This window comes from Streptomyces sp. NPDC053541 (assembly GCF_044544705.1).
Taxonomy (GTDB): Bacteria; Actinomycetota; Actinomycetes; order Streptomycetales; family Streptomycetaceae; genus Streptomyces.
Genome location: NZ_JBITXM010000010.1, coordinates 221001 through 274246, shown reverse-complemented (window position 1 = coordinate 274246; position 53246 = coordinate 221001). Strand labels below are relative to the sequence as shown.

The 53246-nt window shown below is 74.2% G+C and carries 58 protein-coding genes and 1 tRNA gene (1 of these 59 only partly in view); 31 read left to right on the top strand and 28 right to left on the bottom strand.

The genetic code is table 11. The features are described 5' to 3' along the window. The first annotated feature begins 41 nt into the window (after positions 1-41). The 4 genes from ACIGW2_RS25965 to ACIGW2_RS25950 are packed head-to-tail and all read left to right on the top strand — an operon-like array spanning position 42 to position 2112. A complete protein-coding gene (locus tag ACIGW2_RS25965; protein ID WP_356065146.1) occupies positions 42-470 on the top strand; it encodes an ATP-binding protein in 429 nt (142 codons plus the stop codon). 5 nt (positions 471-475) lie between these two features. Continuing rightward, positions 476-928, top strand: coding sequence for a hypothetical protein (locus tag ACIGW2_RS25960; RefSeq protein WP_399846296.1), 453 nt, complete (start codon positions 476-478; stop codon positions 926-928). Positions 929-974: 46 nt separating this feature from the next. Beyond that, a complete protein-coding gene (locus tag ACIGW2_RS25955; protein WP_391656041.1) occupies positions 975-1688 on the top strand; it encodes a class I SAM-dependent methyltransferase in 714 nt (237 codons plus the stop codon). A gap of 46 nt (positions 1689-1734) precedes the next feature. Further along, the gene (locus ACIGW2_RS25950; RefSeq protein WP_391656042.1) at positions 1735-2112 is read left to right on the top strand and encodes a hypothetical protein; all 378 of its coding nucleotides are present in this window, start codon (positions 1735-1737) and stop codon (positions 2110-2112) included. Between the two features lie 56 nt (positions 2113-2168). Here ACIGW2_RS25950 and ACIGW2_RS25945 read toward each other — a convergent pair. From ACIGW2_RS25945 to ACIGW2_RS25930, 4 genes are all read right to left on the bottom strand, one after another. Beyond that, positions 2169-2256, bottom strand: a tRNA-Leu gene (locus ACIGW2_RS25945). Positions 2257-2491: 235 nt separating this feature from the next. Further along, complete coding sequence (locus tag ACIGW2_RS25940; protein WP_391656043.1) at positions 2492-3139, bottom strand: class F sortase; 648 nt, start codon at positions 3137-3139, stop codon at positions 2492-2494. Positions 3140-3241: 102 nt separating this feature from the next. Then, positions 3242-3937: a hypothetical protein gene (locus ACIGW2_RS25935; protein ID WP_391656044.1), complete on the bottom strand. Its 696-nt coding sequence runs from the start codon at positions 3935-3937 to the stop codon at positions 3242-3244. Positions 3938-4093: 156 nt separating this feature from the next. Beyond that, positions 4094-5038 carry a beta-ketoacyl-ACP synthase III gene (locus tag ACIGW2_RS25930; RefSeq protein WP_361577524.1) on the bottom strand — a complete coding sequence of 315 codons (945 nt, stop codon included), beginning with the start codon at positions 5036-5038 and terminating at the stop codon, positions 4094-4096. Between the two features lie 265 nt (positions 5039-5303). Here ACIGW2_RS25930 and fdhD point away from each other — a divergent pair, with 265 nt between their 5' ends. Next, complete coding sequence (fdhD, locus tag ACIGW2_RS25925; protein WP_391656045.1) at positions 5304-6149, top strand: formate dehydrogenase accessory sulfurtransferase FdhD; 846 nt, start codon at positions 5304-5306, stop codon at positions 6147-6149. A 78-nt stretch (positions 6150-6227) separates the two neighbouring features. Here fdhD and ACIGW2_RS25920 read toward each other — a convergent pair whose 3' ends face one another. The 3 genes from ACIGW2_RS25920 to ACIGW2_RS25910 all read right to left on the bottom strand — a co-directional run bounded on the left by ACIGW2_RS25920 (position 6228) and on the right by ACIGW2_RS25910 (position 7676). Then, positions 6228-6611, bottom strand: coding sequence for a (2Fe-2S) ferredoxin domain-containing protein (locus tag ACIGW2_RS25920; RefSeq protein WP_361577530.1), 384 nt, complete (start codon positions 6609-6611; stop codon positions 6228-6230). Continuing rightward, entirely contained in the window at positions 6608-7129 is a 522-nt protein-coding gene (locus ACIGW2_RS25915; protein ID WP_391656046.1) for an isochorismatase family protein, read from the bottom strand. Before ACIGW2_RS25915 ends, ACIGW2_RS25920 begins: the two co-directional genes overlap by 4 nt. Before the next feature lie 97 nt (positions 7130-7226). Further along, positions 7227-7676, bottom strand: coding sequence for a MarR family winged helix-turn-helix transcriptional regulator (locus ACIGW2_RS25910; protein ID WP_361577536.1), 450 nt, complete (start codon positions 7674-7676; stop codon positions 7227-7229). A gap of 126 nt (positions 7677-7802) precedes the next feature. Here ACIGW2_RS25910 and ACIGW2_RS25905 point away from each other — a divergent pair, with 126 nt between their 5' ends. Next, positions 7803-8741 carry a zinc-binding alcohol dehydrogenase family protein gene (locus ACIGW2_RS25905; RefSeq protein WP_391656165.1) on the top strand — a complete coding sequence of 313 codons (939 nt, stop codon included), beginning with the start codon at positions 7803-7805 and terminating at the stop codon, positions 8739-8741. A 267-nt stretch (positions 8742-9008) separates the two neighbouring features. Here ACIGW2_RS25905 and ACIGW2_RS25900 read toward each other — a convergent pair whose 3' ends face one another. After that, entirely contained in the window at positions 9009-9611 is a 603-nt protein-coding gene (locus ACIGW2_RS25900) for a GNAT family N-acetyltransferase (RefSeq protein ID WP_399846286.1), read from the bottom strand. A gap of 9 nt (positions 9612-9620) precedes the next feature. Further along, on the bottom strand, positions 9621-10736 hold the full coding sequence (locus ACIGW2_RS25895; protein ID WP_391656049.1) for a bile acid:sodium symporter family protein: 1116 nt from the start codon (positions 10734-10736) through the stop codon (positions 9621-9623). A 94-nt stretch (positions 10737-10830) separates the two neighbouring features. Between ACIGW2_RS25895 and ACIGW2_RS25890 the strand changes: the two genes are divergently transcribed. From ACIGW2_RS25890 to ACIGW2_RS25880, 3 genes are all read left to right on the top strand, one after another. Then, entirely contained in the window at positions 10831-11748 is a 918-nt protein-coding gene (locus tag ACIGW2_RS25890; protein ID WP_391656050.1) for a LysR substrate-binding domain-containing protein, read from the top strand. A 297-nt stretch (positions 11749-12045) separates the two neighbouring features. Beyond that, the gene (locus ACIGW2_RS25885) at positions 12046-13869 is read left to right on the top strand and encodes an AMP-dependent synthetase/ligase (protein WP_391656051.1); all 1824 of its coding nucleotides are present in this window, start codon (positions 12046-12048) and stop codon (positions 13867-13869) included. A 171-nt stretch (positions 13870-14040) separates the two neighbouring features. Further along, on the top strand, positions 14041-14835 hold the full coding sequence (locus ACIGW2_RS25880) for an aldo/keto reductase (protein WP_361578216.1): 795 nt from the start codon (positions 14041-14043) through the stop codon (positions 14833-14835). A gap of 87 nt (positions 14836-14922) precedes the next feature. On the opposite strand, the gene ACIGW2_RS25875 is transcribed toward ACIGW2_RS25880, so the two are convergent. Together ACIGW2_RS25875 and ACIGW2_RS25870 are read right to left on the bottom strand one after the other, a co-directional pair. Then, complete coding sequence (locus ACIGW2_RS25875; protein ID WP_391656052.1) at positions 14923-15936, bottom strand: class I SAM-dependent methyltransferase; 1014 nt, start codon at positions 15934-15936, stop codon at positions 14923-14925. 82 nt (positions 15937-16018) lie between these two features. After that, positions 16019-16954 (bottom strand): cupin domain-containing protein, encoded by a 936-nt coding sequence (locus ACIGW2_RS25870; protein ID WP_391656053.1) that lies wholly within the window; start codon positions 16952-16954, stop codon positions 16019-16021. Between the two features lie 96 nt (positions 16955-17050). On the opposite strand from ACIGW2_RS25870, the gene ACIGW2_RS25865 reads away from it, so the two are divergent. Continuing rightward, entirely contained in the window at positions 17051-17965 is a 915-nt protein-coding gene (locus ACIGW2_RS25865) for an NAD(P)H-binding protein (RefSeq protein ID WP_399846281.1), read from the top strand. An 8-nt stretch (positions 17966-17973) separates the two neighbouring features. On the opposite strand, the gene ACIGW2_RS25860 is transcribed toward ACIGW2_RS25865, so the two are convergent. Both ACIGW2_RS25860 and ACIGW2_RS25855 read right to left on the bottom strand, forming a co-directional pair. After that, complete coding sequence (locus ACIGW2_RS25860) at positions 17974-18735, bottom strand: class I SAM-dependent methyltransferase (RefSeq protein ID WP_399846280.1); 762 nt, start codon at positions 18733-18735, stop codon at positions 17974-17976. A 25-nt stretch (positions 18736-18760) separates the two neighbouring features. Then, positions 18761-19063, bottom strand: a complete 303-nt coding sequence (locus ACIGW2_RS25855) for a 4a-hydroxytetrahydrobiopterin dehydratase (protein ID WP_399846278.1) — start codon at positions 19061-19063, stop codon at positions 18761-18763. A 91-nt stretch (positions 19064-19154) separates the two neighbouring features. Between ACIGW2_RS25855 and ACIGW2_RS25850 the strand changes: the two genes are divergently transcribed. Further along, positions 19155-19964, top strand: a complete 810-nt coding sequence (locus tag ACIGW2_RS25850; RefSeq protein ID WP_361577569.1) for a helix-turn-helix transcriptional regulator — start codon at positions 19155-19157, stop codon at positions 19962-19964. On the opposite strand, the gene ACIGW2_RS25845 is transcribed toward ACIGW2_RS25850, so the two are convergent. Together ACIGW2_RS25845 and ACIGW2_RS25840 are read right to left on the bottom strand one after the other, a co-directional pair. Beyond that, positions 19965-20390 carry a hypothetical protein gene (locus tag ACIGW2_RS25845; RefSeq protein ID WP_391656058.1) on the bottom strand — a complete coding sequence of 142 codons (426 nt, stop codon included), beginning with the start codon at positions 20388-20390 and terminating at the stop codon, positions 19965-19967. A gap of 532 nt (positions 20391-20922) precedes the next feature. Further along, a complete protein-coding gene (locus tag ACIGW2_RS25840; RefSeq protein ID WP_399846274.1) occupies positions 20923-21228 on the bottom strand; it encodes a hypothetical protein in 306 nt (101 codons plus the stop codon). Positions 21229-21705: 477 nt separating this feature from the next. Here ACIGW2_RS25840 and ACIGW2_RS25835 point away from each other — a divergent pair, with 477 nt between their 5' ends. After that, positions 21706-22482 carry an NUDIX domain-containing protein gene (locus tag ACIGW2_RS25835; RefSeq protein ID WP_399846272.1) on the top strand — a complete coding sequence of 259 codons (777 nt, stop codon included), beginning with the start codon at positions 21706-21708 and terminating at the stop codon, positions 22480-22482. On the opposite strand, the gene ACIGW2_RS25830 is transcribed toward ACIGW2_RS25835, so the two are convergent. Beyond that, complete coding sequence (locus ACIGW2_RS25830; RefSeq protein ID WP_399846270.1) at positions 22466-23536, bottom strand: XRE family transcriptional regulator; 1071 nt, start codon at positions 23534-23536, stop codon at positions 22466-22468. The two genes, ACIGW2_RS25835 and ACIGW2_RS25830, sit on opposite strands and share 17 nt — an antisense overlap. 670 nt (positions 23537-24206) lie before the next feature. On the opposite strand from ACIGW2_RS25830, the gene ACIGW2_RS25825 reads away from it, so the two are divergent. The 8 genes from ACIGW2_RS25825 to ACIGW2_RS25790 all read left to right on the top strand — a co-directional run bounded on the left by ACIGW2_RS25825 (position 24207) and on the right by ACIGW2_RS25790 (position 30970). Beyond that, complete coding sequence (locus tag ACIGW2_RS25825; RefSeq protein ID WP_399846268.1) at positions 24207-24467, top strand: DUF6284 family protein; 261 nt, start codon at positions 24207-24209, stop codon at positions 24465-24467. After that, positions 24464-24925 (top strand): hypothetical protein, encoded by a 462-nt coding sequence (locus ACIGW2_RS25820; RefSeq protein WP_399846266.1) that lies wholly within the window; start codon positions 24464-24466, stop codon positions 24923-24925. The genes ACIGW2_RS25825 and ACIGW2_RS25820 overlap by 4 nt, the downstream gene beginning before the upstream one ends. Then, positions 24922-25947, top strand: coding sequence for a DUF2637 domain-containing protein (locus ACIGW2_RS25815; RefSeq protein ID WP_399846264.1), 1026 nt, complete (start codon positions 24922-24924; stop codon positions 25945-25947). Before ACIGW2_RS25820 ends, ACIGW2_RS25815 begins: the two co-directional genes overlap by 4 nt. Then, positions 25944-26276 (top strand): RRQRL motif-containing zinc-binding protein, encoded by a 333-nt coding sequence (locus ACIGW2_RS25810; RefSeq protein WP_399846262.1) that lies wholly within the window; start codon positions 25944-25946, stop codon positions 26274-26276. The genes ACIGW2_RS25815 and ACIGW2_RS25810 overlap by 4 nt, the downstream gene beginning before the upstream one ends. A gap of 15 nt (positions 26277-26291) precedes the next feature. Further along, positions 26292-26507 carry a hypothetical protein gene (locus tag ACIGW2_RS25805; RefSeq protein ID WP_399846260.1) on the top strand — a complete coding sequence of 72 codons (216 nt, stop codon included), beginning with the start codon at positions 26292-26294 and terminating at the stop codon, positions 26505-26507. 83 nt (positions 26508-26590) lie between these two features. Continuing rightward, positions 26591-28162 (top strand): hypothetical protein, encoded by a 1572-nt coding sequence (locus ACIGW2_RS25800; protein ID WP_399846258.1) that lies wholly within the window; start codon positions 26591-26593, stop codon positions 28160-28162. Positions 28163-28164: 2 nt separating this feature from the next. Continuing rightward, entirely contained in the window at positions 28165-30276 is a 2112-nt protein-coding gene (locus ACIGW2_RS25795; RefSeq protein WP_399846255.1) for a hypothetical protein, read from the top strand. 199 nt (positions 30277-30475) lie between these two features. Continuing rightward, the gene (locus tag ACIGW2_RS25790) at positions 30476-30970 is read left to right on the top strand and encodes a hypothetical protein (protein WP_399846254.1); all 495 of its coding nucleotides are present in this window, start codon (positions 30476-30478) and stop codon (positions 30968-30970) included. Here the strand turns inward: ACIGW2_RS25790 and ACIGW2_RS25785 are convergent. Beyond that, positions 30967-31971 (bottom strand): hypothetical protein, encoded by a 1005-nt coding sequence (locus tag ACIGW2_RS25785; protein ID WP_399846252.1) that lies wholly within the window; start codon positions 31969-31971, stop codon positions 30967-30969. The genes ACIGW2_RS25790 and ACIGW2_RS25785 overlap by 4 nt on opposite strands. A 131-nt stretch (positions 31972-32102) precedes the next feature. Here ACIGW2_RS25785 and ACIGW2_RS25780 point away from each other — a divergent pair, with 131 nt between their 5' ends. From ACIGW2_RS25780 to ACIGW2_RS25760, 5 genes are all read left to right on the top strand, one after another. Further along, positions 32103-33053: a bifunctional DNA primase/polymerase gene (locus tag ACIGW2_RS25780; RefSeq protein ID WP_399846250.1), complete on the top strand. Its 951-nt coding sequence runs from the start codon at positions 32103-32105 to the stop codon at positions 33051-33053. Between the two features lie 170 nt (positions 33054-33223). After that, entirely contained in the window at positions 33224-34414 is a 1191-nt protein-coding gene (locus tag ACIGW2_RS25775) for a DUF3631 domain-containing protein (RefSeq protein WP_399846247.1), read from the top strand. Positions 34415-34602: 188 nt separating this feature from the next. Next, complete coding sequence (locus ACIGW2_RS25770) at positions 34603-34908, top strand: helix-turn-helix domain-containing protein (RefSeq protein ID WP_399846245.1); 306 nt, start codon at positions 34603-34605, stop codon at positions 34906-34908. A 70-nt stretch (positions 34909-34978) separates the two neighbouring features. Beyond that, positions 34979-36157, top strand: coding sequence for a tyrosine recombinase XerC (gene xerC / locus ACIGW2_RS25765; RefSeq protein ID WP_399846243.1), 1179 nt, complete (start codon positions 34979-34981; stop codon positions 36155-36157). Between the two features lie 161 nt (positions 36158-36318). Next, positions 36319-36708: a hypothetical protein gene (locus ACIGW2_RS25760; RefSeq protein WP_399846240.1), complete on the top strand. Its 390-nt coding sequence runs from the start codon at positions 36319-36321 to the stop codon at positions 36706-36708. A gap of 55 nt (positions 36709-36763) precedes the next feature. Here the strand turns inward: ACIGW2_RS25760 and ACIGW2_RS25755 are convergent, their stop codons facing one another. Then, the gene (locus ACIGW2_RS25755) at positions 36764-37093 is read right to left on the bottom strand and encodes a DUF6584 family protein (RefSeq protein ID WP_391656060.1); all 330 of its coding nucleotides are present in this window, start codon (positions 37091-37093) and stop codon (positions 36764-36766) included. 127 nt (positions 37094-37220) lie between these two features. On the opposite strand from ACIGW2_RS25755, the gene ACIGW2_RS25750 reads away from it, so the two are divergent. Further along, entirely contained in the window at positions 37221-38474 is a 1254-nt protein-coding gene (locus ACIGW2_RS25750) for a low temperature requirement protein A (protein WP_391656061.1), read from the top strand. A gap of 130 nt (positions 38475-38604) precedes the next feature. Here ACIGW2_RS25750 and ACIGW2_RS25745 read toward each other — a convergent pair whose 3' ends face one another. The 5 genes from ACIGW2_RS25745 to ACIGW2_RS25725 form a co-directional block, all read right to left on the bottom strand. Beyond that, positions 38605-38784: a hypothetical protein gene (locus ACIGW2_RS25745; protein ID WP_399846238.1), complete on the bottom strand. Its 180-nt coding sequence runs from the start codon at positions 38782-38784 to the stop codon at positions 38605-38607. A gap of 54 nt (positions 38785-38838) precedes the next feature. Then, positions 38839-39159 carry a hypothetical protein gene (locus ACIGW2_RS25740; protein ID WP_391656062.1) on the bottom strand — a complete coding sequence of 107 codons (321 nt, stop codon included), beginning with the start codon at positions 39157-39159 and terminating at the stop codon, positions 38839-38841. 86 nt (positions 39160-39245) lie between these two features. Next, complete coding sequence (locus ACIGW2_RS25735; RefSeq protein ID WP_391656063.1) at positions 39246-40694, bottom strand: amino acid permease; 1449 nt, start codon at positions 40692-40694, stop codon at positions 39246-39248. A gap of 65 nt (positions 40695-40759) precedes the next feature. After that, a complete protein-coding gene (locus tag ACIGW2_RS25730; protein ID WP_391656064.1) occupies positions 40760-42958 on the bottom strand; it encodes a phage holin family protein in 2199 nt (732 codons plus the stop codon). Positions 42959-43051: 93 nt separating this feature from the next. After that, the gene (locus tag ACIGW2_RS25725; RefSeq protein WP_361577590.1) at positions 43052-43456 is read right to left on the bottom strand and encodes a hypothetical protein; all 405 of its coding nucleotides are present in this window, start codon (positions 43454-43456) and stop codon (positions 43052-43054) included. 165 nt (positions 43457-43621) lie between these two features. Between ACIGW2_RS25725 and ACIGW2_RS25720 the strand changes: the two genes are divergently transcribed. Further along, positions 43622-44395, top strand: a complete 774-nt coding sequence (locus ACIGW2_RS25720) for an MBL fold metallo-hydrolase (protein ID WP_391656065.1) — start codon at positions 43622-43624, stop codon at positions 44393-44395. Continuing rightward, positions 44392-45120, top strand: coding sequence for a DedA family protein (locus ACIGW2_RS25715; RefSeq protein ID WP_391656066.1), 729 nt, complete (start codon positions 44392-44394; stop codon positions 45118-45120). The genes ACIGW2_RS25720 and ACIGW2_RS25715 overlap by 4 nt, the downstream gene beginning before the upstream one ends. On the opposite strand, the gene ACIGW2_RS25710 is transcribed toward ACIGW2_RS25715, so the two are convergent. The 3 genes from ACIGW2_RS25710 to ACIGW2_RS25700 form a co-directional block, all read right to left on the bottom strand. Further along, a complete protein-coding gene (locus ACIGW2_RS25710) occupies positions 45100-46140 on the bottom strand; it encodes an MBL fold metallo-hydrolase (protein WP_361577599.1) in 1041 nt (346 codons plus the stop codon). The two genes, ACIGW2_RS25715 and ACIGW2_RS25710, sit on opposite strands and share 21 nt — an antisense overlap. Positions 46141-46255: 115 nt before the next feature. Next, positions 46256-47491 (bottom strand): aminotransferase class I/II-fold pyridoxal phosphate-dependent enzyme, encoded by a 1236-nt coding sequence (locus tag ACIGW2_RS25705; RefSeq protein WP_391656067.1) that lies wholly within the window; start codon positions 47489-47491, stop codon positions 46256-46258. 103 nt (positions 47492-47594) lie between these two features. Further along, complete coding sequence (locus tag ACIGW2_RS25700) at positions 47595-48839, bottom strand: sulfite oxidase (RefSeq protein WP_391656166.1); 1245 nt, start codon at positions 48837-48839, stop codon at positions 47595-47597. 158 nt (positions 48840-48997) lie between these two features. Here ACIGW2_RS25700 and ACIGW2_RS25695 point away from each other — a divergent pair, with 158 nt between their 5' ends. Both ACIGW2_RS25695 and ACIGW2_RS25690 read left to right on the top strand, forming a co-directional pair. Beyond that, the gene (locus ACIGW2_RS25695; protein ID WP_399846233.1) at positions 48998-49528 is read left to right on the top strand and encodes a GNAT family N-acetyltransferase; all 531 of its coding nucleotides are present in this window, start codon (positions 48998-49000) and stop codon (positions 49526-49528) included. 109 nt (positions 49529-49637) lie between these two features. Next, a complete protein-coding gene (locus ACIGW2_RS25690) occupies positions 49638-50498 on the top strand; it encodes a methyltransferase domain-containing protein (RefSeq protein WP_399846231.1) in 861 nt (286 codons plus the stop codon). A 35-nt stretch (positions 50499-50533) separates the two neighbouring features. Here ACIGW2_RS25690 and ACIGW2_RS25685 read toward each other — a convergent pair whose 3' ends face one another. Continuing rightward, a complete protein-coding gene (locus tag ACIGW2_RS25685; RefSeq protein ID WP_399846229.1) occupies positions 50534-52477 on the bottom strand; it encodes a DUF5107 domain-containing protein in 1944 nt (647 codons plus the stop codon). Positions 52478-52664: 187 nt separating this feature from the next. On the opposite strand from ACIGW2_RS25685, the gene ACIGW2_RS25680 reads away from it, so the two are divergent. Further along, the gene (locus tag ACIGW2_RS25680; protein ID WP_391656071.1) at positions 52665-52997 is read left to right on the top strand and encodes a DUF6204 family protein; all 333 of its coding nucleotides are present in this window, start codon (positions 52665-52667) and stop codon (positions 52995-52997) included. Between the two features lie 21 nt (positions 52998-53018). Here the strand turns inward: ACIGW2_RS25680 and ACIGW2_RS25675 are convergent, their stop codons facing one another. Continuing rightward, on the bottom strand, positions 53019-53246 hold the final stretch of the coding sequence (locus tag ACIGW2_RS25675) for a GNAT family protein (RefSeq protein ID WP_356065234.1). Its footprint extends 339 nt past the window's final position; only the last 228 of its 567 coding nucleotides appear in the window; the start codon falls outside the window, past its right edge; the stop codon is at positions 53019-53021.

Here is a 53246-nt window from a genome sequence, read left to right as displayed (position 1 = left end):
CTGGTAACGCGCAGCCCTCAGGTCTCATGAGCCCTCGCGTCATGAACCAGCGGCCACGCCCCCACGACTCCGTCCGCCGCTTCGCCTTCGAGCTGCCCGCCCGGACCGAGTCCGTGGCCCGGGCCCGGCGGCTGGCCGAGGAGCGCCTGATCCTCTGGGGCTGCGACGGCGGCATACGCGACACCGTCGCCCTGGTCGTCTCCGAGCTCTTCACCAACGCCGTCGTGCACACCGCGAGCGCCCGGATCGTCTGCGAGATCCGCGAGGGCGAGGAGCGGCTGCGGATAGCCGTGCGCGACGAGGGAGGGCCCGCCGGGCCCCGGATCCGCGACTGCGGCGAGGAGGAGCGCGGCCGCGGCCTCATCCTCGTCGACGCCCTGTGCGCGGCCTGGGGCGCGGACCGCACCGGCCACGGCACGGCGCAGGTGGTCTGGGCGGAGCTGGCGCACGGCATGGGCGAGCCGTGCTGAGGACGATGGCGTCCCTGCTCGTCCCCCGCGCCCGGAAGAGCCCCGACAAAGCCCCCCGCAGGTCCCCCGCGCTGCCCGCCGCGCCCGCGCCGGTCGGCGAGACCCGGCTGCCGGTCCCGGTCGACCTGCCGGCCACCCTGGGCTGCGACGCCGTCGGCGTCCCCGCCCGTTACGGCTTCCGCATCCTGTCCCGGCTGCCCGCCAAGGGCTGCGTCTACGCCGACGCCGACTGGTGGTGGTGGCTGGTGCCGGCCGGCTCCGACCTGGACCTGACCTGGCCGCTGCCCGTCTGCTACGCCCCCGGCGCCGTGGTCCCGGACCGCCGGCCGCGGCTGATCCACCACCCCGACGGCGGCTCGCCCTACAGCCCACCGATCCCGCTCTATCTGCTGACCTGCCAGCTCACCGGGATCGCCCCGGCCTGGAGCGTCCCCTCCCAGGTGCGCAGCGCGCTGTGACCGGAAGGGACGCCCCGAGCGGTCCCCCGCACCGTAGGGTCGGAGCATGTTCTCCCCCGAGGGCCCCAGCCTGTACGAACTGACCCGCCAGGCGCTGTCGTCCGTCGAGCACGGCTACGACCTGCTCGCGGCGAAGTTCGACGCGACCCCGTTCCGCACCTCCGACCGGCTGCTCGGCGCGGTCGCCGGGGCCCTGGAGCCGCTCGGCCCCTTCGACTCCGGCCTGGACGTGTGCTGCGGCACGGGCGCCGGGCTCAGCGTGCTGCGCTCGGTGTGCGCGGGCCGGATCACCGGGGTCGACTTCAGCGCGGGCATGCTGGCCGGGGCGCGCGCCGCCCACCCGGAGGCCGCCCTCGTACGGGCCGACGCCCTGGCGCTGCCGTTCGCGCCGGCCTTCGACCTGGCGGTCAGCTTCGGCGCCTTCGGCCACTTCCTGCCCGCCGAGCAGCGGGTCCTCTTCTCCTCCGTCCACGCCGCCCTGCGCCCCGGCGGCACCTTCGCCTTCCCGCTGCCCGCCCCGCCGCGGGTGGGCTCCGCCGCGTACTGGACGCTGTGGGGCTTCGACGCGGCGATGCGGGTCCGCAACGCGCTGTGGCGGCCGCCCTTCGTCATGTACTACCGCACCTTCCGCCTCGCCGACGTGCGCTCCCGCCTGGCGGCGGCCGGCTTCGCGGTGGAGACGCTGCCGATCGGCTCCCTGGGCGTCCGGGAGGACGGCAGCCCGCGGTGCCGGCTGGTGGTGGCGCGGAAGGCTCCGTGAGACGCGGGTCTGGACCGGGCCGGGCGGGGTCGCCCAGGATGCCGGGATGACCCCCACCCCCTCGGAGGCCCGGCGCCGCCACACGAGACGCCGGCTCCTCACCTTCCTGATCCTGAGCGCCGTGCTTCTGGCCCCGCCGGCCGTCGGCCTGTGGGCCGCCGCGCAGAGCGCGCTCGCGCACAAGAGCGCCACCGACTGGCAGGGCAACCACGCGGCCAGGCTGGCGCTCCAGCAGGCCGCCCTGGTGCTCGTGGGCCTGCCGCTCGGCGGTGCGGTCTGCGGCTGGGCGGTGGCCCGGCTGCGCGGCCGGCAGGCCCGGGTCCCGGCGGCCAAGGGGCTGCTCGTCGGCACGATGGGCCTTTGGCTCCTCGGCATCGGCAGCGTGGTGGTCACGCTCTCGCGCGGGCCGGTCCTCGTCTTCTGAGCGACATCCGGGCGAAACGCGGAAGGACCCCGACGTTCGTCGGGGTCCTTCCGTACTGGTGTCCGAGGGGGGACTTGAACCCCCACGCCCGATAAAGGGCACTAGCACCTCAAGCTAGCGCGTCTGCCATTCCGCCACCCGGACCGGTGGTCTGCGCGGGGGTGTTCCCCGCGGCGACATGGATAACTCTACCAGGGGTTCGAGGCGCCTTTCACCAGCGTTTTCCGTGGTCAGTGCGGGGCGCCCGGATCACCGCCCCCGCGGGGCGGGAGCCCGACGCCCCCCGACGCCGGCTCCGTGGGGTCACTCTCGCCCCGGAGGGGTGGGTGGGGTCCAGCCGGGTGGCCGGAATCCGTCAGGTCCCGGACGGTGCGGCGGGTCACCGGACCTCGGTCAGGCGGGCCGAGACGACGACGTTGCCCTCGTAGCCGCCGTCCGGGGAGTAGCGGCCGCCGCAGGTGATCAGGCGGAGCTCGGGGGCGCCGGTGGTGCCGTAGACGCGCGCGGCCGGGAAGCCGTCCTTGGGGACGACCTCGACGCCGTACACGGTGAACACCGCCGTCCGGCCGTCCCCGCGGGCGATCTCCACCCGCTTGCCGGGGGCCAGCGCGCCGAGGTCGTAGAAGACGGCACGGCCGCCGCCGGGGACGTCGACGTGGCCGACGACGACGGCGGTGCCGCGCTCGCCGGGGGCGACGGCGCCGGTGTACCAGCCGGCGAGGTTGCGGTCGTCCGGGGCGGGGGCCTCGATCCAGCCCTCGGCGTCCAGGCCCACCCGGGTCACCGGCGCGTCGATGCGGACGGACGGGACCCTGACCCGTACGGGCGGGGAGGCGGGCAGCGGGGCGGCGGTGGCGCCGCCGAGGGCGGCGGCCCGGCCGGCCGCGGCGGCGGTCGCGGGCTGCGGGGGCCCGTCGGCGGGCCACTCCCCCGCGCCGCCGCGCACCAGGTGCACGCCGACCAGGAGGACCACGGCGATCACGCCCCAGGCGCCGCGGCGCCCGGGCCCGTCCGAAGACCCCTGCACGTCTCGCCGCCCCTTTCGCCTCGGGTCTGTGGTGGGCATGGCGCTCCCCCGCCCCGGTCCTCGTCACACCGGGGCGGAGGAGCCGTTCGGGACTCCGGCCGGTCAGGACCCGGAGGGTTCGCGGCGGCGCATCAGGACCACCGCGGCGCCGAGCGCGCCGGCGATGAGGACGCCGCCGGTGACGGCCTCGGTGGCGCCGACGCCCCCGTCACCGCCGCCGCTCGCGCCGCCGCCGAAGCCGGCCTTGACGCCCTTGTGCGGGCCGGTCGTCGGGGCGGGCTTGTGGCCGCCGCCGTCCGCGATGGTGAGGGTGGTGGTCCCGCGCTCGCCCTTGCAGTCGAAGGTGATCTCGTACTGGGCGCCGACCTTGGCGTCGAAGTCGACGGTGGCGGTGCCCTGGTGACCCTCGTTCAGGGTGACGGTGTCGAAGACCCCGGACTCGACCTTCACCGTGGGCACCTGACAGCCGTCGGCCTTGAGCGTGACGGTGCCGCCGGGCGCGACGGTGGACGGGGTGACGGAGAAGCCGAAGGACGTGATGTTGTTGTGCCCGGTGCCGCCGCCGTCGTCCTTCGGTGCGGCGTCGCCCTCCTTGCCGGGGCGGTTGGCGGCGGGCGCGTTCGCGAGGGGCTCGTCCCCCAGCAGCTCGTCCTTGAGCAGGCCGAGGTCGGCCGGGCCGAGGTCGGCGGGGCCGAAGCCCGGGTCGTCGGCGGCCGCCGGGGCCGCGGAGCCGAGCAGGGCGGCGGTCGCGAGGGGGGCGAGCAGGGCGGCGGCGGCAGCGGCGCGTATCGCGCGCATGGAGGTCCTCCAGATGACGCGAGGGCGGACGCGGAACTCACGCTCCGCGGCGGGCCGGTTGCGGGCCCTCGTCGCGTTCGAAGCTAGGCGCGCCCCGGACGCGCCGCCACCGGGCTCCGCCGATCGGGTCATCCCCACGGGGTGGCCGCGGGCCCCTCACGGCACGCGGACGACCTGCCCGGCGTACGAGAGGTTGCCGCCGAAGCCGAAGAGCAGCACGGGTGCGCCGGAGGGCAGTTCGCCGCGTTCGACCAGCTTGGCGAGGGCGAGCGGCACGGAGGCGGCGGAGGTGTTGCCCGAGTCGACGACGTCGCGGGCGACGACCGCGTTGACCGCGCCGATCTTGGCGGCGAGGGGCTCGACGATCCGCAGGTTGGCCTGGTGGAGCACGACTCCGGCCAGTTCCTCGGGGCGGACGCCGGAGCGCTCGCAGGCCTGGCGGGCGAGCGCGGGCAGCTGCTGGGTGGCCCAGCGGTAGACGGCCTGGCCCTCCTGGGCGAAGCGCGGCGGGGTGCCCTCGATGCGGACGGCGTGGCCCATCTCGGGGACGGAACCCCACAGCACCGGGCCGATGGCGCCGGTGTCGGTCTCCGTGGCCTCGACGACCGCCGCGCCCGCGCCGTCGCCGACGAGCACACAGGTGGTGCGGTCGGTCCAGTCGGTCACGTCGGTCATCTTGTCGGCGCCGATGACCAGCGCCCGGCGGGCGCCGCCGGCCCGGATGGCGTGGTCGGCGGTGGCGAGGGCGTGGGTGAAGCCCGCGCACACCACGTTGAGGTCCATGGTGGCGGGCGAGCCCATGCCGAGGCGGGCGGCCACCCGGGCGGCCGTGTTGGGCGAGCGGTCGATCGCGGTGGAGGTCGCCACGAGGACCAGGTCGATGTCGCCGGCGCCGAGCCCGGCGGCGGCGAGGGCCTTTCCGGCGGCGTGCGCGGCGAGTTCGTCGACCGGTTCCTCGGGCCCGGCGACGTGCCGGGTGCGGATGCCGACCCGGCTGGTGATCCACTCGTCGCTGGTGTCGACCAGGGCGGCGAGGTCGTCGTTGGTGAGCACCTTGGCGGGCTGGTAGTGCCCGAGCGCGGCGATACGAGTGCCGGTCATCCCGGGACCCCCTCGGTGGTTCGATCGTCGGTGCGTTGCCGCGCGGGCGCGTGGTGCGGGTGCGCCGCCGCGGCAGCGGGAGGACCCAGTCTTGTCAGCGACTGATGGGTAACCGGTGACGTAAACCACCAAGATTCACCCGAAGTGCCTGTTCGACCGCGACAAGAGGAGAATGGCCCGGTCAGGTCCCTGGGGGCGAGGGGCCCCCGAGGGCGATCCGCGGGGACGGTGGCGTCCCCGCCCGTACGGAAACGGTGCAGCGACCATGGGACGCGTGACGGAGCGGCGGCGGGTGGTGCGGGTGCGCGGCGGGGCGGTGAGCACCCGGCCGGACACCCTGGTGGCCGAGGAGCCGCTGGAGATCCGGCTGAACGGGCGCCCGATCGCCATCACCATGCGCACACCGGGCGACGACTTCGCGCTCGCGGCCGGGTTCCTGGTGAGCGAGGGGGTCCTGGCGGCGGCCTCGGACGTGCGGAACATCGTGTACTGCGCGGGCGCGACGGCGGACGGCGTGAACACGTACAACGTGGTGGACGTGCAGCTGGCGCCGGACGTCCGGGTGCCCGACATCACCCTGGAGCGGAACGTCTACACGACCTCGTCCTGCGGGCTGTGCGGCAAGGCGAGCCTGGACGCGGTGCGCACCACCGCGCGCTTCCCGATCGCGGACGCGCCGCCGCTGCGCCTGACGCCGGGGCTGCTCGCGGCGCTGCCGGAGCGCCTGCGGGAGGCGCAGAAGGTCTTCGACCGCACGGGCGGGCTGCACGCGGCGGCGCTGTTCTCGGAGGACGGCGAACTGCTCGACGTGCGCGAGGACGTGGGCCGGCACAACGCGGTGGACAAGCTGGTGGGCCGGGCCCTCCAGGAGGGCCGGCTGCCGCTGGCGCGGGCGGTGCTGCTGGTGTCGGGGCGGGCCTCGTTCGAGCTGGCGCAGAAGGCGGTGATGGCGGGCGTCCCGGTGCTCGCGGCGGTGTCGGCGCCGTCCTCGCTGGCGGTGGACCTGGCGCAGGAGTCCGGTCTGACGCTGGTCGGCTTCCTGCGCGGGGCGGACATGAACGTGTACGCGGGCGAGCACCGGATCGACCTGGGCGCGGGGGTCGTCGCGTAGGCCCTCCGGCTCCCCTGTCGGGCCCCTCGGCCGGCTCTTCGGCTGGTCCTTGGGCCGGCTCTCGGGCTGGTTCCCGGGCTAGTTCCTGGGCGGGTCGATCATCTGGAGTTCCAGGGTGGCGGGCGGCGGCGCGAGCCCGGGTCCGCCGGCCTCGGTCCAGGCGAGGACCTCGTCGAGGCAGTCCTGGTCGGCGCTCCAGCCGATCCACGCGGCCCGGCCGCCGCGCCGCCGGCCCTCGGTGGACGGCTGGACGACGAGCACGTTGGCCTGGGCGCAGGGGCCGAGGCAGTCGCTGGTACGGACGACCAGGCGGCCGCCGGAGGCCGCGGCGGCGGCGCGGAGCCGGGCGAGCTGGCCGTCGTGGTCCTGGCCCGGGTTCTTGCGGGCGTCGCCGCAGCAGCAGCCGCGGCACACCACGAGGGAGCAGGGGCGGGCCCCGTACCGTATCGGCACCCGGTTCACTCGGTGCCGTCCAGGGTGATCGCGGTGGTCTCGGCGACGGTGCCGAGGCGCGGGAAGTCCAGCTGCACCGAGGCGCGGTGCTCGTCGGCGGTGAGGGCGGTCATGGCGTCCTCGGCGAAGACGAGGTCGTAGCCGAGGTCGGCGGCGGCGCGGGCGGTGGACTCGACGCCGAGGTTGGTGGCGATGCCGCCGAGGACGAGGGTGCGGGCGCCGCGGGCGCGCAGCAGCTCGTCGAGGCCGGTGTCCTGGAAGCCGCCGATGGTGCGCTTGACGACGACCTCGTCGCCGGGGCGCACGAGCGCGGCGACGAGGTCGCTGCCGGGCGGCTGGGTGTCGACGCCGGGGCGTTCGACGCGGATGTGGACGACGGGCGCGCCGGCGGCCCGGAAGGTCTCGGCGAGGCGGCCTGCGGCGGCGAGCACGTCGCTGCCGGGCCGGGGGGCCAGCGGGAGGGCGACGATGCGTTCCATCAGGTCGACGAGGACGAGCGCGGTGCGGCCGGGATCGAGTGCGGGCATGGGAGCACCGTATCGGCCCCGATGATCTTCCCGGCGTGGGTGGGCGGGATCCCGCCACGGGGGCCCGCGGCGTGGTCGCCCCGTGGGGGCGGGCGGGTCAGGCCTCGGGGGCGAAGGCGACCCGGCGGAGCAGGTCGAGGAAGCGGGTGCGCTCGTCCGGGGTGAGCGGGGCGAGGAGCTCGTCGTTGGCGCGGGCGGCGAGACGGCGGCAGCGGGCCAGCAGGCGGCGTCCGTCGGCGGTGACGGTGATGGCGTTCTTGCGCCGGTCGGACGGGTCCGGGGCGCGGGTGACGTGGCCCTCGGTCTGGAGGTCGTTGAGGATGCCGACCATGTCCTTGGGATCGATGGCGAGGCTGCGGCCGAGTTCGGCCTGGGCGACGGGGCCGCGTTCGGCGACGGCGGCGAGCACGGCGTGGTGCCACATCCGCAGGCCCTCGTCGGCGAGGGCGGCGGCGACCAGGCCGCGGCCCCGGGCGGCGGCACGGCCGAGGACCCAGCTCGGCAGGTCGGCGATGGCTTGCGGGGCGGGCGGGGTGTGGGCGGCCATGGCCGGAAGTCTACGCGTCACGACCCACGAAAGCATTGGACTCCCCCACGATCGACGCCTAGGGTGCAGGGCAACACACCGTTGGTGTGTCCCATGAATTCTGTCCGGCTCCTGGAGGTGTCGCCCATGCGGCGCGTACGTCATACGGTCAACGGCGGCCCGGAGGTCCTCTTCGTCGAGGACGTGCCCGCACCGGAGCCCGGCACCGGTGAACTCCTCGTCCGGGTCGAGGCGGTCGGCGTCAGCCTGGCCGGGGTGCGCCGGGTCCGCGGCGGCGAGCCCGGCCCGCTCGGCGGCGAGGTGGCCGGCACGGTCGAGGCGCTCGGCCCGGACACCGCCGGGTCCGGCTTCGCCGTCGGCGACCGCGTCACCGGCATCTGCTTCGGCCACGGCTACGCCGAACTGGCCCTTCTCCACACCGCGATGGCCTCCCGGGTCCCCGAAGGGGCGACCGCCGTCGACGCCGTCTCCCTGGTACGGAGCGGTCTCGTCGCCCGGGGCGCCCTGGACGCGGCCCGGCTGCGGCCCGGCGAGTCCGTCCTCGTCACCGGGGCGGCGAGCGGCGTCGGCCAGCTCGCCGTCCCGCTGGCCGGGCTGCTCGGCGCGGGCCGGGTGGTCGCGGCGGCCGGCTCGCCCGACAAGGCCGCGTTCCTGCGCGGGCTCGGCGCGGACGAGGTCGTCGGCTACGGCCCCGAGGACGCCGGACGCTCCTGGGGCGAGCCCGTGGACGTGGTCCTCGACGCCGTCGGCGGCGGCCTCCTGCCGCGCGCGCTCGCCGCGCTCGCGCCGGGCGGCCGGCTGGTCGCCTTCAGCTCGGGCGGCGGCACGGTCCCGGCCCACGGCCTGCTCGCCGGAGCCACGTCCGTCATCGGCTTCCAGATGGCCCACCTCGCGCGCACCCGCCCGCGGGACCTCGCCGCCTGGCGCGACGAGCTCTGGGCCCTGCACGCCGCCGGCCGCCTCGCCCCCGCCGTCCACGCGCGCGTACCGCTGGCCCGCGCGGCCGAGGCACACGCGATCATCGAGCGCCGGGAGAACCTGGGCAAGGTGGTCCTGGTGCCGTGAGGGACGCCGGTCCGGGGCGCGACGGCGGGGCGGGGGCGGCGCGGCGGGGCCGGGGGCGTCAGCCCCGGGGCCCGGCCCGGCACCCAGCGGCACCGCCCGGTCGGCCGCACGCGTAACCGGCCCACCCGGGTCAACCCCCGGGGCCCGGCCCCAGTACCCACCGGCCCCACCCGGGTCAACCCCCGGGGCCCGGCCCCGGTACCCACCGGAACCGCCCGGATCGGCCCCGCGCGCAACCGGCCCCGCCCGGGTCAGCCCCGGTGCGGGTCAGCCCCGGTGCTCCCGTACGTGCACGTGGCCCTCCCGCGGGTACGTGGGCGGGGCCGCGGGGCGGATCGCGACCAGGGCGTATCCGCCCTTCTCCGCGACGCGGCAGGAGGCCGCGTTGCCGGCCTGGTGCAGCAGCTCCAGGCGGGTCAGTCCGTCGGCGACGAAGGTCGCGAAGGCCCAGTCCGTCAGGGCCGCGAGGGCCCGGGGCGCGACCCCGCGGCCGCGGGCGTGCGGCGCCGTCCAGTAGCCGACCTCGCCGGACGCGGCGCCGGGGGCCGTGCGCTTGAGGACCGCGTGACCGGCCACCCGCGCGGGGCCGCCCCGCTCCGCGGGCTCCAGGACGGCGAAGGCGAAGCGGGTGCCCCGGTCCCAGCCGCGCCGCTGCTCGCGGATCCACTCGGCCGCCCCGGCCTCGTCGTCCACGGCCATGCTGGTCCAGCGCCGCACCTCGGCGTCCCGGCCCGGCGCGATCAGGGCGGGCGCGTCATCCGGCTCCCAGGGGCGCAGCAGGAGGGCGGGCGCCGACGCGGTGGCCGCCGCCTCCAGGAACCCCGGGAACCCGGTGGATCCCGTACGGGGCAGGTCGGTGATCTTGTCCATCCGGGGAGCCTATGCGGCCGGTGCCCCGGCCCGCTGCCCTCCGCCGGCTCCGGCCTCCGCCTCCGTCACCTCCGCCGCTTCGGTCACCTCGGTCGCCTCCGCCGCTTCCGCCGCCTCCGCGACTTCCGCCGCCTCCGGGTCGCGCGCCCGGCGGCGGGCGATCACCGCGCAGACCATGAGCTGCATCTGGTGGAAGAGCATCAGCGGGAGCACCGCGAGCGAGGCCTGCGCGCCGAAGAGGACGCTGGCCATGGGCAGTCCGGCGGCCAGGCTCTTCTTGGAGCCGGCGAACTGGATGGCGATCCGGTCGCTCCGGCCGAAGCCGAGCCGCTTCGCCCCGTACCAGGTCAGGCCCAGCATCACCGCGAGCAGCGCCGCCTCGACGACGAGCAGCAGTCCGAGCCGGGCGGGGGTGACGAGGTGCCAGACGCCCCGGTTCATGCCCTCGCTGAAGGCGGTGTAGACGACGAGCAGTATCGAGCCCCGGTCCACGTAGCCGAGCACCTTCTTGTGCCGGACCAGGAAGCCGCCGACCCAGCGGCGCAGGAGCTGCCCGGCGAGGAAGGGCACGAGCAGCTGGAGCACGATCTTGAGCAGCGAGTCGGCCGAGAAGCCGCCCGCGCTGTGGCCGAGCAGCAGTCCGGCGAGCAACGGGGTGACCAGGATGCCGGCCAGCGAGGAGAAGGAGCCCGCGCAGATCGCGGCGGGGACGTTGCCGCGGGCGATCGAGGTGAAGGCGATCGAGGACTGGATCGTCGACGGCACCAGGCAGAGGAAGAGGAAGCCGCCGTAGAGGTCCGGGGTCAGGACGGTGGGGACGAGGCCCCGGGCCGCCAGCCCGAGCAGCGGGAAGACCACGAAGGTGCAGGCGAGGACGGTGCCGTGGAGCCGCCAGTGCTTCAGGCCGTCCAGTGCCTCGCGGGTGGACAGCCGCGCCCCGTACAGGAAGAAGAGCAGCGCGACCGCCGCGGTCGCCGCCCCGCTCACGCCCGTGGCCGCCGCGCCGGAGGCCGGCAGCAGCGCGGCGAGACCGACCGTGCCGAGCAGCGCCAGGATGTACGGGTCGATGGGCAGCCAGGACGGCAGCAGGGGCCGACGGGGGCCGCGGGGCGTACGGGAGCTCATGGGTCCATCCTGGTGGACGCCCCGGCGATCGGGAACGTCGTACAGCGCACTGACTGTCATCACGATTCGTGATGGCCGGCGCTACGATCACGGTGTGTACGAGCCGACGCAGCTGCGCACCTTCCTCGCGGTCGCGCAGACCCTCAGCTTCACCCAGGCCGCCCGGCGGCTGGGGCTCCGCCAGTCCACGGTGAGCCAGCACGTGCGCCGTCTTGAGGAGGCGACCGGGCGGCCGCTGTTCCTGCGGGACACGCACGGGGTGGAGCTGACCGAGGACGGCGAGGCGATGCTCGGTTTCGCCCGCACGATCCTCGCCGCGCACGAGCGGGCGGCGGCCTTCTTCACCGGGACGCGGCTGCGCGGCCGGCTGCGGTTCGGCGCGTCCGAGGACTTCGTGACCACCCGGCTGCCGGAGATCCTGGAGGCCTTCCGGCGCGAGCACCCGGAGGTCGACCTGGAGCTGACGGTCGAGCTGTCGGGCACTCTCCAGGCGCGCCTTGAGGCCGGCCGGCTCGATCTGATCCTGGCCAAGCGGCGGGGGGACCGGACGGAGCCGGGCGGCGGCCCGGCCGGGCGGCCCGGCGTCCGGGCGGAGCCGGGCGGCGAGGAGCTGGTGTGGCAGGACGTGCTGGTGTGGATCGGCGCGCCGCGGCTGCGCCTGGACCCGGACCGTCCGGTGCCGCTGATCGTCTTCCCGCCGCCGGGCATCACCCGGGCCCGTGCCCTGGAGGCCCTGCAGGCGCAGGGCCGGGCCTGGCGGATCGCCTGCACCAGCAGCAGTCTGAGCGCGAACGTGGCGGCGGCGCGGGCCGGGCTCGGGGTGATGGCGCACACCCGCGGTCTGTTGCCGGCCGGCCTGGTCGAGCTGCCGGCCCGGGCGGGCCTGCCGGAGCTGGGCGCGGTGGACTTCGTGCTGCGCAAGGGGCGCCGGGGCGGGGCGACCCAGGAGGCGGCGGACGCGCTGGCGGCGGCGATCCTGGCGGGAGGCGACCGGCTGCACCGCCCGCGCTGAGCCCGGCCGGCGCCGCGAGACGGCGCGTACCGAAGCCGACGCGCCCCGAGGGCCGTGGGGGCCGGGGTGGCCCGGGTGATCACCCCGTACAGATTCGGTGGAGATTCGGCCCCCCAGGACTTACCGGCGGTCCGGCCCGGCGGGCCCCGGGGCGCTCGTACGCCGCCTCTCCGGTCGCTGACCTGTGCGAATGCGTTATGTCCCGGCTTGGTGAAGGCCCTCCCGCCCGGCTGCGGGGTGGGGTAGTTTCACCGGCGCCGTACGGAGTGCCGAATCGAGCGGGCGAGGAGCAGGTCAGTGCGCGAGTTCACCGTGCCGCCCGTCGAGGCGGCGCCTCAGGTCGGCGGTCTGGCGGACGCGGTGTTCGACCGGGCCGAGCAGGATCCGCACCGGGTGGCGCTGGGCCGCAAGGACGCCGACGGGCAGTGGCGGGACGTGACGGCCGAGGCCTTCCGGGACGAGGTCCTGGCGCTGGCGAAGGGGCTGATCGCGCAGGGCGTGCGGTTCGGCGACCGGGTCGCGATCATGTCCCGCACCCGCTACGAGTGGACCCTCTTCGACTTCGCACTGTGGACGCTCGGCGCCCAGCCGGTGCCGGTCTATCCGACCTCCTCCGCCGACCAGGTGCTGTGGATGCTGCACGACGCCGAGGTGACGGCCTGCGTGGTGGAGCACGAGGACCACGCGATGACGATCGGTTCGGTGATCGACCGGCTGCCGCGGCTCCAGCGCCTGTGGCAGCTGGACGCGGGCGCGGTCGAGGAGCTGTCGGCCGCGGGCGCGGAGATCGACGAGGACGTCGTGCAGCGGCACCGCCGGGCGGTGACGCCCGAGTCGGTCGCGACGGTGATCTACACCTCGGGGACCACCGGCCGCCCCAAGGGCTGTGTGATCACCCACGCCAACTTCATGTTCGAGACGGAGATGCTGGTCGGCCGCTGGGAGTCGGTCTTCCACTCCCGGCCGGGCGACGAGGCGTCCACCCTGCTCTTCCTGCCGCTCGCGCACGTCTTCGGGCGGATGGTGGAGGTGGCCGCGGTGCGGAGCGGCGTGAAGCTGGGGCACCAGCCGGTGCTCGCCGCTTCCGAGCTGCTGCCGGACCTCCAGGCCTTCCGGCCGAGTTTCGTGCTCGCCGTGCCGTACGTCTTCGAGAAGGTCTTCCACGCGGCCCGGCGCCGTGCCGAGGCGGAGGGGAAGCGGGGGCCGTTCGACAAGGCGGTCGACGTGGCCGTGAAGTACGCGGAGGCGATGGAGCACAAGGCCTTCGGGATCGGGCCGGGACCGTCGGCGGCGCTGCGGGTGCAGCACCAGTTCTTCGAGAAGACGGTGTACGCGAAGGTGCGCGACGCGCTGGGCGGCCGGGTGCGGCACGCGATGTCGGGCGGCTCGGGGATGGACCGGCGCCTTGGCCTGTTCTTCGAGGGCGCGGGCGTGACGATCTACGAGGGCTACGGCCTGACGGAGTCCTCGGCGGCGGCGACGGCGAACCCGCCGGAGCGCACCAAGTATGGCACCGTGGGGCAGCCGGTGCCGGGGACCACGGTGCACATCGCCGAGGACGGCGAGGTGTGGCTGCACGGCGGGCACGTCTTCTCCGGCTACCTGAACAATCCGCAGGCCACCGAGGCGGTCCTGAACGACGGCTGGCTGGCCACCGGGGACCTGGGGATGCTCGACGAGGACGGCTATCTGACGATCACCGGGCGGAAGAAGGAGATCCTGGTGACCTCGGGCGGCAAGAGCGTGTCGCCGGCCGGTCTGGAGGAGCGGGTGCGGGCGCATCCGCTGGTCGCCCAGTGCATCGTGGTCGGCAACGACCGCCCGTACGTCGCCGCGCTCGTCACCCTGGACCAGGAGGCCGTGGAGCACTGGCTGTCGATACAGAACCGGCCGCCGCTGCCGCCCGCGGAGCTGGTGCACGACGCGGCCCTGGAGACGGAGATACGGCGGGCGGTGGTGGCGGCGAACACCAAGGTCTCGCAGGCGGAGTCGATCCGCACCTTCCGCATCCTGGCGCACCCCTTCAGCGAGGAGCACGGGCTGCTCACGCCGTCCCTGAAGCTGAAGCGGAAGGCGATCGAGCAGGCGTACGCGGCCGAGGTGGAGGCCCTCTACCACTGACGGCCGTGCGGGCCGGTCCGGCGGTCCGGGCCGCGGGTCCGGGGCCGGGCGGAATGCGATCACCGTCGTGATCGTTGAGGCTGTGAGGACTACCCCCGACGACGTAAGGACCCAAGCCTCGTGAGCACGGACACCAAGGTCCCCTTCCTCACCCTGAACAACGGCGTGCGCATGCCGCAACTGGGCTTCGGCGTCTGGCAGGTGCCGGACGACGAGGCCGAGACGGCCGTCGCCACCGCCCTGGAGGCCGGTTACCGCTCGATCGACACGGCCGCGATCTACGAGAACGAGACGGGCACCGGCAAGGCGCTCGCCGCCTCGGGGCTGCCGCGCGAGGAGCTCTTCGTCACGACGAAGCTGTGGAACGGCGACCAGGGCTACGACTCGACGCTCCGCGCCTTCGACGCCTCGCTCGACAAGCTCGGCCTGGACTTCGTCGACCTGTACCTGATCCACTGGCCGGTGCCGGCCAAGGACGCGTACGTCGACACCTACCGGGCCTTCGAGAAGATCCTGGCCGACGGCCGGGCGCGCGCCATCGGCGTGTCGAACTTCCTGCCCGAGCACCTGGACCGGCTGATCGACGCGAGCTCGGTCGTGCCCGCCGTGAACCAGATCGAGCTGCACCCGCAGCTCCAGCAGGCCGCCTCCCGCGAGGCGCACGCGCGGCACGGCATCGCGACCGAGGCCTGGTCGCCGCTGGGCCAGGGCAAGGGCCTCCTGGAGGTCCCGGCCATCGTGGCGATCGCCCAGAAGCACGGCCGCACCCCGGCCCAGGTGGTGCTGCGCTGGCACCTCCAGCTGGGCAACGTGGTGATTCCGAAGTCGGTCACCCCGTCCCGTATCCGGGAGAACATCGACGTCTTCGACTTCGAGCTGGACGCCGAGGACCTGGCCGGTATCGCCGCCCTGGACGAGGGCCGCCGACTGGGCCCGAACCCGGCGGAGTTCAACGTCGGCGCCTGACCGGGGCACCCGACCGGCCGCTGACGACGTGCCACGGGGGCCCGGCGGATCCCTTCCGCCGGGCCCCCGTGGGCGTGTGCGGCGCGGTCAGGGGCGGCGCGCCGTGTGGACGGTACGGGCGGTCAGCAGGAACACGTCCGGGCGCCGGTGCAGGGACAGCGGCTCCGCCGGGTCGAGCAGCCGCTCGACGACGGCCCGGTCCTCCTCGGGCATCCGGTCGCCGAAGCCGTCGCGCAGGCGCTCGTAGTGCGCGACCACCTGGGCGCGCACCGCGTCCGGCAGCGGCGCGGGCACGTCCACCAGGAAGCTGCGGGTGCCGCTGGGGGCGAGGCCGGCGTCGGAGAGCAGCGCGGTCCAGTCGTCGACCTCCTCCTTGGTGTCGGGCAGCGCGGCCCGCATCTCGCCGAACCATTCGGCGTGCGCGGCGTCGAGGCGCGCCTCCAGACCGGGCCGGCCGACGCCCTGGTTCCAGGGGAGGTGGCGCGGCGGCAGCCCGCCCTCGGCGAGGGCGATCAGGCCGCCGGGGTTGAGCAGCCCGGCGAAGGAGGCGATCGCGGCCCGCTGGTCGCCGATGTGGTGCAGGGAGTTGCTGGCGAAGATCAGGTCGGCGGTGCCCAGGGAGCCGAAGTCGGCGGGGAGTTCGGCCCGCAGGGTGGAGACCCGGTCGCCGAGCCCGCGGGCGTCGGCCCGCTCCCGGGCGAGCGCGAGGAGTTCCGGGGTGGCGTCGACGGCGACGACCTCGGCCTCCGGGAAGGCCTCGGCGAGGAGTGCGGTGACGACGCCCGGTCCGCTGCCGACATCGAGCACCCGGCGGACCGGGCCCGCCGGGAGCAGGGAGGCCAGCCATGCGGCGGCCTCGGTGTAGAGGGGACTCTGGGTCTCCGCCTGCGCGGTGAGCAGCGGGGCCATTTCCGCCCAGTCGAGATCGCCGTGGTCGTGGCCGTGGCCGCCGTGGCCGTGACCGTGCGAGCCGTGGCCGTGGGTGCCGTGGCCGTGGGTGCCGTGATCGTGGGTGCCGTGATCGTGGGTGCCGTGGTCGTGGGTGCCGTGGTCGTGGGTGCCGTGGTCGTGGTGCTGCCCGGAGTGCTTGTCTGCGGTCATGGGGACAGCGTGCGCGCCGGCTGCCGCGAACGCGAGAAAACTTGCCGGGACGGCAAATCGACCGCCCTCGACCGGCCGCGCCTCAGCCGGGCGTCCGGTGCTCCTGGGGGCTGACCCCCCGGACCCGCTTGAAGGCGGCGCTGAGCGCGAAGGCGCTGCTGTAGCCGACTTGCCGGGCCACCGCCTCCACGGTGGCGTCGGTCTGCCGCAGCAGGTCGGCGGCCCGTTCGATGCGCCGGGCGGTGAGGTACGCCATCGGGGGCTCCCCCACCAGTTCGGTGAACCGGCGGGCCAGCGCGGCCCGCGAGACCCCGGCCTCGCCGGCGAGCGCGGCGACGGTCCACGGGTGCGCCGGATCGTCCTCCAGGAGCCGCAGCACCCGGCCGACGACGGGGTCGCCAGAGGCCCGGTACCAGGCGGGCGCGGCGGCGCCGGGCCGGGAGAACCAGGCGCGGACGGCGGCGATCAGGAGCAGGTCGAGGACCCGGTCGAGGACCACGCTCTGGCCGGGCTCGTCGCGCGCGATCTCCTCCTCCAGGAACGGCATCAGGGGGCAGTTCCAGCTCTCCCCCGGCAGGTGGAGCAGGCCGGGCAGCGCGTCGAGCAGCCGCCGGCTGACCTCGCCGGCCAGCAGATAGGTGCCGACCAGGACGGTGGTGCCGCCGTCCGGCGCGTTGCCCCAGGTGCGCACGCCGAGGCTCATCGACTCGGCGAGCGGCTCCCCGGCCAGGGTGGAGCAGCTGCCGCCCGGGCCGATCAGGGCCGTCGGCGGGGCGTCGGGGGCGTGGGCGACGGTGTACGGCGCGGGCCCGCGCGCGATCGCGAGGTCGCCGGGGCGCAGGAGCACCGGCGCCGTCCCGTCGTCAGGCACGATCCAGGCCTCGCCGCCGGTCACGCACATCACGCACAGCGGGGCCTCGTCGGCGATCCGCACCGACCAGGGCGGCTCCATCACCATGCGCAGCAGGAAGGCGCCCTTGGCCCGGGGCCCGTCGAGGAGACCGGCGAGTGCGTCCATGCCGGCCAGCGTAGGCGACGGCCCCCTGGACGCTCGCGTATGCGCGTGAGCCTGTGCAGCATGGGAACGGCGGGCGCCGGCGAGGAGTCTGGAGCCATGACGACACAGAGCGACACCACCAGGACCGACGACACCCGCACCGACAACACCCGTGGCGACAGCGCGCGTTCCGACGGCGCGCGTTCCGACGGCGCTCGCACCGTCCTCGTGACCTCCGCCACCGGCAAGACGGGGCGCCGCGTGGCCGCCGGGCTCGCGGCCCGGGGTGTGCGCGTCCGGGCCGGATCTCGGGGCGGATCTCGGGGCGGCGCGGTGCGCCTCGACTGGGAGGACCCGGAGACCTGGGGTCCCGCCCTGGACGGCGCGGACGCCGCGTACGTGACCTACTACCCGGACCTCGCCGCGCCGGGCGCCGAGGAGGCCATGCGGACCTTCGGCCGCCTGGCGGCGGAGCGCGGGGTGCGGCGCCTGACCCTGCTCTCCGGGCGCGGCGAGCCGGAGGCGGTGCGGGCCGAGGAGGCGCTGCGCGGCGCGGGGCCCGAACTCACCGTGGTGCGGGCCGCGTTCTTCGCGCAGAACTTCGACGAGGGGCTGCTCGCGGAGGGGGTCGCGGCCGGTGCGATCGCGTTCCCCGCGGGTGGGACGGCCGAGCCGTTCGTCGACGTCGACGACCTCGCCGAGGTCGTGGTGGAGACCCTGCTCGGGGACGAACACGTGGGCCAAGTCCACGAGTTGACCGGTCCCCGGGCCCTCACCTTCGCCGAGGCGGCGGCGGAGATCACGCGGGCGGCGGGCCGCGAGGTGGTGTACGTGCCCATGACGGAGGGCGAGTTCGCCGGGATGCTGACCGGCCTCGGGCTGTCGGAGCCCGAGGCGGGCTGGCTGGCCGCGCTGTTCACGGCGCTGCTCGACGGGCACAACACGCCGGTGACCGACGGCGTGAAGCGGGTGCTGGGCCGGGAGCCGCGGGACTTCTCGGCGTACGCGGCGCGCGCGTTCAGCAGGCCGTAGGGGGGAGTTCAGCGGTCGGTGGCCGGCCGTCTGACGAAGCGGGCGAGCCGGTACTCGGGGTCGGGGCGCGGCCGCTCCTGGTCGGGCAGGGCGGCGAGGGCCGCGCACAGGGCGTCGACCTCGGCGGCGGTGCGCGTCCCGTACCAGGAGGCGTAGTAGCCCCGGCGCAGCTTCTCCGCCGTGCCGCGGGGCGTGGCGCCCTGGCCGTGGCCGGTGAAGGTGGTGCCGGGCGCCGGTTCGAGGCCGTGGGCGGCGGCGTACGCGGTGACGCGGGCCGTGGCGTCGGAGCCTGCCGCCGTCGAGCGGTACGGGCGGAGCAGGGCGTCGATGTCGCTGCCGACGTCGTGGCAGGCGTCCTTGTCGACGGTGGCGAGGAACGCCCCGCCGGGCCGGAGCACCCGGGCGGCCTCGGCGACGATCTCCTCCGTGAAGGGCACGAGGTGGAGCAGCCAGACCGCGCTGACGGCATCGACCGCCGCGTCCGGCAGCGGCAGCCGACGGGCGTCGGCGCGCACCGCCCGGCCGGGGAGCCGGGCGGCGGCGGTGCGCACCATCGCGTGGGCGGCGTCGGCGCCGTACGCCGTGAGGCCCGGGCGCGCGATCCGTGCGGTGACGAGCCCGGTGCCGCAGGCCACGTCGAGGAGCGTGCGGGTGCCGGGCGGCAGCAGCCGCAGGACGGCCGCGGCCGCCGCCTCGGCCCGCGGGACGCCGCCGCGGGTCTCGTCGTAGCGCGCGGCCTCGGCCTCGTAGTCGAGCAGGGTTCCGGTCATGCGGGGGCGGGGGCGGGGCGGGCGGTCAGCGGGCGCCGTGGCCGGGGGCCACCGCTTCGACGCGGGCGGCGAGTTCGAAGTCCTTCTCGGTGATCCCGCCGGCGGAGTGGGTGTGCACGGCCAAGGCCACGCTCTTGTAACCGAGCGTCAGATCGCTGTGGTGGTTCAGCTCCTGCTGGATCTGGGCGACGTGGACGACGAGCGCGGTGGCGGCGAAGTGGTCCGCGAGCTCGTAGTCGCGGGTGATGCGGTCGCCGTCGAGGCTCCAGCCGGGCAGCTCCCGCAGGCGGTCCTCGATCTCCTTCTGCGACAGGGGCTCAGTGGGCACGTGGTGCTCCCTCCGGTAGGCGTGCGGGATGGTGGCGGAGTGGTCCCCGGGGAGAACGTACCCGAGTCCCCCTCTGGGATACCGTCTGCCCATGACGACTGTCGCGACCGACACGGGTGTGGGGCCCCTGCTGCGCGGATGGCGCGAGCAGCGACGGCTGAGCCAGCTGGAGCTGGCGCTGCGGGCGGATTCGTCCGCCCGGCACATCTCCTTCGTCGAGACGGGCCGCTCGCGCCCGTCCGAGGAGATGATCCTGCGCCTCGCGGAGCACCTGGAGGTGCCGGTGCGGGACCGCAACGCCCTGCTGCTCGCGGCGGGTTACGCACCGCGCTACGCCGAGTCGGCGCTGGACGCGCCGGAGCTGGAGACGCTGCGCGAGGGCATCGAGCGGCTGCTGCGGGGGTACGAGCCGTTCCCGGCACTCGTGGTCGACGGCTCGTACACGGTGGTGGCCGCCAACCGGGGCGTCGAGCTGCTCCTCGCGGGGCTGCCGGAGCACCTGCTGACGCCGCCACTGAACGCGATGCGGATCACGCTGCACCCGGAGGGCCTGGCGCCGCGGATCCGCAACCTGCGGGAGTGGCGGGGGCATCTGCTCGCGCAGATGGAGCGCCAGATCGGGCTGGCCCGCTCGGAGGCGCTGCGGGCGCTGTACGAGGAGGTGGCGGCCTATCCGCTGCCCGAGGGCACGACGGACCCGGACGACCGGCCGGACCCGGAGCCCTATCCGTACTTCGCGCTGCCGCTGCGGATCGAGCACGACGGGCGGGTGCTGTCCTTCGTGTCGTCGATCTCGACCTTCAACACGCCGATGGACGTGACGGTCGCCGAGCTGGCCATCGAGACGATGCTCCCGGCCGACCCGGCGACCGTCGCGTACCTGCAGTCGCTCGCCGGCTGATCAGCCGCCGGCTCCGGTGGCGGCGCGCAGGGCCGCCCACTGCAGCCCGGCGAACCCGGCGACGGTACCGGCCTGGAGCAGGATCCACACCGCCCCGGCGGTGGTCGGCTCCAGCCAGCCCACCAGCGCGACGCCGCTGAGCACCACCCACCCCACGTTGACGTCGACGACGGCCTTCACCGCCCCGACCGCGACCCGCTCCCGCCGCGCGAGCCACCCGACCCCGCCGGCGAACAGGAGCAGAAACACCCCGACCCCGAGCAGCAACCCCCGCCCCACCCCCAGGAGTTCCCCGACCGCCCCGGGAGCGACGGCGTACACGACCCCGTTGCCCCCGGTCACGACGGCATCGAGCACGAGAAACCGCCGCACCACGCCCCACGGCCGGTGGGTGCGGGAAAGACCGGTGAGCAGCGCCTGGGACATGGGAGGACCACCTCTCTGAGCAGGGACGTTCCGTGAAGTTCCGCCGACCCCCGACCGGAGTGCGCCGGCCGGGAACCGGGTGCCCCGAGCATGGCGGGGGTGGGGTGGGGGCGTCGATTACGTGGGAGGTAATGGGGGCCTCTCCGAGACCTCTCTGGAGGCCCCGGAGTCCGAAGCCCTGGGGAGCCACTCAGTACGCCAGCGTCCGCCCGAATCCGCTCAGTGTCGCCGCGTGTGGCTCCCCGTTTGGCTCCCCCGCGGGGTGGGCCAAGCTCCTCCGTCACTCACGCGCCGAGTGGGCGTCGCAGTGGAAAGGCAACTCGACGTCCATCCGTTGCTTCTTGTTGCGCAGGAAGTGACGAGCCTCTTCGCTGGCCCCTGGAGATGGCTGCCGATGCAGGTGACAGCGCCCACGGTTCGGTGGTTGTTGGTGGGCGTCGGTGCCCCTGGGCCACCTTCGGACGGCCCAGAGACGGCCCAACGCCTCCGCTACTCCGTTGAGAGCGGAGCGCCCCACGCCCGCTCCGTCGCCCTAGTCCTGAATTGGCAGGTCCGGATGTGCGAACACAAAGAGCATGTACGCAACGGCGGCTGCCGTACCCACCGACGAGAGCGCCAGGCTGGTCAGAGGCTGCGCACGGCTGACGCCCTGTCGTGAGGCAGCGCGGTATTCGACGACACCAAGGACGAGGCCCGTGAGGCCGAGCGGCAAGGCCAGAGCCCAAACGAGCATCCAGAATGGGCAGCAGAACCAGAACGCAACGGAAGCCGCACCGAAAACGACGGAACGGCTCATCCGCCCAGACCTGTCGCCAGCCGGATCATCAGAGTGGGTCATGCTCTGATCAAAGCAGCAAGGTGGGGAGGCTCAGCAGCCGCCCTCACAACCATCGTGCCCCTCGCGTGCCCGATCCAGCGGGAAACTACGGGGAACGTCAGGTCACGGTGCCCAGACACGTAAGCGGCCCCCGCTCGAGTTGCCTGGTCAAGGGCCGTTCACCTGTGGTGGGTATGGGATTTGAACCCACGGTGACTCTCGCCACGACGGTTTTCAAGACCGACCGGCGGACAGCGCTCGTACACCGTCTGACCTGCATATTCTCCGCGCCGGTGTCACTGTGCCGAGATCCTGGCCCAAACATGGCCCACGAGCCCCCGAAACGGCCCCTTCTCGGGGGCACCAACCGCTGTCCGCTCGCAACCCCCGTCGGGAGCCGAGCGATCTTCGGAGAGAGGTTCCATGGCAGAGTCATCCGTTCTGCTCCCCGGATACGCTGGCTATCACCAGCCGACGATCCGGGAGTGTGCACCGAGGATGGGACCCAAGACGCAGAGGGTCTACGAGACGATCCGTTCCTGGATCGAGTCCGGGCGCTACGGCCCCGGTGACAAGCTGCCGTCCGAGCGGGCGCTGAGCGCCGAGCTGGAGATCGGCCGCACCGCGCTGCGTCAGGTGCTCGCCCGTCTGTCGAACGAGCACTTCATCAAGGCTCACGACCGCAGCTCCTACCGCGTCCTCGGCGGCGAGAGCGTCCCGACGCCGGCGGAGCTGGAGCCGTGGAAGATCCACGGCTCTCGCCACGTCTACGAGAACCGGTGGGTGAACCTGGACCTGGTCGACGTCGAACCGCCCGGAGTCGACCGCTTCGAGCACCACGTCGTCCGGCTCTTCCGTGTGGCGATCACGGCTGTGATCGATGACCAGGACCGCGTGCTCATGCTGTGGCGGTACCGCTTCGTACCGCAGCAGTGGGGCTGGGAACTGCCCGGCGGAATCGTGGACGCGGGCGAGGACGCGGCCACCACGGCGGCCCGCGAGACCGAGGAGGAAACGGGGTGGCGTCCTGGCCCCGTGGAGCACGTCGTCAGCTACCAGCCGATGATCGGCATGGTCGACTCACCGCATGAGATCTTCGTCGCCCGTGGCGCCGAGAAGGTCGGCGAACCGACCGACGCCGAGGAAGCCGGGGAGATCGCCTGGATCCCCCTCGACGACATCCCGCGTCTGATGGCCGAGGGCAAGCTCATGGGCTCCGGCACGCTCGTGGCCCTGCTCCACATCCTCGCGTCCCGGTCTAGAGGCGCCCGGTAAGAAGCTCCACACGCCGGCGGTACCGCACGGAGCCCGTGCGGTACGCCAGCAACCGGGCCTTCTGGAGGTGGGTCCGCGCTTCGTCCACCTCGCCGCGGGCGAGGTGCGCCTGGGTGAGGTCACAGTGGATGCCGGAGTTCGCGCGCACGAAGGTCTCATCCGCGCTGCGGAGCGACGCGTACAGCTCCTCCATCGCTGAGGCATCTCCGAGCTTGGCCAGGACGTTCCCTCGCCACCTCGACAGGTGACCGGTATTGAGAAAGATGCTCAGCATGTCGGCGTCGCGTACCTCGCCGTCGTCCGGAAGGAGCGCGGTCGCCCGCTCAAGCGCCGTCCTTGCCGCCGACTCCATCTCCGGGCCGCCGGCGGCGGCACACAGCTCTGCCTCGGCCGCTGCCAGCCACGCCCTCAGGCGGGGTGACTGGCGTTCGGGGTTCGTGCGCTGCGCGTCCCGCACCAGCTCGACCGCCAGCTGAGGCCGACCGGCGTCCGCGAGTACGTATGCCTGCTCACCCATGGCGTGTGCCAGGTACAGCGGGGACTCGGCATCCTGTGCCGCCTTCTTGGCGAGCTCGTACCGCCGCCATGCTCGATCCACTGCGCCGGCGTCCAACGCCTGCCAGGCGGCAAGCGTGGATGCTCCGGCGAGGGCAGTCGCGATGGGCCGTCGCGCCCCCGGCAGCACGGCGAAGGTCAACGCTTCCTCCATCGCCGCCAGGTGGCCGTTCATCTGGTCGACGAGGCCGGTCGCACCCATCTGTCGGTCCATGGTGCGCAGTAGCTCGGTCTGGGCCAGGAACGCCGGGACCATGGACTGACTCAGACTGCCGGCCGCATCGATCCGGCTCAGCAGGTCCGCGTAGCCGTCCGCCTGAGGCTCGGGGGCCTCGTCCTCACCCCGCAGCTCGGCGTCCGTGGCACCAAGGAGTGGTCGAAGGATCGCGGCGTAGCGATCCGTGATGGTGCGCCGCCCGTTCTCCCACTCCGACACATAGGTCTTCAGGCTGGCCGCCGAAGCGATGTCGAGCAGCCTCTGGTCCGCGAACCGCCGCATCTCGTGAATCAATCGGTCCTGCGACCACCCTCGTGCGGTCCGGATCGCCTTTAACCCCTTAGCCACGCCGCCTCCGTAAAGCCGCAGGTGAGAGCTGGTTAACACCCTTGAGGTTAACCCCAGTTGGCTACCGAGTGGCCCCACTTGAGCCGTTCTCTGGAAGAGCACACCGACACGCGATCCGAACCAAGGGTTGCATCTGGTGCGCACCAGATGCCAATCTGTTGGTGCGCACCAGATGGGCCGCAAAGGCCCTGACGGCGTGTGCTCAAGGCGGGGACGCTGCAATCCCGCTGAAGGCCAGGGGACAGGGCTTCGGCCCGACTGGCGAGGTGGCCCGGTGACCGCGAGCAACGGCCGGAGAGTGGGGACGAGATCCCCCTTGCAGTGCTCCAACCCTGTTTGTTCGACGTCCAGGAGGTTCCGATGTTCCGACGAAAACGTCAGGCGCCGTCGTCGCTGGACCGGCGAGGCGGTGCCAGCCTCCGCGTCACCTGACCCTCGCAGTCGCTCGGCTGCGGCCGGTTGCCTCCTCCGTCCGTCCGGGCCCCTGGCGGGGTGCCGTACGGGCGGGGTGGTGGGGAGCCGGATGGTTCCAACGGCGAGAGGCCCCGGTGCGGGAACACCGGGGCCTCGTTCGGGCCGTTCCTGACTGGAAGGAACTCACCCAATGAAGTCCATCGCTGCACTTCGGAGCCTCGTTACGGCGCTCCCGGTCGACCTGGAGCCGACGGACGCCGAGCTGGAGGCGATCGAGCAGGAGATGCCGCTGATCCTGGCGGACGTCGAGCGGCTCGACGCGTACATCAAGACCCTGGACCGGCCGGCCAGCGAGCTGGACGCCCGGCGGATCCGGCGGGCCCGGAACCGGGTGCTGGTCGAGCGCCGGGACCTGACCAACCGCGCCGCGGTGCTGGGTGGTGCCGCGTGATCCGCATCGTGACGGCCGAACGTCTGCGCCGGCTGGTCGAGGACGCCGAGCAGGCGCGTGAGGCCGCGGCCGCAGCGAACACCCAGGCCGCCGAGCAGTACCGCCGCCACGTCGCCCGGGTCGACCACCTCAACGGTCTGGCGGAGTCGGCCCAGAGCGACGCGGCCATCCTGCGCGAGCACATCGTCGAGGTTGAGGCGGCACTGAAGGAGTCGAGGGCGGAGGCCGCGGCGCTGTTCGGGGAGCTGGCGGAGTCCCGCCGGGCGGAGGCCATGCCGATGGGGCTGCTGCTGCGTCACGGGGCCCCGCACAGCGTTCACGCGAGCGTTCAGGCCGCCAAGGATTACGCCGCAGCGCTCGGAGCCGACCCGGCCGGCTGGCGGCCCGCGGGCACCACGGACGGCCCCCTGAGCGGCTGGTCGGTCATGCACATCCCGAGGGGCGGAGCGTGGTCGTGAACACTGTTCAGATCCGTTCAGCGGAACGGGCCCTGTCGATCGGTACGTGGCTGATCGTGTCGGGCGCGATGCTCTACTCAGTCCTCACTGTGACGCCGCTCATGGCCGCACACACGGCGGACGAGTGGGACTGGACCGCGCCGATCCTGCCGCTCGTGGTGGACGCCGCGGTCGTCATCGTGGTCCGCCTCGACTCGGTTCTGGCCCGGCTCGGCGGGCACGGCGGCCGGTGGCCCATCGCCCTGCGATGGATGACCGGCGGCATGACTCTGGCCCTGAACGTCGCGGACTCCGCCCTGGCAAAAGACCTGGTCGGTGTCGCGGTGCACGCGGTGGCGCCGCTGCTGCTCATCGTCACGGCCGAGACCGGCCTGGCCTACCGCAGGGCCATCACGAACGCGCTGGAGGCTGCGAACGCCCGTGAGCGGGCCGACCTGCTGGAGCGGGAGCGGGCCGCCGCCGAGCGGGCCGAAGCCGCCGAGAAGCGCGTGCGCGAGCAGCGGGAGTTCGATGCCCGCATGGCCCGTGAACAGCGTGAGCACGAAGCGGCCCTGCTGCGTGAACAGGCTGAACGCGAGGAGCGAGCCCGGCGCGAGGAGCGCGAGCGGGAGGCCGCCGCCGAGCGTGAGCGGCAGGCCGAGCGTGAACGCCGTGAGCGGGAGCGTGAACAGCGTGCACAGGCCGAGCGGGAGCGTGAACGCCAGCGGCAGGCCCGTGAACGCGAGGCCGCGCAGCAGCGTGAGCGGGAGCGTCGCGAGCGTGAGGCGGCGGCCCTGCGTGAACAGCGTGAGCGTGAGGCACAGGCCGAGCGTGAACGCGCCGCTCTCCTCGCCGCCGGCCCCGCTGCCGAGAAACAGCCGGAAGAGCAGGCGCGGCAGACCGTGACCGCCGCCTTCGGCGCGGGACTGTCGGTGCGGCAGGCCGCCGAACTGTGCGGCTGGTCGGTCGGCTGGGTCTCCACCCGCTACCAGGAACTCCGCGACAACACTCCGGCTCCTGCTCTTGAAGGGGCCGGCCGGTGACCCCCGTCTACCCCTGGCGATGCGCCCCGGACGGGCTCGCGACCTTCCGCCAGCTGCGCGCCCGCGGTCTGCGCCCGGGTGGTCAGGACGTCGCCGCCCAGATCGAGCGGCCCCGCCGCCGGCGCGGGCCGCTCGTCGCCTACCTCTACCGGGTCGACCTGGCCAAGCCGGTCCGGCCCATGACCCCGGCCAAACGCGCTGCTCTGGAGCGCGCGAACGCCGCCCGCCGGGTCTGCCCCGAGTGCGGCCGGGACGCGGGTTACCGCATCCCGCCGACGCTCGGCATGTGTGTCCCGTGCGCGGACGCTCCCACCGAACTCGCTGCCTGACCAGGAGGTTTCCTCATGCCGATCAACGATCAGCCCCAGGGTTCCCACATGTACGTCCTCACGCTGGCGACCCGGCAGGGGCAGGGCACCGCCAGCGGCACGATCACCCCGGAGCCGGGCCAGTCCCGCTTCGACGTCTTCAACCAGATCTGGGGCGAGATGCTGCACCGCCGCCCGTCCCTGGAAAACGCGACGGTCCTGTTCTTCTCGCTGGAGCCGAACACCCTCTGACCTGCACCAACAGGCAGGGCCCGACCATCCACCTACCACAGCTTTGGCCGGGCCCCTGATCTCCCCTAAGGGAGGTAGCAAGGATGACGGACATCAGCACGGAGCCGGTAGTGGGCCTCGCCCCGCCGCCGGTCCCGCCGACTCCTCCGCCCCCGCCGCCGGCCGCCGAGCAGCCGGTGAAGGACGCTCCGAAGGTCGAGCACACGCCGGGCGGCTGGCCCGTGGTGCCGCTGGCGACCACGGGCGTGAACAGCACCGTGAGCGGTATCGCCGCGGCTGCGGTCGTGGCCGGCCCGCCCGGTGCCGCGCTCGCCGCTCTCGGCGCAGCCGTCGTCGGCGGCGCGGTCCTGGCTCGTCGGGCCGCGCGCAACCGCACCGCGAAGACCACCAGCAGGGCGCGGACCTCGAAGGTCCCCAGCCCCCGGCAGACCCCGCGGCCGTCCCGCCAGACCGCCACCGGCGCCGCCCGCAGCACCGGCGGGCACCGGGCGACCGGCACCAGCCGCAGCGCCGGGGCCTCGCGCGCATCGAAGGGCCGCACCAGCGCTGCCGGGGCATCCTCGACGACTGCCCGGACCCTGCCCAAGGGCCGGATCGGGCAGGTCAGGGCGCTGCGGCAGGACGCCCGCTCAACGGACGGCCCGACGCGGGCGGAGCGCCGTGCACAGCGTGTGCAGGACCGGCGGGCGGTCGCCGACACCCGCCGCACCACTCCCACTTCCACCCCCTCGTCGCGTCTGTCCAGCGCCGCGAGCGGTCGGCCCGGTGGCGCGAAGCGCCCTGCTGACAAGGGCCGTTCGTGGTTGGGCGGGAAGGTCCGTGGTGGTCGTGACGCGGCCGTTCAGCGGGCCCGTGCGGCGCGGGACCGGTCGGCGGCCCGCACTGTGGACGGCGCCCGGGAGAAGGTCCGCGCCGGGCTGAGCGCGAAGCAGGCCCGCGTGGCCAAGCGGGCCGTCCGCAAGGACGCCCGCCGGGCGCTGCGGAAGTCGGCCGCCCGCAAGCAGGGCCGCCGCCTGCTCGCCGCTCTCCTCGCGGCCTCGGTCGGTGCGCTCGGCGCGCTGACCACCCCGCTCGGCCGGAAGCTCGGCATCAAGTTCCTGCAGCACCCCGGCCGGCGTCTGTACCGGCGCCTCATGCGGACCGCCGAGGAGCAGCAGGCCGCGCGTGACGCGGCGATCCGTGAGCGGCAGGCCGCCGCCGAGGCCGCGATCGAGGCCGACCTGGACCCCGAGCAGCAGATCGGCGACAAGGTCCAGCGCCCCACCTTCCTCACCCCCGCCGCACCCTCGTCCCCTGTGGAGGTCGTGAACGTGTCCGGTTTCAAGTTCGAAGAGGCCGCCGCCGAGATGGAGAACGCGGCCCGCACCTACGAGCCCGAGACGGCCATGGAGATCCTGACCATGGTCGACAACCTGCCCGAGGCCCTGAACCACGTGGCCGAGACGTTCAAGATCCTGGCCGAGCGGTCCGACCGCGAGTTCCCCCTGGAGAAGGACATCGCCTGCGCCTTCGACGAGATTTACGGCGCGCTGATGCGCGCGGTCGACTCCTCCGAGCAGGTCGGACCGCTGTTCCGGCAGGTCCACGAGCACGACATCGCCCGCCACGAGGACCCCCGCAACGGCATCGAGGCCGAGAAGGGCTGGAACGTCTGATCATGGCCACCACCAACCCCAACACCACGTCGGGGCCGGTGTGGGACTGGAGCGCTGGTCACGGACCCGTGACCGGCGCCCTGTCCGCCACTACCGGCGCCCTCGCGCTCGCCACCACCGGCGCCGCAACCGGCATGCCCCCGAGCTGGGCCCTCGCCGTCGGCGCCGCCGGCGCCATCGGCCACACCGTCTCCACCCTGCGCGAGCGGCTCTCCGCCCGCACCGTCGCCCTGCGCGCGTCCTCATGGCTGCTCGGCGCCGGATGGACCACCTGGGCCATGGCGAGTGGCCCGCTCACCTGGACCGCGATCGGCTCGCTCGCGGTTCTCGGTGTCGGCATCGGCACCGCCGCCCGCTCCACCAGCCTGTACGAGGACGCCCGCGAGCTGGAGCTCATCGCGCTCGCGGACCGGCAGGTCGCCGCCGAACTGTCCGCCGAACGCCGCACGCTCGCCGCCGAGTGGGTCGAGCGCATCCAGCGCGTCAGCGGCGTCACCATCACGGTGCTGGCGATCGAGAAGTGGCCCACCGCCACCGGGTTCACCATCGACGCCGAACTGCCCGGCGCCACCACCTACGACCAGATCGCGAAGGACTCCGCGCGTCTGTCGGCCGACGCCCGGCTGCCGCACGGCTGCACCGTGGCCGCCACCCCCGGCATCCACCAGGGCCGCGTCCTCATCGACGTCTCCACCGTGAACGTCCTCGCCGGTGAGATCCCCTACCCGGCCGACTACAGCCCGCTGTCCCTCCACACCGGCCTGCCCTGGGGCGTGCGCTCCGACGGCCGGGACGTTCCCGTCTACCTGCGCGAGCAGTGCGCGCTGGTCGTCGGCCCGACCGGCTCGGGCAAGACCAACTTCAGCCACACCGTGCTCGCCGGGTTCGCCCGCGCCACCGACATCCTGACCTGGGTCATCGACCTCAACGCCGGATCCGCCGGCCTGCCCTGGGTCCGCCCCGCGCTCGACGGCGACGGCAACCCGAACAGCGAGACCCGGCCCGGGATCGACTGGCTCGCCTCCACCCCGGAGGAAGCCGAGCTGATGCTCGACACCGCCCTGCGCGTGGGCAAGCACCGCAAGGTCGTCTACCAGGACCTCATGGCCAAGGCGGACACCGATCTGCTGCCCGTCTCCGCGCAGATCCCGCAGATCATGATCCTGGTCGACGAGGGCGCGGAGATCCTGGCCAGCAACGATCCGAAGATGCGCAAGCTCGCCGGGAAGATCCTGGAGGTCATCCGGCTGCTGCGGGCCATGGGCATCCGCACCGTCCTGACCGCGCTCGGCGCGACCGGGGCCGTGCTCGGCAACCTGATGATCCGCCGCGAGGCCAAGGCCCGCGTCTGCCTGACCGGCGGCGAGGTCGAGGGCATGGACCTGTCCAAGGTCTTTCCGGGCTCCCGCGGCCTGAAGCCGGAGCAGGCCCCCTACAAGGGCGCCGGGTTCATCGGCACCCCGGAGTCGGCCCCGGGCCTGTTCAAGTCGTGGCGGATCACGCCCCGGCAGATCGCCGACATCGTCCACGCCACCAGCGCCCTGCACCCGCGGCTCGACGAGCCGTCCGCGAAGGCCGCCGGCCCCGCCTACGCCCGCCGCTGGGACACCACCCGCACCGCCTGGATGCGCACCACCATCCCGGCCGACGAGCGGCCCGCCGACCGGTCCGCCGGCCCGGCGCCGGCACGCCCCGGCGGGCTGAGCCTCTCCGCGCTCCGCGGCGCCCCCTCGCACGCCGCCCCGGCGACCGACGAGGACGCGCTCGCGGCCCGGTTCATGGCCCAGATCGACGCCGAGTTCGGCACCACCGAGGAACCCGCACCGGAGCCCGAGGGGCGGCCGGGGCTGAACCTGAACGCGTTCCGGAACGGGCAGAAGGAGGGCGCCGCCCAGCAGGCTGCGCTCGACGTGCTGCTCGCCGCCGGCGCCGAGGGCACCGGGGCATCGGCCATCGCCCGCGCGCTCGCTGAGGAGCACGGCACCAGCCGTCAGACCGTCGTCGGCTGGCTCAAGGAGTGGGCCGAGGAGGGCATCGCCGTACGGATCGGGACCGGCACCAAGACCCGCTACGTCCACCACCGCCACCACTCCGGCGGGCCCGCCGAGAGCTGACCTTGTCGCCTGTCGACGACCTCCCCCAGGAAGGTCCCTGACGGGCCCTGTACGGGCCGAAAAGCTTGTCTGACCTGGGAGACGACAAGCGACAAGACAAGACAAGCGACAAGCCGCACGACAAGCGACACGACAAGCAAGGCCACCGGGCAGCACCCCACCACGCGGGTGCTGCCCGGCCCGCTGAAAGGGGCACCTTGTGCACGAACAGGCCTCGTACGAGATCACCACCCCGCACCCCTGGAGCCCGCCGCCGGCCACCGCCGCCCGGCCCGTGATCCTCCCCGCCGACGTCCCGCCCGGGGTCGACTGGGTCACCCTCCCCAACGGGGTCCGCACCCTCGCCTACACCCACCCCGCACCCGCGCAGCCCATTCCGCTTACGGCCCCGCAGCCGATCCCGGCATGGGCCAAGACCACCGCCCTGCTCGCCCCGACCGTCGGCGTCGGCATCGGCGCCGCCGGTATCGGACTCTCCTACGCCGCCCCGGGACTCATCGCCATGAGCCACGCCCTGTGGTCCGCCGCCGCCCTCGTCGTCGCCGCCGTCATCGCCATCCCCGTCCTCATCCGCACCGCCCGCCGCGCCGCCACCGGCGGGACCGGGACGGGCGGGGCAACCACCCACATCACCCAGAACATCACCGCCACCGGCCTCTTCGGCCGCGCTAACGGCACCATCAACAACCGCTAGAGCGCAGGGAAGCCGGTGAAGCCGACCCCGTTCTGTACAACGAGCGCGATCTCCTCGGACTCCAGCCACTCACGCACATCAGGCGTGGGCTCGCTCGGCAGCAGCACAGCGATGCGCAGACCGCAGGGAACCTCCTTCTTCAGGTGCCGGCGGTAGTCGAGCAACTGCCCCACTGCCATCCGGATATTGGCCCGCGTGGTGAGCCCCTTCGCTTCATAGAGCACATTGGCGGTGATGTCATACAGGTCAGGGACGAGCGGGCCCGGCTCGCCCTCGACGGTGATCTGGAAGCTCTTGAACTCATGGCCGGCCGCGATCAGAAACTTCTCGAACGCGGTCACCAACTGCCCCTCCCGCCGCAGCACCGTCCGGGGGCCGCCCTTGACGTTCGCGATCGTCTCGCTCGTCTTGTGCTGCTCCGTCTTCTTTCCCTTCACGTCCTCCACGACGAGCGCGGGCCACTCGATCGGGAGGTCCTCCACACCGCTCTTGGTCGCCGGCGGCACAGCGTCCTTGGGCTCGAAGCGCAGCACAGCGCCGGTCGCGGGACGGAAGCGGAAGACGTAGACGTCCCGCATCTCCTCGTGCTTGTCCGGGGCTCGGCGTACCACGTACGGGAGATTCGGGTCGAGCATGACCTGTCCGACGTAGCGCTGCTTCACCAGCTTCTTCCCCGGCGCCGCCTTGCCATCGGCGACAAACAGATGGACGTCACGCCCATCCGTGAGGGTGTCCATCAGCGTCTTGTTGCCGCGGACCATCTGCTGATCCCCCTCGGGACCAGCCCCGGTGTACAGGAACAACGTCCCGAACTCGTCGTCCTCGGCATGCCCGTCGAACGTGTAGCCGTGCTTCTCGCCGACGCTCGGGTCGGAGTACACGAACACCTTCCCGGAGTCCTTCGCAGGCACGATCCCGCCGCTGTACCGCGAGCCGCCGTAAGCCTGAGCGACTTCCTCGCGCGTGGTGATCAGGCCCGGAACCAAGTCAAGAGTCGTCATCCCTCGAACATAAACGCCCCCACTGACAGCAAGGGCTAGATCCAGAAACCCACAAGGGCGGCCCCCGTCTCGCCAAAGTCCGGGACCGCCCTCGCCTGCCAGTGCTTCTCACAGAACTGGAGACATCCAGCATGACCCAACCGACCCCGTTCCGGCGAGAGCCCGACGGGTTACCGTCCATCGACCTGGTGGGCCTGGACCTGCTCGCCCACGCCGTCGCGGCAGCCGAGCGTGGGTGGCACGTCTTCCCGCTCCGCCCCCGCGATAAGCGGCCCGCCGGCCACTCCACGGCACGCTGCCCCGGCACCGGCCGGTGCACGGACGGGCACCGCACCCCGGAGCAGCGCGCCACCACCGACCCGGACCTGCTCGCCGCCGCCTGGACCCACGCCCCGTACAACATCGGGATCGCGACCGGCCCGTCCGGGCTGCTCGTGGTCGACCTGGACACGGTCAAGGAGGGAGAGCAGGAAGGAACGCCTGACGGCGTGACTTCCTTCGAGGCGCTCTGCGAGCGCGCCGGGCAGGCCGTCCCCACTACCTACCGAGTGCGGACGGCGCGCGGCGGGCAGCACCTGTACTTCACCCAGCCCGCCGGGGTCCGGCTCGGCAACAGCGCCGGGCGGCTGGGGCCGCACGTGGACACCCGGGGGTGGGGCGGGTACGTCGTCGCCCCCGGCTCCACCACCCCGGACGGCACCTACACCGTCCTGGACAGCATCGCCCCCGCCCCGCTGCCCACGTGGCTCGCCGACGCGCTCACCGAGCAGCCCAAGCCCGTCCGGTCCGTCCCGGGGCCCGCGCTCGCGGGCGGGCCGCGTGTCGCCACGGTCGCGCTGGAGCGCGAGACCGCCGCCGTCGCCAGCGCCCACGAGGGCGGCCGCAACGCCCAACTCCTCGCCTCTGTCCGGGCCGTGGGCCGGTTCGTCGCGTGGGGAGACCTCCCCCGGCACGTGGCCGAGGAGGCTTTTCAGGCAGCGGGGGAGTCGGCGGGACTGCCGCCGGCCGAGTGCCGCGCCACGATCCGCAGCGCACTCGACTGGTCCATCCGCACCGCCCGCCCCCGGCAGGCCGCCGCGTGAGCCACCCCGAACCCCTCGCCCTGAAAAGCCCCACCGACACCACCGTGCGGGCCGAGGACGCTGAACACGCCCCGGCCGCACCGGTCGTGGGCGACCCGAAGGGCGTCGCCGAAGGCGTCCTTCTTTGCCCTGACCCGCACCCGACCACCCCCGCCAGGAGGGACCGCCCCATGCCCGAGGCCATCGACGGCGCCGCCCTGCTCAACGACGTCGAGCGGTTCCACCGCCGGTTCAACGTCTTCCCGCGTGAGGCCGCCTACGTCGCCGTCGCTCTCTGGGACGCCCACGCGCACCTGCTCGACGCCTTCGACTCCACCCCGCGCCTCGCGTTCCTCTCCCCGGAGCCCGGGTCGGGCAAGTCCCGTGCCCTGGAGGTCGTGGAGACGCTCGTGCCGCGGCCGATGCTCGCGGTGAACGCGCGGGCCGCCGCCCTGTTCCGCTCGGTCTCCGACCCGGCCGGCCGCCCCACGATCCTGTTCGACGAGATCGACACCGTCTTCGGGCCGAAGGCGGGCGACAACGAGGAACTGCGTGGGTTCCTCAATGCGGGCCACCGCCGTTCCGGGGTCACCTACCGGTGCATCGGGGACGGCGGCAACCAGACCGTGGTGGAGTTCCCCTCCTACACGGCCGTCGCGGTCGCCGGACTGGGCTACCTTCCCGACACCATCACCACCCGCTCCGTCATCATCCGCATGCGCCGCCGCGCCCGGAACGAGCGTGTCGAGCCCTTCCGGGCCCGGCTCCACGAGGCCGAGGGCAACAAGCTGCGCGACCGGCTCGCGCACTGGGCCGATCAGGTCCGCGAGGACATCGCCGGGCGCTGGCCCGAGATGCCCGAAGGGGTCACCGACCGGCCCGCGGACGTGTGGGAGCCCCTGCTCTCCGTCGCGGACGCGGCCGGCGGCGACTGGCCCGAGCGCGCCCGTGCTGCGTGCGTGGAGCTGGTCAACGCCGCCCGCGCCGACGACAAGGGGTCCCTCGGCATCCGGCTGCTCACCGACCTGCGCGACCACGTCATGGCGGGGATCGACCGCATGCCGACCGTCGCCATCCTCGACCGGCTGTGCGCGCTGGAGGAAGCACCCTGGGCCGACATGAGCGGCCGGCCGCTCGACTCCCGGGGTCTGGCCAAGATGCTCGGTGAGTACATGACCAGCGACAACACCCCCATCAAGGCGCGGAACATCAAGTCCGCCGGATCGGTCCTGAAGGGCTACTACGCCGCCGATCTGCACGACGCATGGGACCGCTACTGCCCCCCTCCCCTTCAGGGGGCCGCTACTTCCGCTACCTCCGCTACCTCGCAGGTCAGCGGCCCGGAATCGGTAGCGGAAGAGCTCTTCCCGTCCGCTACCTGATCCGCTACCCCGCTACCGGCCCCACGCCCCGGACCCGGGGCCGGTAGCGCACACATCCGCTACCGCTACCCCGTCCGCTACCTCCGATCATGCCCCTGACCAGGGCGGTAGCGGAGGTAGCGGAAGTAGCGGACCTGACACGAGAAGGGCCCGAGGGGCCCATCGTCATTGCGATGAGGAGTCCGACTATGACTACCGCGCCCAAGTGCCACGCGACGCTCACGCTCCCCGAGATCTGCGAGGAGTTCCCCATCACCCACTCCGCGACGACACCGGCCACCCCGTTCCAGCACACGGGCGCCATGCCGCTTCAGCGGCGCCTGCACTCCGTCTCCGATGCCGCCTACGTCCTCGGCTTCGAGCGAACCACCGTGTGGGAGCAGATCCGCCTTGGACGCCTGCGGACCGTACGTGTGGGTCGCCGGCGCCTCGTACCGACGGAGTACATCGAGGAGTACGTCGAGATGCTGAAGCGCGAATCCGACGCCGCCTGAGCGCGAGAACTGTAGACCGAGGCCGCACCCTTCCGGTGCGGCCTCCTGACATTGATGAGGCACGCAGAACATGCCCGCCAAGGAACCCTCGCCGCGCAAGAAGGCAGGAAACGGCGAGGACTCGATCTACTGGGACAGCTCCAAGAACCGGTACATCGGCGCCATCTCTCTGGGGTACGGGCCGGACGGGAGGCGGCGGCGGCCGAAGGTCTCGGGGAAGACGAAGACGGAGGTCCGCAGCAAGCTCCGGACGCTCAGGCGGGAGCTTGAAGGAGGGACCCGTACCTCCTCAAAGAACACCGTCGAAGCCGCGGTGAACAGCTGGCTTGAACGGGGTCTGCGCGGCCGGGACGAGAGCAGCGTCAAGGTCTATCGCAGCCTGGCGTCCAATCACGTCATCCCGGACTTGGGGAAGGCGAAGGTACATGAACTCTCGGCCGACGAAGTCGACGAGTGGTTGACGGCGAAGTCCGAGGAGCTGGCCCACGAGAGCCTGAAGCGGGTCCGTTCCATCCTGCGCCGATCCCTCGCACAGGCCCAGCGCGAGGGAAAGGTGGGCCGCAACGTAGCGGAGTTCGTCGAACTTCCGCAGGGCAAGGAGGGGCGTCCCAGTAAGTCCCTGACGCTGGAGGAGGCGCATGCCCTCCTGCACACCCGCCAAGGGACGTGGATTCACGCCTACGTGGTGCTCGCCTTGCTCGTCGGAGTCCGAACCGAGGAGGAACGCCCACTCACCTGGGCTCACGTGCACATCGACACCGAAGGCGAGGAGCGCCCGTACATCGACGTGTGGCGTTCCGTCAGGAAGAGGGGCGAGACGAAGACGCGCAAGAGCAGACGGTCATTGACCATGCCCCATCACGCCGCCGTCGTCCTGACCCACCATCGACAACGCCAACAGGAGGAGTGCGCGGCCCGCGGAGAGGATTGGTCTGACGATCGGCTCGTGTTCGCTCACTCCGACGGCTCGCAGCGGAGCTCGACGAACGTTCTTCGAGAGCTCCGATCTCTCCTCAAGGAAGCCGGTTTCACCGCACCCAAGCGTTGGACCACACGAGAACTCCGCACCAGCTTCGTGTCCCTGCTCTCGGACCACGGGACACCGATCGAAGTCATCGCTAGGCTCGTCGGCCACAGCGGGACCGCCACCACCGAGACCGTGTACCGGAAGCAGATTCGCCCCGTCATCACGGAGGGAGCCGAAGCCATGGACGAGATCTTCAAGCCCGACAAGGGACGGAAGAGCTAGCGGTGGCTCCCTCTTTGGCTCCCCGGGAGGACGTCCCGCACGGCGCCGGGGGCGTGACCTGCGGTTTGGCGGGTCACGCCCTCCAAAGGGTCGTTACGTGGGAGGTAATGGGGACGGCGGCGCGGGAACACCCGTGGGAAACACAGCACCAGGAGGCATCAGTGCCGGATGCACGACCGCTCACCCCCGAGGAGAGGCTCGCCGACGCGAAAAGGGAGCTGGACCTCCCGCGGATCGTCGTGATCTGTGGCTCCACCCGCTTCATGGCCGAGATGACGGAGGCCGATCTGCGGGAGACCACAGCGGGGAAGATCGTCGTCAAACCCGGCTGCGACCTGAAGTCGCCGCACGCGCTCTGGTCCGATCCCGCCGGGGCCGAGGCGCTGAAGGCCCGACTCGACGAACTGCACCGAGCGAAGATCCGGCTCGCCGACGAGGCGCTCGTGGTCGGCGACTACATCGGCGACAGCACCCGGGCCGAGATTGCCTACGCCCGGTCGCTGGGCAAGCCCGTGCGCTTCGCGCATCCCGAGGTCGATCCCGGCGCCTGAGCCGTTTCGCCGTGGCTTGGCCGCCGACCGCGCGCCGCTTGCGTCGCTCGCCTGGTCAGTCGAAGAGGGCGACGACTCCGACGACCCAGACCGCGAGGAAGGCGAGGGCGCCGAGGAGGCAGCCGAGGGCTGCCAGGGTGCCGCCGAGGGTCCAGGGGCCGGAGGGGGGTTCCTCGTGGTCGCCGTCCAGGGCGGCGCGGTAGGTGGTGGGGTCGTCCCAGTCGACGGGATGGCCCAGGTCCGTGGCGCAATCGGCGAGGCGGCGGCGGAGCGTCAGGTCGTACGGGAAGGAGGACACGAGCCCGCGCAGGCGCTGGCGTGCGACGGGGATCCGGCCGGCGGCCAGGTCGGCGTCGACGCGGGCAAGGGTCTCTCTCAGCGGCATGCGACACATGATCGGGCGCCTCTCCGGGCCGCGTCGACCCGATTGTTCCCGGCCCGGTCGGCCGTCGAGCGCTGACGGTAAGGTGCGCGCCGGAACGGTCGGTGGACAAGAGGACGAAGGGGCGCGGATGGTGACGGGGCGTCGGGCGCGGATGGTGGCGACCGCGGACGATCACAAGGTGACGGCCGCCGAGTTGTTCTTCGATCTGGTCTTCGTCTACGCGATCACGCAGGTGACCGCGCTGATGGCCGCCTCGCCCACGCCGACGCGGGTGGTCGGGGCGATGGTGGTCCTGGCGCTGCTGTGGTGGTGCTGGTGCTGCTTCGCGTGGCTGGGGAACGTCGTGCGGGCCGACTCCGGGGCGCTTTTCGGGGTGCTGGTCACCGTGATGGCGGTGGTGTTCGTGGTGTCGCTCGCGGTGCCGGAGCTGTTCGCCGAGGACACCGGCGGGCTGCCGCTGCCGCTGGTGTTCGTGGTGTCGTACGGCCTGGTGCGGGTGCTGCACCTGGTCTCGTACCGGATCGCCACCCCCGGCGACACCGCCCTGCACCGCACGCTGCGCCGCACCGCGCTGCTCTCGGTCGTGCCGCCGCTGGCGCTGCTGCTCGCGGGGTGCGCGTACGACGGGGTGCCGCGGCTGGTGTTGTGGCTGGGGGCGGTCGTGCTTGACTACGGCGGCATCTACGTCACCGGTGGGTCCGGCTGGCGGATCGCCGCCCCCGGCCACTTCGCCGAACGGCACGGGCTGATCGTGATCATCGCGCTCGGCGAGTCGATCGTGGCGATGGGCGTCGGCGTCGCCGACTTCCCGCTGACCGTGGCGGTGATCGGCGCGTGTGCGGCGGGTCTGCTGCTCTCGGCCGGGCTGTGGGCGCTGTACTTCCGGCGCTTCGGCGAGCCCGCCGAGCACCGGCTCGGCGCGCTGGACGGGGACGACCGCACCCGGTTCGCCCGTGACGTGTACACCTTCCTGCACCTGCCGCTGGTCGCGGGCGTGGTGCTGTGCGCGCTCGGCATGAAGAAGGTGCTCACCCAGGTTGCCGACACCGGCCACTACGGCCTGGCCGAGCCGCTGCACGGCACGGTGGCCTGGTCGCTGACGGGCGGCGTCGGGGTGTTCCTGCTGGGCGCGGCGGCCATCACGCTGCGTTCCTCGGGGCGGCGGCCGACCGCGCTGCTCGTCGGCGGCGCGGCGGGCCTCGCGGCCGGCCCGCTGGTGCAGCGGGTTCCGGCCCTGGTGGCCCTGGCGCTGCTCGCGGCGGCGGTCCTCGCGCTGGTCTTCGCGCACGGGCGCGGGGCGGCGGACGGCGAAGACGGCGGGGCGGACGCGGACACGGACACGGACGCCGGTGCGGAACCGGCCTCGGCCGCCGGGAGCTGACGCCCGGGCGGCCGGAGACGGCCCCCGTCGGAACCTCCGGCGGTCGAGCGCGCTCCGATCGCGCCGCCGATCGCCGCGAGGCCCCCGGGTTCCGGCCCTCGCGCCGGAACCCGGGGGCCTCACCCCGGTCTCACTCCGGCCGCGCCTCCCTGTGCCCCGGCGTCCGGTCCGCGCGAGCGGGTTCGGGAGCCGGTTCGGGAGCGGGTTCGGGAGCGGGGGGCTGCGGGGTGGAGGGGGGTTCGGGGGTGCGGGTGCGGGCGGCCTCGGCGCGGAGGAGGGCGTGGAGGACGGCGAAGGGGTCCGCGGGCATGGTGGTGCGCTCCTTGGGGTGGGGGGTGAGGGGTGCTGGGAGGGCGGGGGCCTCTCAGCACCGCATCACCGCCGACCGGGGAGCCGTCCCGGACCCGGTGGGTACGGGGCGGGGCGCGGGCGCCGGTGCGCTCTCGGGCCCGGCGGGCCGGGCGGAGCGGGGTGGCGGGGCGGGGCGCCGGTGGGCGCGGCGGACGGGCGCGCCCGCCTGCGGGGCGGCGGTCTCGTGGGTCTCGCCGCCCGGGTCGGCCGCGGCGGACACGGGCCGGGGCTCGGTCTCGCCGGCGGTGGCCCCGCCGGTGCCCGCGCCGAGCAGCGCGGCGAGCACGAGCAGCACCGCGAGCGCGAACCGGGCGGCATGACCTGGGGGCCTCACGGTGATCCGTACTGCCCCGCCCGGCCCGGCAGGTGCCCGGCCGGGCCGAAGATCCGCCCGCCCGGCCTACGCCCGCGGGCCGCTTTTCACCCCTCGGGGTTCTCCGCGTCGCGGGCCTCGCCGCGGCCCTTGCGGGCGGCCATCACCGCGTACACGAGCACGCCACCGAAGAGGAAGAGCACGCCCTGGTAGACGGCCGCGTAGCCGGCGCCCGCGACCAGCCACAGGGAGAAGCCGAAGGCGGCGAGGGCGAGGACGCCGTCGCGGGCGAGGCGGGCCTTGGAGACCTGGTCCGACCTGCCGGAGAGCAGGAACTGGATCTGGGCGGCGGTGGACAGCAGGTAGGGCACGGTGGCGGTGAAGGTGGTGACGAGCACGAGCATCTCGAACACGCCCTCGGTGCCGGCCGTGTAGTTGTAGACGGTCAGGAGCGAGGCGAGGGCGACGGTGACGACGACGCCGACCGTCGGGACGCCGCGCCGCTTGACGGTGAAGGCCTTCGGGAAGAGTCCGTCGCGGGCCGCGGCGTACGGCGCCTGGGCGCTGAGCAGGGTCCAGCCGTTGAGCGCGCCGAGGATGCTGACCATGGCCATGACGGCGACGGCGACGCCGCCCCAGGAGCCGCCGAACATGATGTTCGTGGCGTCGGAGAAGGGCGCGGTCGAGCCGACCAGCTTGTCGTGGGCGACGGTGCCGAAGACGGAGAGGGTGCCGAGCAGGTAGACGGCGGCGGCGCCGAGGGTGCCGAGGACGGTGGCGCGGCCGACGTTGCGGCGCGGGTCGCGGACCTCGCCGGCGCTGACGGCGGCGGACTCGACGCCGAGGTAGCTGAAGAGCAGGATCGCGGCGGAGGCGGAGACCGCGCCGAGCGCGCTGCCGCCGCTCGCCTGGAAGGGGCCGAGGTTGTCGGGGTCGAAGAAGAAGAACCCGCCGACGGCGACGAGGATCAGCGGCACGAACTTCAGCACGGTCGCGACGATCTGCACCGCGCCGACGTAGCGGGTGCCGGCCAGGTTGGCGAGGCCGGGCAGCCACTGGAAGGCGAGGGCGGCGGCGATGGTGGCGAGGGTCGACTCGTGGACCGGCACGATGACGTCGAGGTAGCCGACGGCGGCGACGGCGAGGGCCGCGTTCGACACCCAGGCGGTGATCCAGTACGACCAGGCGGCCAGGAATCCGGCGAAGTCGCCGAAGGCGGCGCGGGCGTAGACGTATGGGCCGCCGGTGTGCGGGAGGCGGCGGGCCAGCTTGCCGAAGACCAGCGCGAGGGAGATCGCGCCGAGGGTGAGGACGCCGAAGGCGAGCAGGCTGATGGTGCCGAAGGGGGCGACGGAGGCGGGGAGCAGGAAGATGCCGCCGCCGATGATGTTGCCCATGACGAGCGCGGTCGCGACGGGGAGACCGAAGCGGCGGGCGTGCTTGCTGCTCCGCGGTTCCCGCCCCGGGGCGGACGCGGACGGTCCCGGGGCGTCCCCGGACGGTCCCGGGGCGGTGGGTGCGGGCGGTGCCGCGGGTGCGGTGGGGGCCGTGCTCATGGGGGTGGTGCGCCTCTCGTCGTACAAACGCACCCATGGTCCGCATCGCGGGACGGTGTTCCAAATCAGCCGTTTTTGTCCCGCGCGGCGGGCTCATCGACCGGAAGAAACGCTTCCGCATCGCCCTCCGGCCGGGAAATCTCCAGCGGCACCTGCGGGCCCTGTCCCTCCCGCAGCCAGCCGCGCAGCACCTGGTGCACCTGCTCGGCGCCCACCAGCGGCAGGGGCGGCGGGGTCAGCTCGCGCGGCCACAGCAGGAAGGCCTCGGACTGGTCGCCGCCGAGGCCGCCGTGCGAGCCGATCTGCTCCTCGAAGGCGTGCACGGTGCCGGTGGCCGGGTCGTGCATCGAGTTGACCATGATGTCGGCGACGTGCGGGAAGCCGTCGGTGCGACGGATCGCCGCGGCCGCGCCCGTCCCGAACCCCGCCAGCGGCCCCTCGCCGTCGGCCAGGCGTGCGACCGGCACCTCCACTCCGTCCCGGGCCAGCACCACCGAGCCGTGCTCCTCGCTCGCCACCAACAGGAATCCGATCCCCGGGTGCTCCGCCAGGGTGCGCAGCAGGGCCGGGTGGAGGCGGTCGATCTCCTCGCGGGTCATCCGGTGGGGCACGCCCGGGAAGGACACCAGGCCGAGGTTCCCGGAGGCGAGCACGACCGGTTCGGGCGCCCGTGCCGCGGCCACGGCCGCCGCCTCCGCGCCCTCCTTCCCGGCCTCCTCCGCCTCGTCCACGGGCCGGTGCAGGGCGCTGCGCAGCGCCTCGCGGGCGGCGTCGCGGGCCTCCGAACCCGACCCTTGCTCCGGCCGCGCGGAGCCCCGGGCACGTCGCACCCGGCGCGACACCGGCAGCCCGCACCCGGCCCGCACCAGCTCCTTCAGCGTCAGCCCGTACGCGGACGCGAAGGTCTCCCCCGGGCTCTGTCCGTGGTCGGAGAGCAGCACGATGCGGTACGGGCGGGGCGCGTGCGCGGCGACCCCGGCGATGAGGCCCACCGCGCGGTCCAGCCGGGCGAGCACCTGGTCGGTGTCGCGGCCGCGCGGCCCGGAGTGGTGGGCCACCTCGTCGTAGGCGACCAGGTCGGCGTAGACGGCGGTGCGGCCGGCGAGCATGTCGCCCATCACGGCGGCGACCACGACGTCCCGCTCGACGACGGTGGCGAAGGCGCGGACGAAGGGGTAGAGGCCGCCGCGCGAGACCCTCGGGGTCTCGCGGCGCAGCCGGGCGCGGAGCGCCTGGGCGATCTCGCGGACGACCTCGGTGACGAGGGAGCCGGCGGTGCGGACCGCGTTGGCCGGGTCGGAGAAGTAGGCGAAGTAGCCGGCCCGGGAGCGGTTGCGGCGGCCCCGGCGGGCGGCCATCGACAGCACCAGGGCGAGCTGGTCGGCGCCGCCGCTGAACAGGTTGCCGCGCGAGGCGCCGTCGAGGGTGAGCAGTCCGCCGTCGCCGGTGCGCGCGACGGCCCGGCGCTGGAGCTCGACCGCGCTCGCGGGCCGGTTGGACACCATCAGGCGGCCGGTGTCCTTCTCGTACCAGCGGAAGGCGGGCACGTCCTCGTTGGAGCCGTGCAGGATGCCGAGCTGGCTGGCGCCGGTCTGGCTGGACCAGTCGGTGCGCCAGGGGGTGAGGGCGTGGGTGGTGGCGAGCCAGGCGGCGACCGTCGGCATCCGGCCGGCGGCGACGGCCTCGGCGAGCACCCGGTGGCCCACGCCGTCGAGTTGGAGGAAGACGGTGCCGGGCACCGGTGCGGCGCCGGGGTCCCGGACGGCGTCCCGGGGGCGCGTGCGGTCGGCGAGCCGGTAGAGCCGGCGGCGGTACGCCTCGTCGTCCCGGACGGCGAGCGCGGTGGAGGTGGCCGAGGCGACGGCAGACATCACGGCGGCCACCACCACGGCGGTCTCGGGCGCGGCGGCGGCCCGCCCGTCCGCGCTGAGGCGCAGCGCGAGCAGCAGCAGCGAGCCGTTCAGGAAGAACACCAGCAGGCCCAGCACCAGGGCGGGTACGAGCAGCACCGCGCGCACGATCAGCGGCCAGACGAGGGCGCTCAGCAGACCGAAGGCGCCCGCGCACCAGGCGGCGGTGAAGGCGACGGTGGTGAGGCTCTCGCCGTCGGCGGACTGCAGCTGGAAGTCCGGGAGGAGGCCGGCGAGCAGGAGCAGGGTGAGCGTGGAGACCGCCCACACGGTGATCACCCGCAGCAGGGCGCGGCTCGCGTTGCGCCAGCGCCCCCGGTGCGGGCCCGCGGTCCGTCCTCGCCGTTCGCCCACGCCTCGTTCACCTTTCGCCCGATTCCTGCCCCCAGCGTGGCACAACGCGCGCGGGACGGGGCAGGGGCGCCCAGGGGGACCGGGCGGGGGCGTTCAGGAGCCGTCGTACCCGGCCGTGGGCATCGAGAGGCGGCGGTGCACCCCCGCCTTCATGGGCGCGTCGTACGCGGGTTCGGCGAGGCCGGCGGTCTCCAGGCGCACCCCGCGCCGGCCGCACTCGGCGCGGAAGGCGGGCACGTCGGTCAACGCCCGGGCCAGGACCCGCTCGTTCGGGGCGACGAAGAGGTCCACCGCGCCCTCCTCGACGTCGGCCCACAGGGCGGCGTGGTCGGGCCGGATGCCGTAGAAGAGCAGCTGCCTCGTCACCACGTAGCCCCGCTCGCGGGCCCAGCGCACGCACATGGCGTGCTGGCTGCGGGTGTCGACCAGGAAGGGGTCGTCGTCGAGCTCTTCGAGCGGGGTGAGGCTGGCGATCGCCGCCACCCGAACGTCGTCCATGGGGCGACCCTACTGCGTCGGAGGGCCCCGGAGGAGAGGGGCGGTATACCAACCGGGGTCGTTCCGGTGAAGTCCCGCCCCGCCCGCGGCCCCGGACCTCTACCCTCGGTACGGAGGGCCGGGCCCGGGGCCCGGCCGGAGGCGACGGGAGAGGGCGGCGGACCGGTGGAAGTCACCTGGTGGGGCCATGCGACGTGCACGGTCGAGGACTCCGGGGTGCGGCTGCTGACCGACCCGCTCTTCGCGCGCCGCCTCGCCCATCTGCGGCGCCGGCGCGGTGCGCTGCCGCCGCCCGAGGCGGCCCGCGCCGAGGCGGTCCTCGTCTCGCACCTGCACGCCGACCATCTGCACCTGCCCTCGCTGGCCCGGCTCGCCCCCGGCACCCGGCTCGTCGTGCCGGCCGGCGCGCCGGAGGCCGTCCCCGCGCTGCGCCGCCTCGTCCGGCGCGGGCTGCGGATCAGCGAGCTGGCGGCGGGCGAGGAGCTGGCCGTGGAGGGCGTGACGGTACGGGCGGTGCCGGCGCGGCACGACGGGCGCCGGCTGCCGTACGGGCCGCACCGGGCGCCCGCGCTCGGTTACGTGGTGGAGGGCGCGGCCCGCACCTACTTCGCGGGCGACACCGGGCTCTTCGACGGCATGGCGGAGGCGGTCGGCCCGGTCGACGTGGCACTGCTCCCGGTCGGCGGCTGGGGGCCGTACCTGGGCCACGGGCACCTGGACGCGCGGCGCGCCGCCGAGGCGCTGGCGGCGCTGTCCCCGGCGGCCGCGGTGCCGGTGCACTACGGCACGTACTGGCCGATCGGTCTGGACGCGGTCCGGCCGCACGAGTTCCACGCGCCCGGTGACGACTTCGTGCGGCACGCCGCCCGGCTCGCCCCGAAGGTGACGGTGCATCTGCTCGGGCACGGCGAGCGGGTCCGGCCGGAGGTCGCCCGGTGATCGACCGGGTCGTGGCGGTGGTGCGGGAGCTGCCGCCGGAGTCGACGCAGCAGGCGGTCGGCTATCCCTCGCTGTTCCTCCTGGTGGCGTTCGGCGCGCTGGTGCCGGTGGTGCCGACGGGCGCCGTGGTGAGTTCGGCGGCGGTGGTGGCCTTCCACCAGACGAGCCCGCTCTCCCTGCTCTTCGTGTTCCTGGTGGCCTCCTTCGCGGCTTTCCTCGGCGATCTCGCGCTCTACTGGCTCGGGCAGCGCGGGGTCGGCTCCCGCAACGGCTCGCGCTGGCTGGCGGCGCTGCGCGCCCGGGCCGCCCCGGAGCGGCTCGCCCAGGCGCAGGAGCGTCTGGAGACCCACCGGGTGCAGGTCCTGGTGCTGTCGCGCCTCGTGCCGGCCGGACGGATCCCGGTGATGCTGGCCTGTCTGCTGGCGGGGATGCCGCTGCGCCGGTTCGCCCGGGGCGATCTGCCGGCGTGTCTGGCGTGGGCGGCGACGTACCAGCTGATCGGGATCCTGGGCGGTTCGCTGTTCCCCGAGCCCTGGCAGGGCGTGGTGGCCGCGGTGGGCCTGACGGTGCTGGTCAGCGCGGTGCCGGCGGTGTGGCGGCGGGTGCGCGGGCCGGCGGGGAAGGAACCCTCGGCGGGCGGCCCCTCGGGGAACGAGCCCTTGGGGAACGAGCCCTCGGGGAGCGAGGCCTCAGGGAACGAGGCCTCAGGGAACGAGCACGGCTGAGGCGCCGATCGGCAGGTCCCACAGGTCCTCGCGGGGCAGTCCGGCCGCGGCCCAGGCCTCACGGACCCGGGTGAGGGGTTCGAGCACGGGCTCGGAGGAGAGCACGAAGGTGGCCCAGTGCATGGGTGCCATCCGGCGGGCGCCGAGGTCCCGGAAGGCGCGGACCGCCTCCTCGGGGTCGGTGTGCACGTCGCTGAGCCACCAGCGCGGCTCGTAGGCGCCGATCGGCAGCAGGGCGAGGTCGATGCCGGGGTGGCGGCGGCCGATCTCGGCGAACCAGTGCCCGTAGCCGGTGTCGCCGGCGAAGTAGAGCTTGTGGCCCGCCCGGTCGGTGAGTACCCAGCCGCCCCACAGGGAGCGGCAGGTGTCGAGCAGGGTGCGCTTGGACCAGTGGTGGGCGGGCACGAAGTCGAAGCGCAGGCCGTCGAGTTCGGCCGCCTCCCACCAGTCGAGCTCGGTGACCCGGGTGAAGCGGCGGCGGGTGAACCAGCGGCCGAGTCCGGCGGGCACGAAGACGGGGGTGCGGCGGGGCAGCCGCTTGAGGGTGGGGGCGTCGAGGTGGTCGAAGTGGTTGTGGCTGATGACGACGGCGTCGACCGGCGGCAGGTCCTCCCAGCGGACGCCGACGGGGGTGAGCCGGGCCGGGGTGCCGAGGATGCGGCGGGACCAGACGGGGTCGGTGAGCACGGTGAGCCCGCCGGCCCGGACCACCCAGCTGGCGTGCCCGGCCCAGGTGACGGCGAGGGTGTCCGGCCCGGCCTCGGGCAGCGGGCCGGGGGCGAAGGGCAGCATCGGGACGTCGCGGAGCCCGTCGGGTCCGGGGCGGACGGCGCCCTCGCGGGCGAGACGGGCCAGGGCGCGGACACCGGGCAGCGGGGCGGTGAGCCGGTCGGCGAAGCTGCGCGGCCAGTCGTGCCGCACCCGGCCGAGGGGCTGGAGCGCGGGTGTCGCGGGGTGCGCGCCGTGGGGGGTGCGGGCGGGGTGCGCCGCCCGGGCCGTCCGGGCCGTCCGTTCCGTCATCTCTGCGGCCTCCCTGTGGTCCGTCAACCGTCGGTGTCTGGCGAGGGGTTCAGCGGGCGGGGGTACTGCGGGTCGGGGGCGGGGGTCAGCTGGTCAGGGCCAGGGGGTCAAGGGGTCATGGGGCGAGTTCGTCGAGTGCGGCTCCGAATGAGGTCAACGCGGCTGCCACGTGCGGGAGTTCCGCCGGGCGGGCGGCGGTGAGGGTCGCCATGCGGTCCGCCTCGGTGGGACCGAGGAAGGCGGCGGTGTCGAACCGGACGCGCAGGGCGCCGAGTTCGTCGCCGAAGCGGTGGCCGCCGGGGACCGGGGTGCCGAGCCGGGCGGTGAGGTGGTTCTCGAGTTCCAGGGAGTCGGTGACCCCGCGGGCGGCCAGTCCGGCCCGCAGCGGGCCGAGGTCGGCGTAGAGGTGGCGGCCGGCCTGCGGGGGCCGGGCGAGGGCGCCGGCGGAGAGCACGGCCCGGTGGGCGGCGGCGGCGATCGCGCCGTGGGCGTGGGCCGTGAGCCGGGCCCGTACGGTGACGTCCTCGGGTTCGTCGAGGGCGTGCGCGGCGGCGGGGGCGAACGGGCCGGGGACGAGGGCGCCGAGGGCGGTGAGGATGTCGAGGGTGCGGGCCCGGGGGTCGCCGTAGCGGTCGGCGCGCGAGGCCGCGGCGGGCGGGAAGCGGGCGACGGCGCAGGGCCAGGCGGCGGGGGCGAGGGCGCCGGCCAGGTCGGTGAGCACGGTGACGTCGTCGGGGCACATCTCGGCGGGGCTGAGCAGCACGGTGTCCTGCGGGCGGTGCACGGTGTCGCGCCAGGTCTCGTCGCTGATGATGTGCAGCCCCTCGGCGACGGCGGCCTCGCAGGCCTCGCGGAGGATCTCCGGCGGGGCGACGGTGGCGGTGGGGTCGTCGGCGACGGAGAGCAGCAGCAGCCGGGGGGCGCCGCCCTCGGCGCGGACCCGGCGGACGGTCTCCAGGAGGGCGTACGGATCGGGGACGCCGCCGCACTCGGCGGGGGTGGGCACGTGGTAGGCGGGGCGGCCGAGGAGCCGGGCCTGCGGGGTCCACCAGGCGGGGCAGGGGCGGGGCAGCAGCAGGTCGCCGCCGTGCGCGGCGATCAGGGCGAGCAGCAGCGGCGGGGCGCCGGGGGCGGCGACCACGTCCTGGGCGTGGGTGCGCAGTCCGCGGCGCCACCAGTAGCCGGCGGCGGCCTCGCGGAGCACGGGACCGCCGCCGGGCGGTTCGGGTGCGGTGCGGTCGACGGCGGCGGCGAGGAGGGCGGCGAGGCCGGGCAGCACCGGGAGGCCGGGCTCCGGTGCGGGCGGCCCGTAGCGCACGGGTCCGCGGCTCTCCGGGGCCGTCTGCCGCATGTCCCGAACCTCCTCCTGCCCAGGGGTGCGCCGGGGCGCGCCCGAGCGGCACCCCTGTGCCCTTTATACGGAGGTTTGCGGGTTTTCGCCGCTCGCGCGGCGCTCACTCCACGGTGACGGGGTGCCGGACGACGGCGTTGAAGAGGTAGCCCTGGGTGTTGTGGACGGCCCGCTCGGGCTGGACGTTCCCTGCGGTGTCGGTGACCCGGGAGAGCAGGGTCCGGGGCCCGGTGGCGGTGGGCCGCCAGTTGGTGGTCCAGCGCACCCAGCCGCCGGCGCGGGGGCGGTCGAGGAGGCGGGCGTGCTGCCAGGTGGCGCCGCCGTCGGCGGACACCTCGACGGAGCGGACGGGGGCGAGCGCGGACCAGGCGCGGCCGGTGAGGTGGTGGGGGCGGCCGACGGCGAGCGGGGCGCCGAAGGGGAGTTCGTAGGCGCTCTTGAGGGTCTGCCGGCCGATCGGGGCGCTGCCGCCGGGCGGGTGGGCCGCGCCGAAGAGCCGGTAGTAGTCGGTGGACCAGGGCGAGGAGAGCGGGCGGCGGGAGACCTCGATGTCGCCGAGCCACTTGACGGAGGCGACGCCGACCCAGTTCGGCACGACGAGCCGGGCCGGGTGGCCGTGGTCGTGCGGGAGCGGCTCGCCGTTCATCTCGTACGCGACGATGACGTCGTCCAGCGCCTTGGCGACGGGCAGCGGGCGGCGCACCCGCCCGAGGTCGGCCCCGCCGGTGACGAACGGGTCGTCGAGGCCGCGGGGCTGGATGTCGACGGCGTCGGCGGCGATGCCGGCGAGCCGCAGCACGTCGGAGAGCCTGGCGCCGCGCCAGTGGGCGGCGCCGACGGCGCCGAGGGTCCAGGGGGTGCCGGTGACGGGCTCGCCCTGCTGGGTGGTGTAGAGGCTGCGGCCGTTTCCGGCGCACTCGATCAGGGCCGTGCGGGTGACGGCGGGCAGGTCGCGCAGTTGTCCGTAATCGATCCGTACGGAGGTGTGCCGCCCGTGCAGGCCGTCGCCCCAGATGGTGAGCCGCCAGTCGGCGGCGTCGAGGACGGGGGTGGAGGTGTGGTTGCGGACGAAGAAGCGGTCGATCGGCGTGATCCGGCCGGTGTCGCGGAAGGTCTCGAAGCGCGCCTCGGCGTTGGTGCCGCGGACGACGAAGTGCTCGGGCGGCAGCGGCTTGACGATGCCGGGGGCCGGGTCGGCGGCGGCGCCGGGGCCGGTGGCGCCGGCCGGGTGGGTGCCGAGCGCGGACAGGACGGGGGCGGCGGCGAGCGCCTTCAGGAGGGTGCGGCGGGCGGGCACGGGCGGGCTCCTCGGCGCGTCGGGGACGGACGGGCACACGATGGCACGGATCGGTACCGTCTCGGGAGCCCGCGACGGTACGTTCACGGGCCTGCAACACCAGAATCCGCCACTCTCGCGCCGCGCGCGGGTCGTGGGCCCCGGTTCCGGGTCCCGCCGGGCTCCAGGCCCGGTCCGCGAGCCGTGGCCGGTGCCGCGACACTGGGCGGATGAGCGCCTACGACCCGAAGCACTTCGCCGCCGTCCCGTTGCGCGGCGCCCGCCTGGACCTGGAGCCGCTGCGGCTCGACCACGCCGCCGAGGTGGCGCCGGCCCTGGCCGATCCCGCGCTGCACGCCTTCATCGGCGGCGCCCCGCTCGCCGAGCCCGAGCTGGGCGCCCGCTACGCCCGGCTGCTCGCGGGCCCGCCGGACCCGGACGCGACGGCCTGGTGCAACTGGGTGCTGCGACTGCGGGAGACCGGGGCGGCGGTGGGGACCGTGCAGGCCACGGTGGTGGCGCGGGGCGCCGAGCTCGCCTGGGTGGTCGGGACGCCCTGGCAGGGCGTCGGGCTGGCCCGCGAGGCGGCGGTCGTGCTGGCGGGGTGGCTGCGGGAGCGGGGCGCACCGGCCCTGATGGCCCATGTGCATCCCGAGCACCGGGCGTCGGCGGCGGTGGCCGCGGCGGCGGGCCTGGCGCCGACGGAGGTGTTCGAGGACGGCGAGCGGCGCTGGGAATGGCGGGCTTCAACTCCTCGGTGACGGCGCCCCCTTCCACGCCCCGTCCACATCGTGAGAGTGGGGTCTCAGAATGCGAATGCCGGGCGTACGGTGGGGACACAGCGAACCGATCTTCCGAAGGAGTCCGGTCATGTCCTCGTCCACGCCCTCGTCCACGCCCTCGTCCACACCCGCGCGCGAGACCGCGCACGAGACCGCCACCTACACCCACGGCCACCACGAGTCCGTGCTGCGCTCGCACAGTTGGCGCACCGTCGAGAACTCCGCCGCCTATCTGGTCCCCGAGCTGCGACCGGGCCTGGACGTCCTGGACGTCGGCTGCGGGCCGGGCACCATCAGCGCCGACCTGGCCGAGCGGGTCGCGCCGGGCCGGGTGACCGCGGTGGACGCGGCGGAGGACGTGCTGGTGAAGGCGCGGGCGGCGGCGGCCGAACGGGGCGTGGACAACATCGAGTTCGCGGTCGCCGACGTGCACGCCCTGGACTTCCCCGACGACTCCTTCGACATCGTGCACGCCCACCAGGTGCTGCAGCACGTCGGCGACCCGGTGCAGGCGCTGCGCGAGATGCGCCGGGTGTGCCGGCCCGGCGGGGTGGTGGCGGCCCGGGACAGCGACTACGGCGCCTTCACCTGGTACCCGCGCCCGGCGGGCCTGGACGCCTGGCAGGACCTGTACCAGCGGGTGGCCCGGGCGAACGGCGGCGAGCCCGACGCCGGCCGCCGGCTGCTGTCCTGGGCGCACCGGGCCGGGTTCACCGACGTCACCGCCTCCGCCGGGGTGTGGTGCTTCGCCTCGCCGGAGGAGCGCGCCTGGTGGAGCGGCCTGTGGGCGGACCGCACCACCGAGTCGGTGTACGCGCGCCTGGCGGTGGACGGCGGCCACGCCACGCCCGAGGAGCTGACGGCCGTCTCCGAGGCCTGGCGCGCCTGGGGCAAGGACGAGGACGCCTGGTTCCTGGTGCCGCACGGCGAGATCCTGTGCCGGGTGTGAGCCGTACGGGCCCCCTTGTGTGACGCTGTGGCACGTCAGTCGGCGCGCATGCGGAACTCGTAGGCGTCCGGCAGCGGTTCGTCGGTGAGCCGGGACCACAGCTCGCCCAGCTCCTCGGCGCCCTCCTTCAGGTCGGCCACCTCGAAGCCCGCGTCGAAGACCGCGCGCGCCTCCGCCGGGCGCCCCTCGGCGCACAGCAGCCGGGCCTCCAGGTAGCGGAAGTCTCCTCGGGCCCGCACCTCCCCGGGGAGCCGGGAGAGCACGGCGCGGGCCTCGGCGGTCCGGTCCACGCCGAGCAGCGCGGCGACCGTCTCGCGGGCGAGGGCGGCGGTGACCAGCGGGTCGCCGCCGTCCTGGGCCGCGAGGGCCTCGGCGTACCGGTCGGCGGCCCGTTCCCGGTGCCCGGCCTCGTGGTCGGCCACGGCCAGGCAGTAGAGCAGCGGCCAGCGTTCTGCGGCGTTCTTCAGACCGCGCTCCCAGCTCCGTACCGCCTGGGCGAGGTCGCCGGCCGCCCACTGCGCGACACCCAGGTGGTACTCGGTCACCGGTTCGGCGGGCGCGGTCTCCAGCATGTCCCGCCAGGCGTCGGAGATCGGGGTCTGCCAGGGCGCGGCGCCCGGCTCGGGCGCGGGCAAGGCTCCGGTGCGCAACAGCCCTGCCCACGGCCGCTGTTCGTCGCCGAGGAGCGCCGGGTCGAACGGCGTGCCCGGCAACTCGTGTCCGCCGCGCAGCACTTCGAGGGCGCCCCAGCCGGAACCGGTCGCGAGCGGCGGGCCGGGTTCGGTGTCGGCGGCGGCCCGCCAGCGCGCGTACGCCGAGTCGACCTCGGCCCGCGGCAGCACCTCGGCGAGCGCGGACTCGACGCCCGCGCGGGCCGCCGCCCAGTCGGCACCGTGCACGGTCGCGGGGTCGGCGGCCAGCGGCCCGTACACCTCCAGCCAGGAGACCTCCTCCCCCGCCTCCAGGACCGGGTGTTCCAGCTGGGTGCGGGCAAGTCCGGCCTGGATCTCGGCGTAGCCGGGGGTGCCGGGCTCGGTGAGCCACTCCTGCCAGCGGCGCCCGCCGCGTCCGGTGCCCCAGACGAAGAGCTTGCGGCCGAGCAGCCGGTCCGTGGAGGTCTGCACCAGGCCCTCGCCATCGGCGTCGAGCGCGGCGATCCAGCGCCGCTGCCCGTCCGGGAGCGCGTAGAACCAGTCGCCGGCGTGGGCGCTTTCGCGCGGGTACGTGCGGTCGGTGCCGTCCTCGGAGCGCGGCACGGGGACGCGGCGCAGGGCGTGTTCGTAGCCGAAGTGCCAGGCGGTGTCGGCGGGGGCGAGGATCCGGCGGTCCTCGGGGACGGCGGTGTTGGACCACCAGTAGCAGGGCACGGCCCGCTCGTGCGGGTTGCGGACGCGGACGCCGACGCGCAGGTGCGCCGAGTTGGCCGGCAGCCACAGGTCGACCTGGAAGGGCAGGTCGCGCAGCCGCTCCCACTCCCAGAGGCGCAGCATCTCGCCGCCGTCCGGGGCCGGGACGACGGCGGCGTGCAGCGGGGCGCAGGACAGGGTGGAGTGGCCGCGGGCGCCGATGTTCCACTCGATGCCGCCGGAGAACCAGGCGCCGTTGAGGGCGAAGGCGGCGGGCTGCAGCACCGGGTTGCGGTAGAGCAGTTCGCGGCCGGTGGGCTTGTGCAGCAGGGAGTGGACCCGGCCGCCGAGTCCGGGGAGCACGGTGACCTTGAGGTGGGCGTTCTCGATCTCGACGGTGTCGAGGGTCGTGGGGGTGCGGGCGCGCCCGTAGCCGTCGCGCATCCGGGTGGGCAGCAGGGTGCGCAGCGGGGCGTGCCCGAGCTGACGGGCCATGTCGCGGGGCAGTGCGGACCGGTCCCGCTCGTCGACCGACGGGGCGGCCGCGCCGAGGTGGTGGAGCGCGGGCAGCGGGTTGTCCGGGCCCAACGGCGCCGCGGGGAGGGTGAGTACGGCACGTCGTACGGTCGTCATCCGCCCATGGAACACGCCGGAACGGGCTCCGGCCAGAGGGCGGGCGAAGGGACGGAGGGCGGTAGGGACCGCGAGGTGGCGGGTGGGGCGGACGGGGCGGGCGCCCGGGCGGGAAATTGCGTTGCGGCTCCGGGACCCCGGCCTAGGGTGGTTGTTTTACCGAGGAAGGGCGCGGAGGTCGCGAGGCATGAGCACGCAGCACACCTACCGGGTGATCGTGCGGGGTACGTTCGCCGGACTGTCGGAGGAGAGCCGCACGCGGCTCCTCGCGGAGGCGGACGAGCACGGGCTCTCCGCGATGGAGTTCACCGAGGAGGGCTCGCTCGCCTACGACCGCACCCTGAAGCACTTCTCGTACCGCCTGGTCGTGGTCTCCGACGCGGCGGACGGCGAGGAGATGGCCGGCGCGATCGCCGAGGACCGCGTGGAGCAGGCGCTGCGGGCGCTCGGGCACGGCTTCTCCGGCCTGAGGTCCACGGTCACCGACATGGACACGATGAAGATCAACTACAAGCGCTGAGCCGCTGCGGGAGCGGAGCCGTCACGGGCGCCGGGCCGGGCCCGCGGCGGGCCCTCCGGCGGTGATGGCCCAGCGCTCGTGGTCGCGCCACTCCCCGTCGATGAACAGCATCGCGGGCGAGAAGCCCTCGAGGCGGAAGCCGGCCCGCCGGACCAGGGCGCGGGAGGCGGTGTTCCCCGGCTGGATGTTGGCCTCCAGGCGGTGCAGGCCGAGCGGTCCGAAGGCGTGCCCGAGGACCAGGCCGAGCGC

Excerpts from the sequence above, each read along its gene's own strand:
- ACIGW2_RS25825 (WP_399846268.1), top strand. The coding sequence starts at position 24,207 with ATGAAGTCCATCGCTGCACTTCGGAGCCTCGTTACGGCGCTCCCGGTC.
- ACIGW2_RS25900 (WP_399846286.1), bottom strand. The coding sequence starts at position 9,611 with ATGGACAAGATCACCGACCTGCCCCGTACGGGATCCACCGGGTTCCCG.
- ACIGW2_RS25950 (WP_391656042.1), top strand. The coding sequence starts at position 1,735 with ATGACCCCCACCCCCTCGGAGGCCCGGCGCCGCCACACGAGACGCCGG.
- ACIGW2_RS25725 (WP_361577590.1), bottom strand. The coding sequence starts at position 43,456 with ATGGACGACGTTCGGGTGGCGGCGATCGCCAGCCTCACCCCGCTCGAA.
- ACIGW2_RS25965 (WP_356065146.1), top strand. The coding sequence starts at position 42 with ATGAACCAGCGGCCACGCCCCCACGACTCCGTCCGCCGCTTCGCCTTC.
- ACIGW2_RS25865 (WP_399846281.1), top strand. The coding sequence starts at position 17,051 with ATGACGACACAGAGCGACACCACCAGGACCGACGACACCCGCACCGAC.
- ACIGW2_RS25780 (WP_399846250.1), top strand. The coding sequence starts at position 32,103 with ATGACCCAACCGACCCCGTTCCGGCGAGAGCCCGACGGGTTACCGTCC.
- ACIGW2_RS25955 (WP_391656041.1), top strand. The coding sequence starts at position 975 with ATGTTCTCCCCCGAGGGCCCCAGCCTGTACGAACTGACCCGCCAGGCG.
- ACIGW2_RS25785 (WP_399846252.1), bottom strand. The coding sequence starts at position 31,971 with ATGACGACTCTTGACTTGGTTCCGGGCCTGATCACCACGCGCGAGGAA.
- ACIGW2_RS25850 (WP_361577569.1), top strand. The coding sequence starts at position 19,155 with ATGACGACTGTCGCGACCGACACGGGTGTGGGGCCCCTGCTGCGCGGA.
- ACIGW2_RS25775 (WP_399846247.1), top strand. The coding sequence starts at position 33,224 with ATGCCCGAGGCCATCGACGGCGCCGCCCTGCTCAACGACGTCGAGCGG.
- ACIGW2_RS25895 (WP_391656049.1), bottom strand. The coding sequence starts at position 10,736 with ATGAGCTCCCGTACGCCCCGCGGCCCCCGTCGGCCCCTGCTGCCGTCC.
- ACIGW2_RS25860 (WP_399846280.1), bottom strand. The coding sequence starts at position 18,735 with ATGACCGGAACCCTGCTCGACTACGAGGCCGAGGCCGCGCGCTACGAC.
- ACIGW2_RS25710 (WP_361577599.1), bottom strand. The coding sequence starts at position 46,140 with ATGACGGAACGGACGGCCCGGACGGCCCGGGCGGCGCACCCCGCCCGC.
- ACIGW2_RS25800 (WP_399846258.1), top strand. The coding sequence starts at position 26,591 with ATGACGGACATCAGCACGGAGCCGGTAGTGGGCCTCGCCCCGCCGCCG.
- ACIGW2_RS25805 (WP_399846260.1), top strand. The coding sequence starts at position 26,292 with ATGCCGATCAACGATCAGCCCCAGGGTTCCCACATGTACGTCCTCACG.
- ACIGW2_RS25880 (WP_361578216.1), top strand. The coding sequence starts at position 14,041 with ATGCCGCAACTGGGCTTCGGCGTCTGGCAGGTGCCGGACGACGAGGCC.
- ACIGW2_RS25795 (WP_399846255.1), top strand. The coding sequence starts at position 28,165 with ATGGCCACCACCAACCCCAACACCACGTCGGGGCCGGTGTGGGACTGG.
- ACIGW2_RS25735 (WP_391656063.1), bottom strand. The coding sequence starts at position 40,694 with ATGAGCACGGCCCCCACCGCACCCGCGGCACCGCCCGCACCCACCGCC.
- ACIGW2_RS25905 (WP_391656165.1), top strand. The coding sequence starts at position 7,803 with ATGCGGCGCGTACGTCATACGGTCAACGGCGGCCCGGAGGTCCTCTTC.
- ACIGW2_RS25770 (WP_399846245.1), top strand. The coding sequence starts at position 34,603 with ATGACTACCGCGCCCAAGTGCCACGCGACGCTCACGCTCCCCGAGATC.
- ACIGW2_RS25750 (WP_391656061.1), top strand. The coding sequence starts at position 37,221 with ATGGTGACGGGGCGTCGGGCGCGGATGGTGGCGACCGCGGACGATCAC.
- fdhD (WP_391656045.1), top strand. The coding sequence starts at position 5,304 with ATGGGACGCGTGACGGAGCGGCGGCGGGTGGTGCGGGTGCGCGGCGGG.
- ACIGW2_RS25910 (WP_361577536.1), bottom strand. The coding sequence starts at position 7,676 with ATGGCCGCCCACACCCCGCCCGCCCCGCAAGCCATCGCCGACCTGCCG.
- ACIGW2_RS25695 (WP_399846233.1), top strand. The coding sequence starts at position 48,998 with ATGAGCGCCTACGACCCGAAGCACTTCGCCGCCGTCCCGTTGCGCGGC.
- ACIGW2_RS25830 (WP_399846270.1), bottom strand. The coding sequence starts at position 23,536 with ATGCGGCGGTTCGCGGACCAGAGGCTGCTCGACATCGCTTCGGCGGCC.
- ACIGW2_RS25690 (WP_399846231.1), top strand. The coding sequence starts at position 49,638 with ATGTCCTCGTCCACGCCCTCGTCCACGCCCTCGTCCACACCCGCGCGC.
- ACIGW2_RS25915 (WP_391656046.1), bottom strand. The coding sequence starts at position 7,129 with ATGCCCGCACTCGATCCCGGCCGCACCGCGCTCGTCCTCGTCGACCTG.
- ACIGW2_RS25755 (WP_391656060.1), bottom strand. The coding sequence starts at position 37,093 with ATGCCGCTGAGAGAGACCCTTGCCCGCGTCGACGCCGACCTGGCCGCC.
- ACIGW2_RS25930 (WP_361577524.1), bottom strand. The coding sequence starts at position 5,038 with ATGACCGGCACTCGTATCGCCGCGCTCGGGCACTACCAGCCCGCCAAG.
- ACIGW2_RS25835 (WP_399846272.1), top strand. The coding sequence starts at position 21,706 with ATGGGACCCAAGACGCAGAGGGTCTACGAGACGATCCGTTCCTGGATC.
- ACIGW2_RS25685 (WP_399846229.1), bottom strand. The coding sequence starts at position 52,477 with ATGACGACCGTACGACGTGCCGTACTCACCCTCCCCGCGGCGCCGTTG.
- ACIGW2_RS25840 (WP_399846274.1), bottom strand. The coding sequence starts at position 21,228 with ATGACCCACTCTGATGATCCGGCTGGCGACAGGTCTGGGCGGATGAGC.
- ACIGW2_RS25870 (WP_391656053.1), bottom strand. The coding sequence starts at position 16,954 with ATGGACGCACTCGCCGGTCTCCTCGACGGGCCCCGGGCCAAGGGCGCC.
- ACIGW2_RS25935 (WP_391656044.1), bottom strand. The coding sequence starts at position 3,937 with ATGCGCGCGATACGCGCCGCTGCCGCCGCCGCCCTGCTCGCCCCCCTC.
- ACIGW2_RS25875 (WP_391656052.1), bottom strand. The coding sequence starts at position 15,936 with ATGACCGCAGACAAGCACTCCGGGCAGCACCACGACCACGGCACCCAC.
- ACIGW2_RS25960 (WP_399846296.1), top strand. The coding sequence starts at position 476 with ATGGCGTCCCTGCTCGTCCCCCGCGCCCGGAAGAGCCCCGACAAAGCC.
- ACIGW2_RS25845 (WP_391656058.1), bottom strand. The coding sequence starts at position 20,390 with ATGTCCCAGGCGCTGCTCACCGGTCTTTCCCGCACCCACCGGCCGTGG.
- ACIGW2_RS25705 (WP_391656067.1), bottom strand. The coding sequence starts at position 47,491 with ATGCGGCAGACGGCCCCGGAGAGCCGCGGACCCGTGCGCTACGGGCCG.
- ACIGW2_RS25680 (WP_391656071.1), top strand. The coding sequence starts at position 52,665 with ATGAGCACGCAGCACACCTACCGGGTGATCGTGCGGGGTACGTTCGCC.
- xerC (WP_399846243.1), top strand. The coding sequence starts at position 34,979 with ATGCCCGCCAAGGAACCCTCGCCGCGCAAGAAGGCAGGAAACGGCGAG.
- ACIGW2_RS25745 (WP_399846238.1), bottom strand. The coding sequence starts at position 38,784 with ATGCCCGCGGACCCCTTCGCCGTCCTCCACGCCCTCCTCCGCGCCGAG.